We start from the raw sequence: 46,249 nt of genomic DNA on the forward strand, positions 1-46,249 counted from the left end.
GCCGGCCGGCTGCTGGTCAACGGGTTCCCGACCGGCGTCGAGGTCTGCGACGCGATGGTCCACGGCGGGCCTTACCCCGCGAGCACCAACTTCGGCGCCACCTCGGTGGGCACGCTCTCGATCCGCCGCTTCCTGCGCCCGGTGAGCTACCAGAACCTGCCCGACGCACTGCTGCCCGGCGATCTGACGTAAGCCGCGCCGCCCCCGAGACGCGCCCGCGCTGCCCGACCGGCGGCGCGGGCGTTTGCGTTGGGGCACGCGTATTTGGAAAGGGGCGACGGACGGGGTGCGGCCTGTCCTATCTTCAGGAACTGATTGTCCCGGCGGCGCCCATAAGCAGGGCCACGTTCGAGATCCCTTTCTCCTGCCCGAGCTTTGCGTTAAAGGCGGGGTTTGAATCCGCAAGAGGTGCGTGCCATGACATTCTCCCTCGCCATCGTCGGCCGCCCCAACGTTGGCAAGTCCACCCTGTTCAACCGCCTGGTCGGCAAGCGGCTCGCGCTGGTCGACGACCAGCCCGGCGTCACCCGCGACCTGCGCGAGGGCGAGGGCAAGCTCGGCGACCTGCGCTTCACCGTCATCGACACGGCGGGTCTCGAGGAGGCCACCGACGAGTCGCTGCAGGGCCGTATGCGCAAGCTCACCGAGCGTGCGGTGGACATGGCCGACATCTGCCTCTTCATGATCGATGCGCGCGTCGGCGTGACCCCGACCGACGAGGTCTTCGCCGAGATCCTGCGCAAGCGCTCGGCGCATGTGATCCTTGCCGCCAACAAGGGCGAGGGCTCGGCTGCCGACGCCGGTGTGATCGAGGCCTACAGCCTTGGCCTCGGCGAGCCGATCCGGCTCTCGGCCGAGCATGGCGAGGGTCTGCCCGAACTCTACAGTGCGCTGATGCCGCTGGCCGATGCCTTTGCCGAGCGGGCTGCCGAGGAGGCGCCCGAGACCGAGCTGGAGCTCGACGAGGACGAGCTGGGCGACGATGAGGACGGCGAGGCCAAGCTGGTCATGCCGACCGCGGGCAAGCCGATGCAGATCGCCGTGGTCGGCCGCCCCAACGCCGGCAAGTCGACGCTGATCAACAAGATCCTCGGCGAGGACCGGCTGCTGACCGGCCCCGAGGCGGGGATCACCCGCGACGCGATCTCGGTCCGGCTGGACTGGGAAGGCGTTCCGATGCGCATCTTCGACACGGCTGGCATGCGCAAGCGCGCCAAGGTGCAGGAAAAGCTCGAGAAGCTCTCGGTCTCGGACGGTCTGCGCGCGGTCAAGTTCGCCGAGGTCGTGGTGGTGCTTCTCGATGCCGCCATCCCCTTCGAGCAGCAGGACCTGCGCATCGCGGACCTTGCCGAGCGTGAAGGCCGGGCGGTGGTGGTCGCGGTCAACAAGTGGGACGTCGAAGAGCACAAGCAGGAGAAGCTGCGCGACCTCAAGGAGGCCTTCGACCGGCTGCTGCCGCAGCTGCGCGGCGCGCCGCTGGTCACCGTCTCGGCCAAGACCGGGCGCGGGCTCGACCGTCTCAACGCGGCGATCATGAAGGCCTGGACCACCTGGAACCGGCGGGTTTCGACCGGCCAGCTCAACCGCTGGCTCGAGGGCATGGTGTCGAGCCACCCGCCGCCCGCACCGCAGGGCCGCCGCATCAAGCTGCGCTACATGACCCAGGCCAAGACCCGGCCGCCGGGCTTCGTGGTGATGTGCTCGCGGCCGCAGGACATGCCCGACAGCTACACGCGCTACCTGGTCAATGGCCTGCGCGAAGCCTTCGACATGCCCGGTACGCCGATCCGCCTGACACTGCGCGGGCAGGGCGACAAGAACCCCTACAAGGGCCGCCGCGAGAAAAACGCCGGCGCGCTCAAGAAGCACCTCGGCAAGCTGCCCAAGCAGAAGGGCTGAGCCGACCCCGTGACGCGGGCAAGCGCCGGAGCAGATGCTCCGGCGCTTTTGCGTTTGGGCGGGACGCCCGGCATTGCGGGTGGCAATCCCGAGATGTTCACCCTTTACGAGAAGATTTCCCGCGAAGATTGCGCGCCCGCAGCTTGGTTTATCTTCGGTACCTGAGCTTCAACATAAGGTTGCAAGGATAAGTGACGCTAGGTAAAGTTCGATTCACTTTGATTTGGAGTATTTGACATGAAATTGACTCATCTTTCCGCCATCGCAGCCGTGGTCGCCCTGTCTTCGACCGCGGCTTTCGCCAACGTCAAGCAGGTGAAATGCCAGGGTTTCATCATCGCGGTCGAAGAGGGAATCGTCGCCGCGGCCGAAGAAAAGGCGGGGTCCGCAACCGAGGCAGAGGCGAATATCTGCGAAGCGGCAACGCAGATCTCGGTTTCGGGCGACGATCCCGAAGTGCATGAGATTGTGATCCTGCCCTACGAGATCCGCACCACAGTGGTCATGATCCCGACCGACTGACAGCAGCCCTCGCCGAAGGGGAGGCCATGGCCGATTGGGGGGAGATCTCGATACTCCTGATCGTTGCGGCTCTGGTTGATCCTCGGGTCGATCTTTCGACGTCCTCCGTCACCTCCGCGGGTCGCTCCGCGGAGGTGATCGTTTTCGGGTGGCGAAAAGCCGCCTACTCGGTGTCGGTGCCGCGCAGCGCGAGGATCGCGAAGATGCCCGCTGCGGCGAGCCCGGCCACCGCGAAGTTCAGCGGGCTGGCGTTGGCGACGATCACCGCGATGAGCGCCCAGATCACCGTGATCCCGTAAAGCGGCGCGCGGTGCAGCCGGTATTGCGCGATGACCGAGATCGCCAGCGCCAGGGCCAGCGCCAGCAGCGCCGCCGGGGTCTCGGGCAGCAGCCCGTAGCCTGCCAGCAAAAGCCCTACGGAGACGCAGGAGGCCGCCGTCAGCCAGCCCGCGTAGATCGCGATGGGGGCGATCTGCCACCAGCGGTCCATGTCGCCGGCGCGGAAGAGCGCCAGAAGGGCGGTCACCAGCATGACCCAGATCATCGCGGTGGCGGCGATCGGAGAGACCTGCGCCACCGGAAGCCAGAAGATGCCCACCGCAAGGCTGATCAGCAGCGGGTCGCGATGGTCCATCCAGTCGTAATCGTCCGAGCGGCGAAAGAGGCCGAATCCGGTGCCGGCGATGAGCCACAGATAGATCAGCCCCCAGATCGCGAAAGCGTAGCCCGCGGGCTGCACCGGCGGGTCGACCTGCGGGACCGGAAAGGCGTCCGGCGCGAATCCGGTGAACCCGGGGAACACCAGCGGCGAGGCCGCGAAGGCGATCGCCGCGAGAAACAGCAAGAGCGGCCGGACCCAGATCATCTTGGTTCCCGCCCCTCAGACCAGCGTGCCGTCGGCGGCGATGCGGGTCTTGCCGCGCAGCCACGGATGCAGCGCCTCGGGCAGATCGACCGAGCCGTCCGCCTGCTGGCCGTTCTCCAGCACCGCGATCAGGCAGCGCCCAACGGCGAGCCCCGAGCCGTTCAGCGTGTGCAGGAACTCCGGCTTGCCGCCCCCTTCGGGCTTGAAGCGGGCGTTCATCCGACGCGCCTGAAAATCGCCGCAGACCGAGACCGAGCTGATCTCGCGGTACTGATTCTGGCCGGGCAGCCAGACCTCGATGTCATGCGTGCGGCGCGCGCCGAAGCCCATGTCGCCGGTGCACAGAACCACGGTGCGATAGGGCAGGCCGAGTTTCCCGAGAATGCCCTCGGCGCATTTCGTCATCCGGTCGTGCTCGTCGCGGCTTTTCTCGGGATGGGTGATCGAGACCATCTCGACCTTCTCGAACTGATGCTGGCGCAGCATGCCCGCGGTGTCGCGGCCGGCCGAGCCCGCCTCGGAGCGGAAACATTGCGTGTGCGCCACGTAGCGGCGGGGCAGGTAGCTTTCCTCGACCGTCGCGCCATTGACGATATTGGTCAGCGTCACCTCGGCGGTGGGCACCAGCCACCAGCCCTCGCGGGTCTGGTAGCTGTCCTCGCCGAACTTCGGCAGCTGGCCGGTGCCGTACATCATCTCGTCGAGCACCAGCACCGGGGTCCAGGTCTCCGACAGGCCGTTCTCCTCGACGTGGGTGTCGAGCATGAACTGCGCCAGCGCGCGGTGCACGCGGGCCACGGCGCCCGAGAGCAGCACGAAGCGCGAGCCGGAGAGCTTGGCCGCGGTCTCGAAGTCCATGCCGGGCACCACCGAGGGCAGCTCGTAATGCTCCTTGGGGGTGAAGTCGAAGCTCTTCGGCGTGCCCCAGCGGCGGATCTCGACGTTGTCGTCCTCGTCGGCGCCGTCGGGCGTGTCGTCGAAGGGCAGGTTGGGAATGCCCATCAGCATGTCGGTCAGCTGCGCGTCGAGCTCCTTGGCCCGGCCCTGCATCTGGGCGACTTCGGCCTTCTTCTCGGCGACCAGCGCGCGCAGGCGCTCGAATTCGGCCTCGTCGCCGCTGGCCTTTGCCTTGCCGACGTCCTTGGAGGCGGCGTTCTGCGCGGCCTGCGCGGTCTCGGCGGCATGGATCGCGGCGCGGCGCTCTTCGTCCAGCGCCAGCACGGGGGCCGAGGCATTCTCCACACCCCGGCGCGAGAGCGCCGCATCGAAGGCGGCGGGGTTTTCGCGAATGGCGCTGATGTCGTGCATCGGTCTCGTCCTCTTTATGTGCGACTCGCGCGGGTTATGCCCTGAAAAGCTCAGGGAGTGTAGGGGGAGCCGCGCGTAAGACGCGTCCGGAGCCAGTCATCCACCGGCACGGCGAGCGTGCTGCGCGCGTTGGTGGCGCTGACAACGCCGATGACGCGCCACGGGGCATCGGGAGCACCGGGCTCGCGCGCCAGCACCGGCCCGCCGGAATTGCCGGGCCGCACCGGGCAGCCCAGGCGCAGCAGGGCATGCTCGCGCGCCCCGTCGCAATCAAAGCGCGCCGAGAGCCGGTTGGGCTGCGTGTCATGGTAGCCGAGAAGCGCGAAGGGTGGGGCGGATGTGCTGCCGAGCGTCAACGGGGCCACCGTCAGCGGGCGGGCGAGGGTGAGCACGGCAAGGTCGTGCTCGATGTCGAGCCGGTGGCCCCTGTAGGCCTCGGGGTGCGCCTCGTAGGAGGCCACCTGCGCGTGATCGGCGTAGGCGCCGCCGAGCCACCCGGCGACAAAATGCAGCCGTGCGGGGTCCACCGGGTCGCCCTCGGGGCCGGCCACGCAATGCGCGGCGGTAAGCACGAGGGCAGGCGCGACAAGCGTGCCCGAACACATGCCGCGCCGGTTGTAGCCGCGGGTGTTGACCCGGCCGATCGCCTGCCACCCGGCGTGGTCTTCGGCCGGCAGCGGCAGGGGGGCCTGCGCGGCGGCAGGCAGGGCGAGGAAGAGAAGGGCGAGAAAGAGGAGGGCAGCAAGGAGGCGCGGGAGCCGCGCTTTGCGGGATCGTGTCATCGGAGTATGGGCGTCTTCCGCTGGGGGCGCAGCGGAAGGTAGAGGTCCGCCGGGCGCACGTCCATCACGCACACGTGTGTGCATGGCGCGCGCATCGCCCGCGCATGCGGTGTGCCCCGTCCCATCGCGCCTTGCATCGGCGGAGGATCGCACATAGGTTCCGGCCAAATTTTGCGGGGGGTGTCCCCCATATAACACCAAGAGGAGCCCGCCCATGGATGGCAGCGCAGTCGCCCAGTTCGTCCCCCTGATCCTGATCTTCGGCATCATGTACTTCCTGCTGATCCGTCCGCAGCAGAAGAAAGTGAAAGAGCACCAGAAGATGGTCAGCGCCCTGCGTCGCGGCGATCAGATTGTCACCCAAGGCGGCCTCATCGGCAAGGTGGTGAAGGTCAAGGAAGGCGGCGAGGTCGAGGTCGAGATCGCCGAGGGCGTCAAGGTCCGCGTGATCCAGAGCACAGTTGCTCAGGTCCTGTCGAAGACCGAGCCCGCCGAGTCCTGATCCCAACGCGAAAGCGCCCCAGACAATGCTTCAGATCGATCTTTGGAAACGCCTGACCATCTGGGCGCTCGTGATCGTAGGGCTGGCCTTGGCCAGCCCTAACCTGTTCTACAACAGGGTAGAATCCCACAATGACGCGGTTGCCGCCATCGAAAAGTCGGGTGCCACGCCCGAGCGAGAGGCGGCCGCCGCGAGCTGGCCGAGCTGGCTGCCCTCCGGGTTGGTCAACCTCGGCCTCGACCTGCGCGGCGGGGCGCATCTGCTCGCCGAGGTAAAGGTCGCCGACGTCTACGCCTCGCGGCTCGAGGCGCTCTGGCCCGACGTGCGCGACATCCTGCGCCCCGAGCGCGATACGGTCGGCACCATCCGCCTGCAGCCCTCACCGGCCGGCGAGCTGCGCGTGCGCATCTCCAACCCCGACGGCATGGCCCGCGCGCTGGAGCTGGTGCGCGGTCTCGCGCGTCCGGTGACCTCGCTCACCGGCGCCGGCTCCAACGACCTCGAGGTCAGCGGGCAGGGCGACGAGATCGTCGTGACCCTGTCGGAGGCCGAGAAACAGGCCACCGACGAGCGCACCATGCAGCAGTCGCTGGAAATCATCCGGCGCCGGATCGATGAGGTCGGCACCCGCGAGCCGACGATCCAGCGGCAGGGCAGCGACCGCATCCTGATCCAGGTGCCGGGAATCGGCTCGGCCGCCGAGCTCAAGGACATCATCGGCACCACCGCCCAGCTGACCTTCCAGCCGGTCGTCAGCCGCACCACCAACGCCGACACCACCCCCGGCGTGGGCAACGAGCTCTTGCCCGCGATGAACGAGGAGGGGGTCTACTACGTGCTCGAGCAGGCGCCCGTCGTCACCGGCGAGGAGCTGACCGACAGCCAGCCGAGCTTCGACCAGAACGGCCGTCCGGCGGTAACCTTCCGCTTCAACCCGAGCGGCGCGCGCAAGTTCGGCGACTACACCGCCGCCAACATCGGCTCGCCCTTCGCCATCGTTCTCGACGACGAGGTGATCTCGGCCCCGGTGATCCAGAGCCACATCCCCGGCGGCTCGGGCATCATCACCGGCCAGTTCTCGGTCGAGGAATCCACAAACCTCGCCGTGCTGCTGCGCGCCGGGGCGCTGCCCGCCGGGCTCGACTTCCTCGAGGAACGGACCATCGGTCCGGAACTGGGACAGGACAGCATCGAAGCGGGCAAGCTGGCGACAGGCGTGGCCTTCGTCGCGGTGCTCGGCTTCATGTGGGCGAGCTACGGGCTCTTCGGCATCTTCGCAAATATCGCGCTCATCGTGAACGTCGGGCTGATCTTCGGCCTGCTGTCGATGATCGGCGCGACGCTGACGCTGCCCGGCATCGCCGGCATCGTGCTGACCGTCGGTATGGCGGTGGACGCCAACGTGCTGATCTTCGAGCGTATCCGCGAGGAACTGAAGACCGCGCGCGGGCCGGCACGGGCCATCGAGCTTGGCTATGAAAAGGCGCTGTCGGCCATCGTCGACGCCAACATCACCACCATCATCACGGCGATCATCCTCTATGTCATGGGCTCGGGTCCGGTGCGCGGTTTCGCCATCACCCTCGGCCTCGGCATCGTCACCTCGGTCTTCACCGCGATCTATGTCACCCGGCTGCTGATCGCGATGTGGTTCGAACGCCGCCGTCCCAAAACCATCGAGGTCTGAGCCATGCGTCTTCGTGTCATTCCCGACAATACGAGCTTCGACTTCTTCAAGCGCTGGAAGCTGTGGTTCGGCATCTCCGGCCTGATGATCGTGCTGGCGCTGGTCAGCTTCGGCGTGCGCGGCCTGAACTACGGCATCGACTTCCGCGGCGGCACCACCATCCGCACGCAGAGCGCCGAGGTGGTGGACGTCGGCGCCTACCGCGACGCGCTCGGCACGCTGGGGCTGGGCGACGTGGTGATCTCCGAAGTATTCGACCCGTCCTTCGGGCCGGATCAGAACGTCGCCATGGTCCGCATCCAGGCGCAGGACGAGGAAGAGGCCGTCACCCCCGAGACCATCGCTCAGGTCGAGGCGGCGCTGCAGGGCGTCGCGCCGGACATCGAGTTCGTCTCGGTGGAATCCGTCGGCCCCAAGGTGTCGGGCGAGTTGATCTGGACCGCGGTCGAGGCGGTGGTTCTGGCCATCGGCGCGGTGCTGATCTACATCTGGCTGCGCTTCGAATGGCAGTTCGCGCTCGGCGCGGTGCTGGCGCTGGTGCACGACGTGGTGCTGACGATCGGCGTCTTCTCCGAGCTCCAGATGAAGTTCGACCTGACCACCATCGCGGCGCTGCTGACCATCGTCGGCTATTCGCTCAACGACACCGTCGTGGTCTTCGACCGAGTCCGCGAGAACCTCATCAAGTACAAGAAAACCGAGCTCAAGGAGGTGCTGAACCTCTCGATCAACGAGACCCTCAGCCGGACCTTCATGACCTCCTTCACCACGCTGCTGGCGCTCTTCGCGCTCTTCGCGCTGGGGGGGGACGTGATCCGCGGATTCGTCTTCGCGATGATCTGGGGCGTCTTCGTGGGGACTTACTCCTCGGTCTTCGTCGCCTCGACCGTGCTGCTCTGGCTCGGCGTCAAACGCGACTGGAGCAAGACCGAGGCAGAGGCCGAGGCCAAGAAGACCGGCAGCAGCGTCTGAGCCGGCTTCCGGGGCCGGGAAACCAGCCCCGGCGCGCCCCGAGACGTGCAACCTCGGGCCGGACTGCCGGTTTTTGCGCCGGTGCGCGAGCAAGGCCCTAGACTTTGGTCTAGGGCTTTGTCGCTTTCGTATATCCCCGCTATGCTGGCCCTCCACCTGCGCCCCCCGCTGCCCGCCCCAAGCAGCGGGGCAATGGTCGCGCGGGGTAATTAGCTTTGATTTTTCATGTTTCGGCCTTATGCTGCCGCAGCGCGGCATGATCATGCTTCGTGCATCGTTTCGGGAGGGGGTGCACAGCGGGATCGGCGCGATCACAGGGACCGCGGTCCGCTTCGGGCCGCCTGTATGGGACCAGGGGAAGAACCATGCGGATGAATGAAATCAACTTCAGCGACGCGATGCCGGTCGAAGGCTACGGCCCGGGATTTTTCCGCATTGGCGGGCGTCCTGTCGATGGCGGCGTCTGCCTCTCTCCCGATGGCATGAAGCCTTGGGCGGGACTGTCGGACGAGGACACGCTGGTCTCGCTCGCGGGCAAGATCGACGTGCTCTTCGTCGGCACGGGGGGCGACATCGCGTTGCTGCCCAAGACGCTGTCGAGCCGGCTCGAAGAAGCGGGCGTCGGGGTCGAGGTGATGAACTCGCCGTCGGCCTGCCGCACCTACAACGTGCTGCTGGGCGAGGGACGCCGGGTGGCTCTGGCGGCCATGCCCGTCTGACCTGGCATCTTCGGAGCCTTAGCCAATCCGGCCGCGCCCGCGGCGCCTGTGCCGGACCAGCCATGACCCTGCAACAGCTTGTCGCGGCGCGGCTTTCGCGCTTTCCCGGGCCATTCGGCTGGGGTAAGCCCGTGGCATGACCCTGCCCACGACCTTGACAGTTCGCGATCTGGCCGTCGCCCGGGGCGGCGTGCCCGTGCTGGAGCGGCTCAGCTTCACGCTGTCCTCCGGGCGCGCACTCGTGCTGCGCGGGCCGAACGGCTCGGGCAAGACCACCTTGCTGCGCACCATCGCCGGGCTGCAACCGGCCTTCGAGGGCAAGATCGAGGGGGCGGGCGAGCGCATCGCCTATGCCGCTCATTCCGATGGTCTGAAATCCATGCTCTCGGTCACCGAGAACCTGCGCTTCTGGGCGCAGGTCTTCGCGCAGACCGACATCGAGGCCGCTCTCGAGGCCTTCGACCTGCGCGGGCTCGAGGAGCGCATGGCCGGAACTCTTTCTGCCGGGCAGAAGCGCCGCTTGGGCCTGGCCCGGCTGATGGTCACCGGGCGCCCGGTCTGGGTGCTGGACGAGCCGACGGTCTCGCTTGACACGGCCTCGGTGGCGCGCTTTGCCGAGGCGGTGCGCGGCCATCTGGCGGCGGGCGGCTCGGCGCTGTTGGCAACCCATATCGATCTGGGGCTGGACGAGGCAGAGGTGCTTGACGTCACCCCCTTCAAGGCCGCGCCCCGGGTGTCTCTGGAAGATGAGGCCTTCTTGTGATTGCGCTTCTTCTCAGGGACTTGCGGCTCGCGGTTCGCGCGGGTGGGGGCTTTGGCCTCGGGCTTGCCTTCTTCCTCGTCGTCACCGTCCTCATCCCCTTCGGCGTCGGCCCCGAAACCGGCCTGCTGAGCCGCATTGCGCCGGGCGTCTTGTGGATCGGCGCGCTGCTGGCCTGCCTGCTGTCGCTCGACCGCATCTTCGCGCTCGACTGGGAGGACGGCTCGCTCGACCTTCTGGCCACGGCGCCGCTGCCGATGGAGGGGATCGTCACGATCAAGGCGCTGGCCCATTGGATCACCACCGGCCTGCCCCTGGTGCTTGCAGCGCCCGCGCTCGGCGTGTTGCTGAGCCTGCCGCCCTCGGGATACCTCTGGGTGCTGGTCTCGCTGGCACTCGGCACACCGGCGCTTTCGGTCATCGGCACCTTCGGCGCGGCGCTGATGGTGGGGCTGAAACGGGGCGGGCTGCTGCTGTCGATCCTCGTGCTGCCGCTCTATGTGCCGACGCTGATCTTCGGCGCAGAGGTCGCGCGGCGCGGGGCCGAGGGGCTGGCGGTGCAGACGCCGCTGCTGATGCTGGCCGGGATCAGCTTCGGCACATTGGCGCTGTTGCCTTTCGCCAGCGCCGCGGTTCTGAGGATCAACCTGCGCTGAGAGGTCACAGGGCGGCGGCAAGCATTGCCGCTGCCGAATATTTGAAGTGTAAAGAGGCGCGAGCTGGGCTAGGGGAGCCGCATGTCGATCTGGGAATACGCCAATCCGGTGAAGTTCATCCGCACCACCGACCGCATCCTGCCCTGGGTGTCGGTCGCGGCAGTGGTGTGCCTCGGGGTGGGGCTGGTCTGGGGCTATTTCTTCACCCCCGACGACTACCGGCAGGGCGCCACGGTCAAGATCATCTACCTGCACGTGCCCGCCGCGCTGATGGCGATCAATGCCTGGATCATGATGCTGGTCGCCTCGCTGATCTGGATCGTCCGCCGCCACCACGTCTCGGCGCTGGCGGCGCGCGCCGCCGCGCCGGTCGGGGCAACCTTCACCGTCATCGCGCTGGCCACCGGCGCGCTCTGGGGACAGCCGATGTGGGGGACCTGGTGGGCCTGGGATCCGCGGCTCACTTCCTTCCTGATCCTCTTCCTGTTCTACCTTGGCTACATGGCGCTGTGGTCGGCGATCGAAAACGATGACACCGCGGCGGATTTGACCTCGATCCTCTGCCTCGTCGGCTCGGTCTTCGCGCTCTTGTCGCGCTACGCGGTGCTGTTCTGGAACCAGGGGCTGCACCAGGGCGCCTCGCTGTCGCTGGACAAGGAAGAGAACGTCGCCGACGTCTTCTGGTATCCGCTGCTGGTCTGCATCGCCGGTTTCGTGCTGCTTTTCGTGGCGCTGGTCTTCCTGCGCACGCAGACCGAAATCCGCGCCCGCCGGTCGCGCGCGCTGCTGGCACGGGAGGGCCGGACATGATGCCCGATCTGGGGAAATACGCCTTTGCCGTGCTCGCCTCCTACGGGGTGAGCCTGGCGCTGATCAGCGCGCTGGTCGCCGTGAGCCTGCGCCGTGCCCGCCGCGTCCGGGCCGAACTCGAAAAGATCGAACAGAGGGTGAAACGCCATGGCTAAGGTCTCGCCGCTGATGGTGATTCCGCCGCTGATCTTCGCCGGATTCGCGGTGATGGCCTATTTCGGCATGCAGCGCGGCGATCCCAACTCACTGCCGTCCACCTTCATCGGCAAGCCGGCTCCGGCCTTGCCCGCGGCGACGCTCGACGGTTTTCCCCCGGTGGCGGATGCCGATCTGCGCACTGGCGAGGTGACCGTGGTGAACTTCTGGGCGAGCTGGTGCCCCCCGTGCCGCGCCGAGCATCCGGTGCTGCTGCACCTGCAGGAGCAGGGCGTGCGCATCGTGGGCGTGAACTACAAGGACAAGACCGGGGCCGCCTCGGGCTACCTGACCGAAGACGGCTCGCCCTTTATCGGTGTGCCTTTTGATCCGCAGGGCCGCGCGGCGATCGAATGGGGGGTGACCGGCCCGCCCGAGACCTTCATCCTCGGCGGCGACGGCACGGTGCTGCACAAGCACGTCGGCCCTCTGGCCGGCACGCTCTACACCGAGGACTTCCTGCCTGCGCTGGAAGAGGCGCTGGGGCGTGATCTCGAGCCTTGAGCGCGTGGACCATGGAGACGATGACAGGGCCGGGGGCATCGCTCCCGGCCTTGGCGCGCAAGGAGCGAAAATGTCCGATTTGCCGTGGACCATGGAGCTGCGCGACGCGCGCGATCGGCAGAACTGGGCGGCTCTTGGGGCGCTGATGACGCGCGAGGCCGATCCTTATGGCCGAGACCCGATGAAGGATCACGTCACCGGTTCGGGCTTCGTGGTCTCTCCCTGCCGGGGCTTCACGCTTCTGTTGCATCACGCCAAGCTGGGCCGCTGGCTGCAGCCCGGCGGACATTGCGACGGCGATCCGGACGTGGCGGGGGTGGCCGCGCGCGAGATTGTCGAAGAGACCGGTTTGTCCGCCCGCCTGCTATCGCCGCGACTTTTCGACATCGACATCCACGAGATCCCCGCCCGCGCTGATGAGCCCGCACATTTTCACTACGATTTGCGGTTTCTCTTCGAGGCTGACCCTGCGAACCCCTTGCTTGGGAACGCGGAATCACACGACCTTCGCTGGGTGGCCCTGGACGATCTGCCGCGCTACGCGCCGCAGCGCTCTGTCTGCGTGCTGCGCGAGAAGCTGCCCCTCTGGAGGGCCGAGAGCGGAGAATGACGTGATGATCCTGCAGGCACGGATTCCCCATGACCTGACGCAGATGAAGCCCCTGCCGGGGATCGCTCCGCTCGATCCGGCGGCCTGGCTGCAGGTCGACGATGCCTATGCCGCGCAGATGGCAGAACGCGAGCGCCTGCTGGCGACGCAGCGCGCGGCGGTGCTGGCGATCGAGCCCGAGGCGATGCCCGCGGCGCAGGAACTGCTCGAGGTGGTTCTGGCGCATCTGCCCGAGTCCTTCACGCGCAAAGGCGAGGTGGTGACCCGGCCCGACGGCGTCGAGGTGACGCTCGACCGGAACGACCCCATGGGCACGCTCGGCGTGCTGGTTCAGGAAGATCTGTGCCTACTGCAGAAACGCGGCGACGAGCACGTCCTGACAGCGGCGGTGCTCTGCTTCCCGGCGGGCTGGCGGCTGGCGGACAAGATCTCGCGCCCGCTCAGTGTCATCCACGTTCCGATTCCCGAGTATGATGACAACATCGGCCGCCGGGTGCAGAGGCTCTTCGACGGGGTGCGCCCGGGCAAACCGCTGGTGCGATTCAACCGGCTGTTCCACGACGATCCCACGCTGTTCCAGCCGGGGCCGCGCCGCAGCAACACGGACCGGGCCAACCCCGCGACCGCGCCCTATCTGCGCTCGGAGCGTCAGTGCCTCGTGCGGCTGCCCGAAACGGCGGCGGTGGTCTTCTCGATCCACACCTTCGTTGTCGAGCGCGGGCCAGGCACGCCTTAGAGCGGCAGGTTCAGCAGTCCGGCATTGTCGAGGAAGACACCGAGGACGGTGAAGCTGAGAAATTGCGTCGCAAGGCGAATGTCCATCCCGCGTGACAGAGCGACGGCGGCCAGCACCAAGGCGACGGGCAGGTTGATCATCGCCAGCAGCCCGGTCATCGCCCAGGCCGCCAGCGACAGCCGCGTCTGCGCCGGATCGGACACCGCAACGACCATGGGCAGCCCCGAGGCCCTGGGAATGGTCGGCTCGGCGGGATCGGTCAGCGTCTCGGCCATGGCGTCTCGGATTCCCTCGGCCAGCAGCTTCTCGGCTGCGGGATCGATCGGCGCAAGCCGCTTGCGCGGCGGGCGGGTGAGCTGGTCGGGCAGGGTCTCTGGCGAGAGCCGGGTCCTGGGAGAGAGCCACTCGATCTCGGTTGCCGCACACAGCGGCGAGAGTCGGCGCACCGCCTCGAGCAGCAGCGCGATGGCCTTGGGGCCGCTGGCGAGACCGCCTTCGCGGCAGAGCACCCGCAGCACGATGCGCGGTGTGCCGCGCGTTCCGTCGAAATGGGTCAGGCAGAGCCCCATGCAGTCACCCATCAGCGCCAGACGCCGGCGCGAGACGAGAAGCGGGCGGCCCGAGGAATTGTCATGCGCAAGCAGGGTTTTGCCCGCCATTTTCAGCAACTGGACGAGATCCGGGCGTGCCGTGTCGGGCAGGTAGAGGGCCGCGTAGGGGGCTTTGCCCGTCATCCACATGTTCCTTCTCAAGGGTCTTGGATGCCAGTTTTGCGCGCCAAATGAGGAAGAACTTTGTCTCAAACGGGTCCCGGGGAGGACGATTTGAAAAAAATCAGACCACCCCGGGTTGCATAAATGTAAACTAGCCGACTTTCTGCGCAACCAAGGCAATGGCCTGCTGGTAGACGGTCGCGGCGTTCCATTCGTTCAGCACGCGGAAGTTCGCTGTGCCCTCGCCAAAGGGCTGACCGGGCTGCCAGCCTTTCTGGCGCAAGAAATTGGCGGTGGAGGCCAGAGCGTCGTACTGGTTGTAGAAATCGACCCGCCCGTCGCCATTTCCGTCGACCCCGTAGCGCAGCGCATTGCCCGGCAGGAACTGGGTATGGCCGAGCTCACCATGGGCGGCGCCCTGTTGGCTGGGCGAGAGCATCCCGCGGTCGACCATCTGCAGCGCCGCGATCGCGTGCGGTGTGAAGAAGGCCGAGCGGCGGCAGTCGTAGGCCACGGTGGTGATCGAGGAGACGACTGGCACGTTGCCCATGGTCCGGCCGAACCCGGTTTCCATGCCGTGGATCGCCAGCAGGATACCGGCGGGCACGCCGTAGCGCTGCTCGAGGGCATTGTAGAACTGCCGGTTCTGGTCGCGGCGCTTGCGGACCTGTGCGGCGAAACCATCGACCGAGCCGAGGCGGATTCGGATGAACTCGTCGAGCGGGTATTTGACGCCCTTCTGGCTGCGGTCGACCTTGATCGTGTAGCTCGAGTAGGGGGCGCCCATCAGCGCCTGAATGCCGCGTTCGCCGACGCCCGCGCGCTGCGCCTCGGCGGCGAATTCGCGTTTCCACGCATCGAAGCCCGAGGCGGTGTTGCCGCAGCTCGCCGCGATGGCGGCTCCGGCCGAGAGGGACAGCGAGGCGGCTGCGAGGATATTCATAAAGGTGCGGCGCATTCTTGGGACTCCGAACAAACGCATGTGCCGCAGCAACCTAGTGCGCGGCCCCGGCTGCGGAAAGGGATGCGGCCCAGACGTGAGGTCACAAGGCGGGAGTTTGCCCAGCCGCCCCCGCGCGTCGGGCGCGTCAGAGCGATGCGATCTCCATCGCGCGGGTGATGATCATACCGGCGAGGCTCAGCAGCGTGACCAGGCTGAAGCTCAGCAGGACCAGCCGCTGGATCCGCCGCCTTCGGGCGCGGGCGTCGTCTTCGGGGTAGGCCGCGAACGGCGTTCCCGGCTCGGCGGCGAAGTTCCGCACCGCGTTTGGCCGCGAGGCTGTTTCGGAGCGCCCGGCGAAATCCTTGTTCATACTGAAAAGTCCTCTGTGTCTCGCGAGGTAGAAATTCCCTCGTCGCCCACACTCCTAAGGCAATCTGGAGAATGCAGGGCAGAATTTCGGCATGAAAAAGGCGCCCCGTGGGGCGCCTTTCCGTGCTGTCCGTGAAAGTCGGATCAGCAGCTGTAGTACAGTGCGAATTCCACCGGGTGCGGCGTCATTTCGTAGGCTTCGAGCTCTTCCATCTTCAGGGCGATGTAGCCTTCGACCTGGCTCTTGGTGAACACGTCGCCGGCCAGCAGGAAGTCCATGTCGGCTTCCAGCTCGGTGAGCGCTTCGCGCAGCGAGCCGCAGACGGTCGGGATCTCTGCGAGCTCTTCCGGCGGAAGGTCGTAGAGGTTCTTGTCCATGGCTTCGCCCGGATCGATCTTGTTCTTGATACCGTCGAGGCCAGCCATCAGCAGAGCCGCGAAGCAAAGATAGGGGTTTGCCGAGGGGTCGGGGAAGCGAGCTTCCACACGCTTTGCCTTCGGCGATTCGGTCCACGGAATACGGACGCAGCCCGAGCGGTTGCGTGCGGAGTAGGCGCGCAGAACCGGCGCTTCGTAGCCCGGAACCAGACGCTTGTAGGAGTTGGTCGCCGGGTTGGTGAAGGCGTTCAGCGCCTTCGCGTGCTTCAGGATGCCGCCGATGAAGTACAGCGCTTCCTGCGACAGGTCCGCGTATTTGTCGCCTGCGAAGAGCGGCTTGCCGTCCTTCCAGATCGACATGTTCACGTGCATGCCCGAGCCGTTGTCGCCCTTGATCGGCTTCGGCATGAAGGTTGCCGAACGACCGTAGGCCTGTGCCACGTTGTGGATGATGTACTTGTACTTCTGGAGCTCGTCAGCCTGCTTGGTCAGCGTGCCGAAGATCAGGCCCAGCTCGTGCTGCGAGGTCGCAACTTCGTGGTGGTGCTTGTCGACCTTCATGCCCAGACGCTTCATGGTCGAGAGCATCTCGGAACGGATGTCCTGGCCGTCGTCCATCGGGTTCACCGGGAAGTAGCCGCCCTTGTAGGTCGGACGGTGGCCCAGGTTGCCCATCTCGAAGTCGGCGTCGGTGTTCCAGGCAGCGTGGTCTGCGTCGACCTCGTAGGACACCTTGTTCGGGGCGACCGAGTACTTCACGTCGTCGAACAGGAAGAATTCAGCTTCCGGGCCGAAGTAGGCCGCATCGCCGATGCCCGAGGAGATCAGGTAGGCTTCTGCCTTGGCCGCGGTGCCGCGCGGGTCGCGGTCATAGGCTTCGCCGGTGTCGGGTTCGACGACCGAGCAGTGCAGGCAGAGCGTCTTCTCGGCGTAGAACGGGTCGATGTAGGCGCTTTCGGTGTCGGGCATGAGCTTCATGTCGGAAGCTTCAATCGACTTCCAGCCGGCGATGGACGAGCCGTCGAACATGAAGCCTTCGTCGAGGAAGTCTTCGTCGACGAGGTCGGCGATGACGGTCACGTGCTGGAGCTTGCCGCGCGGGTCGGTAAAGCGGATGTCGACGTAGGCTACGTCCTCATCCTTAATAAGCTTGAGAACTGCGTCCTTGCTCATTCCCTTCTTCCCTTTCTGTACTTGGGTCCGGTGTGTTCTGATGGTTTCAGCTCGCCGCGCGTCCGGTGACGCGCGGGAGATGACGCAGGGCGGTTTCGACTCAGAGCGCGTCGGAGCCGGATTCGCCGGTGCGGATACGGATGGCCTGCTCGATGGGGCTGACGAAGATCTTGCCGTCACCGATCTTGTCGGTTTTCGCGGCAGAGATGATCGCCTCGATCGCGGCGTCGACCTGATCGTCGTCCAAGACGACTTCGATCTTCACTTTCGGAAGAAAATCAACCACATACTCCGCGCCCCGGTAGAGCTCGGTGTGGCCTTTCTGACGACCGAAACCTTTCACTTCGAGCACGGAGAGGCCTTGGATGCCTGCGTCCTGCAACGCTTCCTTAACCTCGTCGAGCTTGAACGGCTTGATGATCGCCTCGACCTTCTTCATGGCCCTGTCTCCTCGTTTTCCCGTGTCGGACCCTGCCAGACCACTTCTCATCGACCGCGACAATCGGATAGGGTTTCCGGGCAAGGAAATATGAGGCGATTTTTGGCATGTGGTTATTTTTTGCGCAAGTCGCTTGTGAAATGAGCAGAATTGAATCGCGCATGTGCGCCGCATGAGCATCCTTTTGACGGCTGCACAAATGCGCAGCGCCGAGCGGACAGGAATGGCCCGCGGGGCTGGCAGTGGCGCCGATCTGATGGAGCGGGCGGGGCAGGGCGTGGTCACGGCGCTGCTGGCAAGATGGCCCCAGCTTGCAATGGCTCCCGCGCATGCGCTGGTGCTCTGCGGACCGGGCAACAACGGCGGCGACGGCTTCGTCATCGCGCGGCTTCTGGCCGGGCTCGGCTGGCAGGTGGAGGTCTTTCTGCTGGGCGATGCCGATCGGCTGCCGCCGGATGCGCGGCTCAACCACGACCGCTGGTCGGCGCTCGGTCCGGTGGGCCGGCTGCCCTTCGATGCGCCGCCCGTGGCCGCCGGACCCAAGGGGGTTCTGATCGACGCGCTCTTCGGCACGGGGCTCACCCGCGGGCTCGGACCGGAGGTGGCGCAGGTGTTCTCCTGCTTGGACGCGCCGGGATTCGCTGGCTGGCAGCGGGTGGCAGTGGATCTGCCCTCGGGGCTCTGCGCGGATTCCGGGCGGCGCATCGGCGGTGACGATGCCGCGGTCTTCGGCGCGGACCTCACGGTCAGTTTCCACGCCGCCAAGCTGGGGCACTACCTGGGGGAGGGGCCCGCGCTCTGCGGCGCGCTGGAGGTGGCAGAGATCGGCCTACCGGACGGGCTGGTCGCAGATCCCGCGGCGCTGATCGAGGCGCCGACCTTCCCGCTCGCCAAGCGCGCCGGGCACAAGTACGGCCATGGTCACGCGCTGGTGCTGGGGGGCGGCTTCGGGCGGACCGGCGCCGCGCGTCTGGCCGCGCGCGCGGCGCTGCGGATCGGCGCGGGGCTGGTGACGCTCGCCGTGCCGGGCGCGGCGCAGATGGAGGTCGCGGCGCAGATCACCGCGCTGATGCTGCGCCGGGTGGAGGCGGGGGAAGACCTCAGCGCAGTCCTCGAGGAGGGGCGCCTCAACGCGCTCTGCCTCGGGCCCGGCCTTGGGATCGAGCGCGCGCGCGACCTGGTGCCCGTCGCGCTTGCCGCAGGCCGGGCGACCGTGCTGGATGCGGACGCGCTGAGCGCCTATTCGGACGCCCCCGAAACGCTCTTTTCCCAATTGCATCCGGCCGTCGTTCTTACCCCGCATGATGGCGAGTTTGCCAGGCTCTTCCCGGACCTTGCCGCGCGCCTGCCTGCGCCTGCGCAGCATGGGCCGGCCTTTTCGCGGGTCGATGCGGCGCGGGCGGCGGCAGAGCGGGCAGGCTGCACCCTGCTCTTGAAGGGCCCGGACACGGTGATCGCCGCTCCGGGAGGTCCGGCTTCGGTCCATGCCGCGGCCTATGGGCGGGCCGCCCCCTGGCTCGCCACCGCCGGGGCCGGCGATGTGCTGGCCGGGCTGACCTGCGGGCTCCTGGCGCGGGGCGCCGCGCCGCTGCAGGCCGCGCAGACCGCCGCCTTCGTGCATGTCGAAGCGGCACGCCACTTCGGTCCCGGGCTGATCGCCGAGGATCTTGCCGAGGCGCTCCCGTCAGTCCTGCGCGATCTGGGGGCTGGGGGCGCTGCCCCGCCCTAGCGGGCCCTGCGTAAAAATGACCGTAGGGGCACCGCAAGCCTTGGGGCGATTTTTCCTCTCGCGTCGCCCGAGGCACTTTGTTAGATATCCAGCCGATCCGGGTGCCGCGCGCACCTGCGTGCGGGTGTGGCGAAATTGGTAGACGCACCAGATTTAGGTTCTGGCGCCGCAAGGCGTGGGGGTTCAAGTCCCTTCACCCGCACCATTTTTCTCGACCTTCAGGCATGAGCGGCCAGCGTGACGGCTCTGTGGATCATCTCCGCAGGTGTCGGGTGGCGCACTCGCGGTGGCGCGTTAAGAAAATATTTTCCTTCCTTCTGCCAAAGATGGATCCGGCGGTGTTCGATATCGGCGGCAGGTCCATATGCGCCGTCCGGCGGGCGCAGGGATCTGGGGCTTGTGGCAGTCCATGCCGCGCTTTGGTGCCCACCGCCCGGCGATAGAATGGTGAAAGAGGTTTATGTGTCAGGACTGAGGATCCCAACGATCGCCGACCGCGCTGCGGGCCGCGACAACAACTTCAATCTCCTGAGGATGTTGGCCGCGATCGGGGTCCTTATTTCGCATGCCTATCCGATCAGCCTCGGCCCCGGCGCCGAAGAGCCCCTGGCGCTCGCGCTGAGAGGGTGGTCCTTGGGCAGCCTCTGCGTCATGATCTTCTTTGCGATCTCGGGGTTCTTTATCGCGCGCAGTTTTGCCACGAAGGCGTCGGTCAGCGATTTCCTGCGGGCCCGGGCGCTGCGGCTCTTTCCGGCGCTGATCGTCATGCTGGCCCTGACGGTTCTTGCTTGCGCCGGGCTGAGCCAGGTTCCGGTCGACGTCTACCTGGCAGCAACGCCGGGCTATATGCTGTACAACTTGACGCTGGTTTTCCCTCATTATGAGTTGCCTGGCGTCTTCATGGCCAATCCCTACGGGCCGGCGATCAACGGCTCGCTCTGGACGCTCAACTACGAAGTCCTGTGCTATCTCGCAGTCGTCTTTTGCGGCCTGCTGGGGCTGCTCGTGCGCCCTCGTCTCTTCGGCCTCGCATGCGTCAGCCTCTGCGTGGCCTGGGCAGTGACCGAGGCGAGTGACCTGCATCCACGTCTGGCGGCGCTGGCGAAACTGGCGCTGCCCTTTGCCGCCGGAATGTCGCTATGGGTCTATCGCGAGAAAATTCCGCTCTCGCCGTGGCAGGCCGCATTCGGCGGCGCGATCGCCGCGGCGTCCTGGTCGACGCCGCTGTTCCACCCGCTTCTCATCTTGGCAGTGAGCTATGCGATCTTCGTCCTTGGCTACGCGCGGCTGCCACGCCTTCAGATCTACAACCGCCTTGGGGACTATTCCTATGGAACCTATCTCTACGCCTTCCCGGTGCAGCAGTTCCTGGCCTGGGCAGGCCTAACGTGGCCGCTCTGGAACATGGCCTGTGCGCTGCCCATTACGCTCGTCCTTGCGGCGTTGTCTTGGCACCTGATCGAAGCGCCGGCGTTGCGGTGGAAAGGAGGCGCGTCGCGGCGGCTGGCCGCAGCGGGTTGAGGGCCGGGTTTGCCGCGGAGAATCTGTGATCTTGGATCCGGCCAGCGGGGAGACTCCCTTCCGGAGCAGAATCGGTGTGTTCGGAGTCAGCGCAGGTTTTGCCTGCTTTGCGAGCGCAGAGCAGGCGGCGGCCTATGCAGAGGCCAAAGCGCCGCCACATCATCTAGTCCTTCGACTTTCCCACGATTGATTCTCGCAGAAATCTCGGCAACCGAGAGGTGAGAACGCTGGACGGAATCATCTGCATGACCCAACGTCACATTTGGTCCGTGAGTGGGCTGACATGCCTGATGATCCTGCGGTGCAAAGAGCCGGAATTTCCCGGTGCCGAAGGGGAGGGCGTTACATATACAAAAGTCCTTTTGTAATACCAGTTGCCCCGGGTTTGGAAAATCTTTCCATTTTCCGGGGCTATTGGTTGGGTCCCTTCCAAGACGAGCTTCAGCTCGGCGGGCCGCCCATCCTTCCGCGCTTGGTGACGCTGCGCGCTTCCCGCGAGTTCACCGCAAAGGCCCAGAGTGGTCGCCCGACCCGGCGAAAGTTTCAGACCAAGGGGATTTGCTTCATGGGTTGGCCTCCATCGACTTGGAAGGCGTCAGGCACAGGCTTTCCTTGGAGTGTGACCTCCGCGACGCTGGCGGCGTTTGCCTTGCTGCCTCGGGAAAAAGACCGGGTGGCGACGTCATCTGGCGGGGGAGGATACCGATAGCTGGCTGGCGTTCGGGCTAGCTCGCTGTCTTGGAGAATGAATAGCCTCCCCTCGAGCGCGGAGCAAGAGGCAAAGCGGAAAAATATCAGGAAATCATATAGTTGATAGTTTTCGTCGGGTTCGTTCGGTTGGGGCGCTCCCGGCAATCTCGGGTCTTGGCCCTCCGCGAAGCGCGACCGGATCTGGGGGCTTGCCAAGGACTTGCGCGTCCAGCGCCGCTTGGATCTCGACAGGCCGTCACGCGCAGACGTGGTGCACGGCTGCGCTTTCCGCGACGCCTTCTGCCGCGCCCCCGGCAAAGCTTGCGACGGTCACTGGCGGCTTCGCGTCCGGGAAGTGGTAGACTGCGTTGACGCAGAAGGGACCGCTGCCGGAATGGCCGAGCGCCCGCCCGACAGCGCCGGTCCTTCCGGTCATCAGCCCGAGCGAATAGCCGCAATCGGTCCAGGGACGCCCGTCGAGCGCGCCGCCGAGGCGGTGGCGCCGCAGCATCTGTGCCAGCGTGGCAGGCGCAAGCAGGGCGCCGGAGAAGAGCGCCTGCAACAGGCGTGCGGCATCCGCCGCCGTACCGGTGAGGCAGCCGTGGTAGACCCAGCCCGGGTGGTAGCCCCGCGCCTCGCGCCAGTGTACGCGGGCGAAATCGGCGCGGCGGCTGGCGAGCGCAATGCTCTGCAGGCCGAGTGGCCGGGTAATGACTTCGGAGAGCAGGGCTGCAAAGGGCCGACCCGCGGCCTCCTCGATGCGCTCGCGCACCAGCATGTAGCCGAGGTTGGAATAGGCCCAACCCTGGCCCGGGGCGAAGCGCGGACCCTGCGCCATGGTGGCGTCATAGATCTGGTCGCGGGGCCAGGGCTCCTCGTCCGAGGCGACTGCAGCGCGATAGGCGGGCAGGGCACAATACTCGGGCAGCCCTGCCGTGTGGTCCAGAAGCTGGCGCAGGGTGAAACCCTCGACGGGGCGGGGCGTGTCGAGGCGCAGCGCCCCGGCCTCGACCAGCTTCAGCGCGCAGATCGCCAGGACCGTCTTCGTGAAGCTCCAGTAGGGGAAGACCTCGTCGCCGGTACCGCCGAACACTTCGGCGGTCTCGCCGGTCAGCCGGCAGGTGAAAACGGGCGGATGCGGTTCCATGCGGCGGGCATAGCATGGCGCCGGCACGCGGGACAGCGCCGCGCCAGGGAGACATGTCAGGGAGACAAGACCGGGCCGGGTCCTGGGCACTGGCCCTTGCCCGAAAGACGCTGGGATGCCATATCGCCCGGAACGAGTTACGGAAAAGCAGAGGGGCACGGGCCTTATGTTCGATCTGACGGGAAAAAACGCGCTGATCACCGGCGCTTCGGGCGGCATCGGCGGCGCCATCGCCAAGGCGCTGCACGAGGCGGGGGCCACGGTTGGGCTCTCGGGCACCCGCGAGGCGCCGCTGCAGGAACTGGCCGCGGAGCTCGGCGATCGCGCTTTCGTGCTGCCCTGCAACCTTTCGGATCCCGAGGCCGTGGCGGCGCTGCCGAAACAGGCGGCGGATGCGATGGGCTCGGTCGACATCCTGGTGAACAACGCCGGCATCACCCGTGACAACCTTTTCATGCGCATGTCCGATGACGAATGGCAGCAGGTGCTCGACGTGAACCTCACCGCCACCTTCAAGCTCTGCAAGGGCGTGCTGCGCGGCATGATGAAGGCGCGCTGGGGTCGCATCGTGAACATCTCGTCGATCGTTGGGGCCACCGGCAACCCGGGCCAGGGCAACTATGCCGCGGCCAAGGCGGGCCTTGTCGGGATGACCAAGTCGCTGGCCTATGAGGTCGCCTCTCGCGGGATCACCGCCAATGCCGTGGCGCCCGGTTTCATCGAGACGGCGATGACCGACAAGCTCAACGATGACCAGAAAGCCGGCATCATGGGGCAGATCCCCGCGGGCCGCATGGGTACCGCCGATGAAATTGCCGCTGCGGTGCTCTATCTTTCCAGCCAGGAAGCTGCTTATGTCACAGGCGCGACGCTGCATGTGAACGGCGGTATGGCAATGCTCTGACCCCGCGCCTTCGGGCACGGCGGAAAGCGTTTGCCATCCTGCGTGCTTATGCTATAGGCGCGCAGGAACTTGGATCGGGTCGGCGCAGTCGTGCCGTTCTGGTCTTTCCCGGGTCTTCCGGGGTTACGTTGCCCGGTTCCGGGCGGATTGAGCAGCCACCCCGCTAGGGCAAGGGCAAAGACGGGTCGAGAGACCCAGACACATTGTGAGGACAGAAGAATGAGCGATATCCCTGATCGCGTGCGCAAGATCGTGGTTGAGCACCTGGGCGTTGAAGAAGACAAGGTGACCGAGAGCGCCTCGTTCATCGACGATCTGGGCGCGGACAGCCTCGACACCGTGGAACTGGTTATGGCCTTCGAAGAAGAGTTCGGCATCGAGATCCCCGATGACGCAGCCGAGACCATCCAGACCTTCGGCGACGCGGTGAAGTTCATCAAGGAAGCCTCCTGAGCTTTTCCGACTCCTGACCGGAGTTGTGGACGGCGCCCATTCGGGCGCCGTTCTGCGTTTCTGGTGCCGTGCAAGGCCCGTGGAGGGCCGAAGTGGGGGCGCTGCCCCTCTCTGCTACGCGGCTCACCCCCGGCGTGTTTTGCAAGAGAAGAAGGGCCCGAGGTGCGACCCGGGCCCTTCTTCTCTTTTCATATACGCAGACCCGGCGGCGGGTCCGCGCGCGCCGCCGGGCAGGAATTGCGCGGTCTCAGCCGGCGATGCGCACGTTGAGCAGCGCGCAGCGGCGCTCTTCGCGGATCACCCTCAGCGCCTCGTCGAGGGCAGGGCGGAGCTGCTCGGGGGTCTCGACGGCACGGGCGAAGGCGTTGCTCGCCTCGGCCACCTTGCAGAAGTCGGGGCTGGGCGCGAGACCGGTGAGCGGCATGACGTTGGCCTTGCCCGCGGCGCCCTCGGGATAGAGTCCGGTGACCGAGGCCCGCACGGCGCCCCATTCGGCGTTGTTGAGGATCACGATCAGGATCGGCAGGGCCAGCGCCTCGGCAATCTGGTGACAGGCCACGGGGTTGGCGAACATGTAGCTGCCGTCGCCGAGCGTGGCGACGCAAATGCGCTGTGGCTCGGCGAGTTGCGCACCGAGCGCCGCTGGGAAGGACCAGCCCAGACCACCGGAATGCGGCTCCTGGAACCAGGCGCGATGCGCGCGGCGCGGCAGCGCGCCGAGCATCGTCCCGAGCTCGGAAAAGACCGTGCTGGGGGCGTCCTGCGCGTCGAGGGCCTCGCCGAGGATGCGACTGACGGCGGGCTTGGTGAGCAGGTCTCCCTGCGGCTGGGCCGCCTTGCGCTGCGCCTCGCGGGCCTTTGCCGTGGTCTCGGCAAGCCGGGCGCGGCGGGGGGCGACGTGATCGCCCTTGGGCAGGCCCTCCATGGCGGTGATCAGCGCGGGGAGCGTCCGGGCGTTCTCGCCGGTGATCGACAGGTCCGAGCGGAAGTTGCGCACCGGGAAGCGCGAGAAGATCGGGTCGGGACCCATGTTGACCACCTTTGCCCCTGGGCGCGGCGCATGGGCGTCGGGCATCCAGGGGGCAAGGCAGTCAAGGATCAGCACCACGTCGGCACCGGCCAGCCATGGGCCGGGATCGGCGCCGACGTGGCAGGGATGGTCGGTGGCGATGGCAAGATGCGTCGCCCACCAGGAGCAAACCGCGATGCCCCAGTCCTCGGCCCATGCCGAGAAGGCCTCGAAGCTTGCCGCATCGCCGGCGCCACGCTGGGCGATGATCAGCGGGGCTTCCGCCTCGGACAGCCAGCGGGCGAGGGTGGCAATCGCCTCGGGGTTCGGCGCGGTCTCGGAGGCGGCAATGGAGGGGGCCGCGTCGAGGCCCTCGGTCGGCACGGGCTCGCAGAGCACCTCGCGCGGGATCGACAGGTAGACCGGTCCCTTCGGGGTGGAGGTCGCGATGGCATGGGCGCGGTCCAGCAGGCCGGTGACCTGCTCGGGGAACTTCAGCTCATACTCCCACTTGGAGGCCTCGCGCACCAGCGCGGCCTGGTCGCGCATCTCCTGTCCCCAGCCGATCGGCACGGTGCGGGCACCAAAGCGGCCCTCTTCGGTGACCGGGGTGCGGCCCGACATGAGGATCATCGGGATATGCTCGCAGGCGGCGTTGATCGCGCCGATGGCGCCATTCGCCAGCCCGACATTGGTGTGCAGCATCACCGCCTGCGCCTTGCCGGTCATCAGGGTGTAGCCATGCGCCATGCCCATGGCGGCGTGTTCGTGCGGCATGACCAGCGCCTGCGGCAGCTCGATGCCCTCGGCGGCCGCCTGGGCCAGCCCCTCGATGATCGGCGGGAAGTCGGTGCCGGAGTTGGCGAAGACGTAGTCCACGCCAAGCGCCTTCAGCCGGGGGAAGATCGCGCCCCCGGCGGTGACGGTCGATTGGTCTTTCATTGTTCAGCCTCCCAGCAGGGTTGGCAGCCAGAGCGTGAGTGCGGGGAAGGCGAGGATCAACGCGACCCGCACCAGCTCGGCGCAGAAGAAGGGGGCGACGCCCTTGAAGGTCTCGATCATCGGCGTGTCCTTGGCCAGTGCCGAGATGATGAAGACGTTCATCCCCACCGGCGGGGTGATCAGCCCCAGCTCGGCGACGATGAGGGCTAGGATGCCGAACCAGACCTTGAGGTCCTCGGTGCTCATCCCGAATCCCGCGCCGTCAGCCGTGGCGTAGAGCCCGCCGTTCAGCTCGACCAGCATCGGCCAGAAGAAGGGGATCACCAGCAGGATCATCGACATGCTGTCCATCAGGCAGCCGAGCAGGATCAGCGCGATGAGGATCAGCACCATGACCATCATCGGGGCCATGCCGCTCTCGGCGATCCATTGCGCCGCCTGCTGCGGCAGGCCGATGCGGGACATGAAGATCTTCATCAGCTCCGCACCCAGCAGGATCACGTAGATCATCCCCGAGGTGCGGGCGGTGGATTTCAGCGCGACGACCATTTCGGCCAGCCCGACGCGGCGCTTGGCCAGACCGTAGACCCAAACGAGGAAGACGCCGACGGCGGCGGCCGGGGTGGGGTTGAAGAAGCCGCCGTAGATGCCCCCCAGAACAAGGCCGAAGATGACCATGACCGGCAGCAGGCCGAGCGTGGCGGTGACGAACTCGGAACGGCTCGCCGCGCCGCCCGCGGGGCCCGAAGCGGGGCGGATGCGGACGTAGATCGCGATGGTCAGGATGAAGAAGAGCACCGCCAGGATGCCGGGCAGCATGGCCGCGGCGAACATGGTGACGATATTGGCCTCGACGATCACCGCGTAGACGATGAGCACCACGGAGGGCGGGATCAGGATGCCCAGAACGCCGCCGGCCGAAAGCGCGCCGGTGGCCAGCGCGCCCGAATAGTTGTAGCGCTTGAGTTCGGGCAGGGCGACCTTGCCCATGGTCGAGGCGGTGGCCAGCGACGAGCCGCAGACCGCGCCGAAGCCCGCGCAACCGGCGATGGCGGCCATGGCGGTGCCGCCGCGCATCCAGCCGAGCCAGGCATTGGCGCCGCGGAAGAGCGCGTGGCTCAGGCCCGCGACCGTGGCCAGCTCGCCCATCAGCACGAACATCGGCACGACCGAGAGGTCGTAGATCGAGAACTGACCGTAGGCGAGGGTTTTCAGCTGGCTCATCAGCAGCATGGGGCCATTGACCAGCGCGATGCCGACGCCGCCGACGAGGATCATCCCGTAGGCAATGGGAATTCGGATTGCGATCAGCACAATAAGGACGACCAGCGACAGGATGCCAAGAGTGATGGGATCGCTCATGTCCGGGCCTCCAAGAGGCTTTCGCGGAAGGTGACGGCGGCGGCGGCAATGAGCAGCGCCAGCGAGGCGAGGATCGGCATGAAGGCCCACCAGATCGGCACCTGAAGGATCGTCGTCGTATAATTGTAGGCCTTCTGGTCGAGCATCCCGAGATACATGCGCCAGACGAGGATGCCGGCGAAGCCGAAGGCGATCAGCGAGGCGAGTGCCCGCAGCACCGCCAGCACCGGGCGAGGGGCGTTCGCCGTGAAGATGTCGGCGGTGACATTGGAGTCGGTGAGCTGGCAGTAGGGTAGGAAGGCGAAGACCGCCACCGCCACGCCCATCTCGGTGAGCTCGAAATCACCCGGAAAGGGTTTGAGCACCACGGCCCCGACGACCGAGGCGACGTTGATCAGCACGATCACCAGCAAAAGCGCGCCGCCCAGCAGCGCCCAGAAGGTGACAAGCCGTGCGACCGCAGCGGAAACTCCGCTGCGGTTCTGAACTTCTGCGGCAAACATCAGTTGCTCATGCTCTCTTCGGCATTGGCCTTGATCCGATCGCGGGCCGTGGCGACCATGGCGGCGCCGTCGATACCCTTGGCAGAGACATCCTCGACCCAGCGGTCGACCACCGGCTCGAGCGCGGTCTGGAAGGCCGCGGTCTCTTCCTCGGTGAGCGTCACATGGGTGTTGCCAGCGTCGGTCGCGACCTTGATGCCGCGCTCGTCGATGCTGCGCCAGATGTTGCCGACCTCGATCAACCAGTCACGGCCCGACGCGTCGCGGAACGCTTTCTGGATGTCCTCGGGAAGACCGTCCCAGCGCGCCTTGTTCATCGAGACCTGGAAGGTCGTCGTGCCGAAGCGGGTCTTGTCCGCACCCTCGATCTGGTACTCGGTCTGGTCCTGCAACTTCAGTGCCGGGATGATTTCCCAGGGGATGAAGGCGCCGTCGACGACCTTCTTCGACAGGGCCTGCGGCAGGTCCGGAACCGGCATCGAGACCGGTGTTGCGCCGAGGGCTTCGATCACCCAGGCACCGGTGCGGGTGGGAATGCGCATCTTGAGCCCTGCGAGGTCCTCCGGCTTGCGGATGTCCTTGTCGACCGTGTGGATGGCCTGGCCCGCGTGGACGTGCAGGAACATCGGCTCGACGCCTGCGTAGTCATCCTTGAGATACGCGTCGTACATGTCGAGCATCGCGAGGTTCGTGGCCACCGGGTCGTTGATGAAGACGTTGGGCAGCTCCATCACCTCGGTGCGCGGGAACAGGCCCGGCGTGTAGCCGTTCACCGTCCAGATGAGATCCACCACGCCGTCGCGCACCTGGTTGATCAGCTCGGGCGGGCGCCCGCCGAGGGTCATCGAGGGATAGATCTCGATCTTCACCTTGCCGCCCGAGTTCTCCTCGACCGCCTTTGCCCAGGGCTCGAGCATGTCGGTCTGCGCCGGGGCCTTGGCCCCCAGGAAATGGTGCAGCTTGAAGGTGTAGTCCTGCGCCCATGCGCCGCCAGCGGCGACGCTCAGGGCCAGGGCCGCGACTGCGGTTCTTGCCAGTTTGGTTTTCATGACGGTTCCTCCCGTTTAAGTCGATCCGATCGCGTCCATTTAGATCGGGTAGTGCAGATCGCCGTCCTGCGTGGTCAGCCAGCGCAATTCGGTAAACTCGGCGACTCCCCACGTGCCGCCGAAGCGACCGTAGCCTGAATCCTTCACCCCGCCGAAGGGCATTTGCGCCTCGTCGTGCACGGTCGGGCCGTTGACGTGACAGATCCCGCTTTCGATGCGCCGCGCGACCGCCATGGCGCGGGCCTGATCGCGGCCGAAGACCGCCGCGGACAGGCCGAACTCGCTCTCATTCGCGACGCGCACCGCTTCGTCGACCGAGCCCACGCGGATGATCGAGGACACCGGGCCGAAGCTCTCTTCGGAATAGAGCCGCATCTGCGGGGTCACCCCGTCGAGTGCCGCTGCGTTGAGAATGGTGCCCTCGCCGCCGCCGCCGATCAGCCGCGCGCCCTTTTGCACGGCGTCCTCGATGAGGTCGCGGATGCGGTCGGCGGCGCCGATGTTGACGAGGCTGCCGAGGGGGGCCTTGCCCTCGGTCGGGTCGCCCGCGGTGAGGCTCTCGACCTTCTCGGCAAAGGCCGCGACGAAGGCGTCGGCGATCTCGTTCATGACGATGATGCGCTCGGTCGACATGCAGATCTGGCCCTGGTTCATGTAGGCGCCGAAACCGGCAGCCGCGACGGCGGCGGGGATGTCGGCGTCATCGAGCACGATGAAAGGCGCCTTGCCGCCCAGTTCGAGCAGCGACGGCTTGAGGTGCCGTGCCGAGAGCTCGGCGACGATCCGGCCGACGCGGGTGGAGCCGGTGAAGTTCACCCGGCGCACGGCGGGGTGGGCGATCAGCGTCTCGACCAGTTCGGGCGCATCCTCGGGCGCGTTGGAGATGGCGTTGACCACGCCTTTGGGCAGGCCCGCTTCGGACACGGCCTCGAGGATCAGCGCATGGGTGCGCGGGCAGAGCTCCGAGGTTTTCATCACCACGGTGTTGCCGCAGGCCAGCGGCGTCGCGATCGAGCGCACGCCAAGGATCACCGGCGCGTTCCAGGGCGCCATGGCGAGTACCACGCCCGCCGGCTGGCGCACCGCGTAGGCGGTCGATCCGGGGCGGTTCGAGGGCACGATCTCGCCCTTGATCTGGGTGGTCAGGCTGGCCGCTTCCAGCAGCATGTCTGCGGCGAGCATGACGTTGAACCGGGCCCAGGCCTCGGTCGCGCCGATCTCGGCCTTCATCGCGGCAACGATGTCGTCGCCACGCGCGGTCAGTGCTTCCGAGGCCTTGATCAGCAGCTTGCGGCGCTGGCCGGGGGCGACGGCGGCCCACTCGGGGAAGGCCGCGGCAGCGGCATCCACCGCGCGGATCGCGTCGGCCTTGCTGGCCGCTGCGGCGCGCGTGGCGACTTCGCCCGACACCGGGTTGGCGCGTTCGAACTCGCGGCTGTCTTCGGCGGGCACATGCTCGCCGTCGATAAAGAGGTTCAGGCTGTCCATGACTTCACGTCTCCTTGGTCAGGTCAATTCGGTTTCAAGCGGCTCTGTCGTGCCGGCGAGCAAAGCGCGCTGCACCGCCGGATCATTGCGCATCGCGTCGGCACTGCCGCCGCCCACCACGCGCTCCGCTTCTCTGGCGGTGGCCGCGAGGGGCAAGCGCGGACACCCTTGCAAGCGGCAGAGCGCGCAGCAGGGCGCGCCGGGTGTTCTGTGTCATGTGGTCCTCCCGGCCGATGCCTTCGAAGCATCCTGTTGCGCCACGGGCAGCCCTCTCCCCGAGGCGTCCTGTGGCGGTGATGAAGAAACTATCCGAAAAATCTGTTGATAAAATGCACGTATGCGGGGATGAATTGGACGCATCAGTCCCTTTACGCGCACAAATCATGAGCACGATGAAAACCTTCCCGCTTCGGCCCTCGGCGCATCACGGCATCACCGCGCATGAGATCCGCAGCCCTCTGGCCGAGACGACCTATGGGCTGCGGGCCGGAAACGCCTGTTTGCTGGCGCTGCAATCGGGGCGCGGCCGGGTGCTGATCGGCGCGCGCGACATGGGAATAGAGGCGCCACGATTTGTCTGGCTGGCCCCGGGGCGGGACGGGGCGTTGAAGCTCTCGCCGGGCAGCCGCGGCGAGCTGGTGATCTTGTCGAAGGGGGCGCTGGCGCGGGTGCTGCCCGGGTCTGCCTTCGGTGACGAGTTGAGCCAAGTCCTGGCGGCAGACCTTTCGGTGGCGCTGGCTGCGCAGCGCGAGCGCGTTGCCCGGCGCATGGCCGAACTGCGCGAGGAACTGGCGGAGAGCGCGCCGGGGGTCGAGATCATGGCCGGGCACATGCTGTCGATGCTGTTGATTCAGCTCTGGCGCGGGGTGAAGGAGGGCCGGGCGCGGCCCGATGTGGCGACGGGCGGGCTGGTGCAGGGCTTCGTGCAACTCGCGGGTCTGCACCTGCGCGAGCACTGGGAGGTGGGCGATTACGCGCGGGCCCTCTGCGTGTCTCGGGACCGGCTGGCGGGGGCGGTGCGTCGCGCCACGGGACGCTCACCGCAGACCTGGCTGCACGAGGCGCTGCACCGCGAGGCGGCGGAGTTGCTGACGAACTCGGGGCTGCAGGTGGCGCAGGTGGGGTTTCGGCTCGGGTTTACCGACCCTGCTTATTTCAACAGGTTTTTCAAACGGATGGAGGGCGTTCCTCCGAGCCGATTCCGGCGCCGCATGGCCAAGCGCAGCGCGCCGGCGACCTCTTACGCGGCCTGGCCGTGACGGAGGGCGCTCGGCGCCGAGCCGCCCGGCTCGCGTTGGGCTAGGCCCGCCGCCGGCGCCCGCCGCGCCGACCGCCACGGGGCTCGCCGGCGCCTTCCTCGCCCTTGTTCATCGCGATCCAGGCGGTGCCGTGCGGGTCCTTGTTCATCAGGAAGTTCGCCGCACGTATCGCCCGCATCTCGGCGCCGGGACCGGCGCTCATCGCCCCCAGCCCGAAAAGCCGCACGAACGCCGCATCCTCCAGCGGCGGCAGGATCACCCCGGCGGCCTCCAGTTCGGCTTTCTTCGCGGCGATCTTCGCCTGGGTCACCGGCATGGCGACGGGGTTCATGATCGCCGAGGTCATCCCCGCGCCGATCGCCATGGGCAGAAAGGCGGTGTTGATCCCGTGCCGGTCGGGAAGACCGAAAGAGATGTTCGAGGCGCCGCAGGTGGTGTTCACCCCGAGTTCCTCGCGCAGCCGCCGGACAAGGGCAAAAACCTGCTGCCCGGCGCTGGCCATGGCCCCCACCGGCATCACCAGCGGATCCACCACGATGTCCTGCGCCGGAATGCCGAAATCCGCCGCCCGTTCGACGATCTTGCGCGCCACGGCGAAGCGCACGTCGGGGTCCTCAGAAATGCCGGTGTCGTCGTTCGAAATCGCCACCACCGGCACGCCGTATTTCTTCACCAGCGGCAGCACGCGCTCGAGCCGCTCCTCCTCGCCGGTGACCGAGTTCAGCAGCGGGCGGCCCTCGGCGGCCTCGAGCCCGGCCTCGAGCGCACCGGGCACCGAGCTGTCAATGCAGAGAGGCACATCCACCACGCCCTGCACCAGCTCGATCACCTGCCGCATCAGCGGTGGCTCGGTGACATTCGGGTCGGGGTTGGAGTTGTAGACCACGCCCGCGTTCACATCGAGCACTGCCGCGCCCGCCGCCACCTGCGCCAGCGCATCGGCGACAACGGTGGAGAAATCGCCGGCCTCCAACTCGGCCGCCAGCTTCTTGCGCCCGGTGGGATTGATCCGCTCGCCGATCACGCAGAAGGGCTCGTCGAAGCCCATGATCACGGTGCGGGCCTTCGACTCGAGTACGGTGCGGGTCATGGGCTCTCCTCCCTCGGGTGTGTCCTATTCTAGCTTGCTCAGCAGCTCGGCGAGCGCCGGGTCGGTGTAATCGGTGATGACGGTCTGCGCCCCGGCGTCCCGCAGCTGCGAGACGCTCAGGCCCGACGAGCGGATCCCGACCGTGTGCGCGCCCGAGGCGGAAGCGGCGCGCATGCCCGAGGGGCTGTCCTCGAAGGCGATGCAGGCGCGGGGAGCCACGTCGAAGGCGCGCATGGCGGCGATATAGGGCTCGGGGTCGGGCTTGGCGCGGCGGCATTCGTCGCCGATCACCAGAAGCTCGATCCGGTCCCGCAGCCCGATGGCGTCCAGCATCACCTCGGCGTTGGCGCGCGGCGCGTTGGTGACCACGGCGATGCGCCAGCCCCGTGCCTGCGCGTGATCCAGCAGCGCCTCTGCCCCGGGCATCGGCGCATGGCCGGCCACGAGCCGGTCACGGAAGCGGGCCTCCTTGAGGTTCGACAGGGCGTGGGCATCCTCGCCGGGGAAAATCTCGGGGAAACTCTCGAGATTGTGCCGCCCGTGGATGTCCGACAGGTACCCCGCCTCTGTCAGCTCGCGTCCGCGTTCGGCGTAGAGATCGGCGAAGACCTCGAAATGCAGCGGGTCCGAGTGAAGCAGCGTGCCGTCGAGGTCGAAGAGGAGTGCCTTGATCATGCCTGTCCCTTGCGCGTTATGTGGCTCGGCGGACAGGCCCCTCAGACGGCGCGTGCGGCCGGCTGCGCGGCGGCGCCGCCGTGGCGGGCGGCCCAGTCCGTCGCAGCAGGGATGCCCCCGAGCGGGAAGAGATGCAACCGCGCGATAGGCAGGTCGGGCTCGGCGGCACAGGCGCGGGCGATCTCGGCGACGAAGTCGGTGGGCTCGTAGGGCAGCAGCAGCTTGCTGACGTCGCGGGCGCGCTTCTGCAGCACTTTCATCGAGGGTCCGACGCCGCAGGTGACGGCGAAGCGGATCAGGGTCTGGAGCTTGGCAGGCCCGGCGATGCCGAGATGGACGGGAAGCGAGATGGTCTCGGCGCGCAGACGGCGCGCCCAGTCCAGCACCGGGGCAGGGTCGAAGGCGAATTGCGTGACCAGCCCCATCGTTGCATCCGTGCGCTCCGAGAAGGCCTGTTTCCAGCGCAGTGCCTGCATCACCGCGCGGTCCGAGCCGTCGGGGTCGATGTCGCGGTTGCCCTCCGGGTGGCCGGCGACGTGCAGCCGGGTGAAGCCGGCGCGGTCGAAGAGCCCGGTCTCGAGCAGTTGCATGGAGGCGTGAAAGTCGCCGCGCGGCGCGGGGATGCCGCCGGCGAGGATCAGACCCTCGGTGATCCCGGCCTCGCCCTGGTAGCGGGCGATCCAGTCCTGGAGCGTGGCGGCATCGGGGATCGAGCGGGCCGGGAAATGCGGCATGACGCTGAAGCCCTCGGCGACGAGACGGGCGGCGGTGGCCACCATCTCGTCGATCGGGGTGCCGTCGATATGGGCGATGTAGATGCGGGTGGATTCGGGCAGCAGGGCGCGGAAGTCGCCGATCTGCGCCGCGGTGCGCGGCATGACCTCGATCGAGTAGCCCTCGAGCGCCGAGGGTGGCAGCTGCGGGGCGGAGGGGCGTCGGCGACGGAAGTTCAGCAGCGTCATCTGGGTCCTTTCCCCTCGGTCGGGCGGTCTGCCCAGCCGTCCTGATCGACCAGCGTGGCAAGACGCTCGGGGCCGAAGTCCTTGTCCAGCCGGGCAGCGAGCGCCGCGGCGATCTGCTGTGCGTCGCCCTGCTGTGGCGGTGCCGGGACGCGGCGCCAGGCCGACAGGTAGGAGTCGGTTCCCTTTGCGCCGCTGCGCATGGCAGCGCGGTCGATGGCGGCCTCGAAACGGGCGGGCAGCACGCATTTTGCCGCGCGGCGACCGGAGCCGACGATCACCTGCGCAGGGATGTCGCGCCAGTAGAGGAGGGTGATTTCGGTCATACCGCCGGGGTCCGCAAGGCCTGTTGCCATCAGTCTAGGATGCGCGCGCCCGGCGACGCGGTCGGTTTTCGACGGCATGAGGGCCGGGAGCGACGCAAGACGATCCCGCGCGGGGCGCAGGTGCCGCGCGCGTCCCGCCTCTTGTCCCCGCGAACGAATATGTGAACGCCCGCTTCAACAACCCGTTCAAACCGGGCGGAAGGTTCTCTTGCGCCGCCTCCTTGCGCCGCGTATCCTGAGCACAACTATATATACGGAAAGGCGCAGAACATGGCGCCAAGGCGTCCCAGAGGTGCGGGCGCTTTCCCGAAACCGGTAGAGAGCCCCGCGCCGAACAAACCCGATCCGAATGCGCTCTATGCGGCGCTGGATCTGGGGACCAACAGTTGTCGCATGCTGATTGCCCAGCCAAAGGGCAGCCAGTTCCATGTGATTGACTCGTTTTCCAAATCCGTCCAGCTCGGGCATGGCCTCGAGCGGAGCGGACGGCTGTCGCGTGCCTCAATGGCGCGCACCGTCGCCGCGCTGCGGGTCTGCCAGCAGAAAATCCGCCGCCACGAGGTGGTGCGCATGCGGCTGGTCGCGACCGAGGCCTGCCGGAGGGCAAAGAACTCCCGCGACTTCATCCGCCAGATCAAGCGCGAGACCGGCCTCGAGATGGAGATCATCCAGCCCGAGGAGGAAGCCCGTCTCGCGGTGATCTCCTGCGCACCGCTGGTCTCGACCCGCACCGAGCAACTGTTGGTGGTCGACATCGGCGGCGGCTCGACCGAGCTGGTGTGGATCGACCTGTCGTCGGTGCCCAACCGCGACCGGCCGCGCGCCATCATGCGGCTGCATTCAGGATTCCATCCGCCGGAAAGCCCGTTTCCCGCCGCCAAGGTGGTCGACTGGATCTCGGTGCCGCTTGGGGTGGCGACGCTGCGCGACCAGTTCAACGATGTGAAGGACGACGCCGCGCGCTACGCGCTGATGAGCTGGTTCTTCGAAGAGAACCTGTCGGAATTCGCGCCCTACAAGGATGCGCAGAGCCGCGAGGGCTTCCAGATCATCGGCACCTCGGGCACGGTGACCACCGTGGCGGCCTCGCACCTTGGGCTGCGGCGCTACGACCGGACCAAGGTGGACGGGCTGCGCATGTCCTCGGACCAGATCGAGGCGGTGATCGGCAAGTACCTCGAGATGGGTCCGGCGGGACGGCGGCGCGACCCGCGGATCGGCCATGACAGGCAGGCGCTGATCATGTCCGGCGCGGCGATCCTGCAGGCGCTCTTGCGGATCTGGCCGACCGACCGGCTGTCGGTGGCTGACAGGGGGCTGCGCGAGGGGCTGCTCTACGCGCAGATGTCGGTGGATGGTGTTCTGGAGGACGGGCCGCTATAGGAGCGGCTTGACTTCGTGGTCCATGCCCGGAAAAGGGGGCGCTGCCCCCGTCTGCCCGTGGCAGACACTCCCGGGATACGCGGGCCGGGAAAATATCTGTAGAAACGACCCCTGACGATAAGTTTGGCTGCAAGAAGAGCGGGACGATGGCGAAGAAACCGGACGGAAAGAACACTTCGGGACGTGGCCAGCGCGATCTGAAGGTCAAGGTGAAGTCGGCGCGCGGGCGCAAGCTCAGCTCGACCCGCTGGCTGCAACGCCAGCTCAACGATCCCTACGTGAAGCGCGCGCAGACCGAGGGCTACAGGGGCCGCGCAGCCTTCAAGATCCTCGAGCTCGACGAGAAGTACCGTTTCCTCGTGCCCGGCGCGCGGGTCGTGGATCTCGGCTGCGCCCCCGGCGGCTGGTGCCAGGTGGCGGTGCCGCGGGTCAACGCGCTCGGCGAGAAGGCGGGCAAGGCGGTGGGCACCGTGCTCGGGGTTGACCTGCAGGAGGTCACGCCGATTGCCGGGGCCGAGATCCACCAGCTCGACTTCATGGAGGATGGCGCCGACGACAAGGTCAAGGAGTGGCTCGGCGGCAAGGCCGACGTGGTCATGTCCGACATGGCGGCGTCCTCCTCGGGGCACAAGCAGACCGACCACCTGCGGATCATCGCGCTCTGCGAGGCGGCGGCCTACCTTGCCTTCGACGTGCTCGAGGAGGGCGGCACCTTCGTCGCCAAGGTGCTGGCGGGCGGGGCCGAGGGCTCGTTGCAGCAGATCCTCAAGCAGCGTTTCGACAAGGTCGCCAACGTGAAGCCGCCGGCGAGCCGTTCGGATTCGTCGGAGAAATTTGTCGTCGCCACCGGGTTCCGGGGCTGATTTCCGCCGCAGGCGGCGTGCCCGCTTGCCCTGCGGCTGCGGCCGCGACAGGCTGCGCCCGAGGTTTCGGGAGTGTGTCGGGTATGCCCATCCATCGTGTTTCAAAGTCCCTCGCGGCGCTGCTGGCGTTGGCGCTGCTGGGCGCCTGCGCGGCCAAGGCGCCGCCCGCGGCGGTGGCGATACCGCTGCGCAATCCGACGGCGCCCGTGGGCTCGCAGGCCGATGCCGGTCTGGCCCGGCTGCAGGGGGATTGGACGGTGACCGAAGGCGCCGGCATGCCCGCGGGGGCGCTGATCGAGATCAGCGGCTCCGAGCTGCGCATCGACGGGGTCGCGCTGCCGCTGACCGAGGAGATGCCGGGGCGTCTTCGGGTCGGGCAGGAAGTCCTCTGGGTCCACTGGATCGACGCCGACAACCGCACGGCTGCTATGGGCGAGCCGGGCGGCGGCCGGGTCTGGATCATGGATCGCCGCGGCGCTCCCGGTGAGCGCAGAGCGGCGGCGCGCGAGATTCTCGACTGGTACGGCTACGATCTATCGCGGATGGGCGCGGGCTGAGGCGGCCTCGGCCAGCGTGGGGCGCTGCAACGCTGCGCGCCACGCCGGGATTGCAGCGGTAAAACCCGGATTTTTCTCGCAATTTGCCAAGGTTTCGGGTGACACTTCCCGAGTAGAAGCCGGTGTTTGTATCATGTCCGAAGATCTGTCCCGCAGCCTTTCGCCACGGTCCATCGCGATGATTGGCCCCGCCGACGAGCTGTCGGCGGTGATCGGAGCGCTGCGCGCCTTTGGATACGCGTGGGACCTCTGGCCCGTGACTGAAACAGGGACGGCGGTGGCGGGCCTTGCCTCGGTGGCCGGAATCGCGGCTTTGCCGGGAGCCCCCGATCTTGCCTATGTGGGGCTGCGGGGCGCGCCGCTGCGCGCGGCGCTGGAGGCCCTCGCGGAGCGCGGGGCGGGGGGCGCCGTCTGCCCGCATCTCGACGCCTCGAGCCTTGCCGACCTCGCCCCATTGCCTCTGCCGGTCTTCGCGGGGGGGCTGCTCTCGGCCTTGAGCCGCCTGCCGCTCTGGCCCGGCGTGGAGGCCATTCGGCCGAGCGCGCGCGGCCCGGCGCTGCTCCTGTCGGAGACCGGGCGCCTCGCACGGTTTCTGTCGCTGCGGCACGGCCTTCCGCTGGCCTGTGCGGTTCCTTTGGGCGGGGCCGCGGGGCCGGGGCTGCTGCCGCTGGCCGCGCAGCTTCTGGCGGACGAGCGGGTGACGGTGCTGGCGATCCAGGCGGACGGCCCGCCAGCGCCGCCGGACTGCCTCGAGCTTGGCCGGCTTGCGCGCCAGCACGGCAAGGCGGTGATTTACTGGAGCCGGAGGCTGGGGCCGGGGCCGGCGGCGCTGCTGAAGCGCGCCGGGATCGCGCATGTCGAGGGGCCCGCGGCGCTGGTCGAGGCCTTGTGGATCCTGCATCTGGTCGGCCCGCTGCCCGCCAATGCGCTCGCCGCCATGGCCTGCGGTCCGGGGCTGGTGGACTGGGCGAAACGGCTCGCCGCCGCGCAGGGGTTGTGCTTTGCGCCGCTGGGGCCGCGGCAGCGCGAGGGACTGGCCCGCGCGCTGCCTCCGGGACGCGCCGTGGACAATCCGCTCGACTGCGCCGGGCTGACCGATGGCGATGCCGTGGCGCTGGCCCGGGTCTTTACCGAGATGATGCTGGGCGACGCGGTGCTCTCGCTGGCGGTGATCCGCCATGTCGGCGAGGGGGGCTGGACCCGGGCGGCGCAGGCCGCGGCGCTGGCGCGCGAGCATGTCGGGATGCCGCTGGCGCTGCTGGCGCCGAACCGGGCCGAGATGACCGAGGCGCGCGCGCTCGAGCTGCTGAAGGCGGGGGTGATCCCGCTGGCCGGGCTGAGCCCGTCGATCGAGGCCTTGCGCGCCGCGATCGAGGCGGGCCGCCTGGCGCCCGGAGGCGAGGCTTTGCTGTTGCCGCGCCCGGGGGCGGAGCCCCCGGTGGTGACGGGCGGCGCGGCGGTGGGGGCGCTTTTCGGTCTTGACCTGCAGCTCGGTGAGCCCGGCGTCGCGCCGATGCATCTTGGGCTGAGTGCCGATCCGGGCTTTGGCTATCTCGCCGAGCTGGCGGCCCCCGCGGGTGCGCGCGCAGCGGGCCTCCTGCCGCTCTCCCCGCGCGCCTGCCGCGATCTGGCCGCGCGGCTTGGCCTCGGTGCGGGGCAGGCGGAGGCGCTGGCAGGGCTGTTGGGCGCGGTGCAGGCGCATGTCGCCGCCTCGGACGGGGCGGTGGCGGGGCTGGAGATTGCGCTCGACCTGGGCCACAACGGTCCGGCCCGGGCCCGGCACATCGAATTGCGCGCCTGGAGCGACACGGACCACGCGCGGAGGAGGACCCCGAGTGACTGACGAAAAGACCTTTCTGACCGGGCTCTTCGAAGCCGCGGTGGCGGCCGCGGATCCCGAGCAGGCCTTGCGCGCCGCGCTCCCCGAGAAGCCCGAGGGGCGCACCGTCGTGATCGGCCTCGGCAAGGGCGCGGCGCAGCTCGCGCGCGCCTTCGAGACGCTCTGGGACGGTCCGATCGAGGGGGTTGTTGTGACCCGCTACGGATATGCCGTGCCCTGCGCGCAGCTCCGGGTCATGGAGGCCGCCCACCCGGTGCCCGACGCGGCAGGGCTCGAGGCGAGCGCGGCGCTCTTCAAGGCGGTCGAGGGGCTGACCGAGGCGGATTTGGTTGTCGCGCTGGTCTGTGGCGGCGGCTCGGCGCTGCTGCCCGCGCCGCCCGAGGGTCTGACGTTGGCCGACGAGCAGGCGCTGAACGAGGCGCTCTTGGCCTCGGGGGCTCCGATCGGGGTGATGAACGCCATCCGCAAGCACGCGAGCCGGATCAAGGGTGGGCGGCTGGCAGCCGCCTGCGCCCCGGCAAGGGTGGTGAGCCTCATCGTCTCGGACGTGCCAGGGGACGATCCCGCGCAGGTGGCCTCGGGTCCGACGGTGCCCGACGCGGTGGACGGGGCGGCGGCTTTGGCGATGGTCGAGGCCTGGAACATCGCGCTGCCCGACAACCTCCTTGCGCATATGCGCAGCGCGGCCGCTGCCGCGCCGCAGCCGGACGATCCCGTCTTCGCCCGCAACGAGGTGAAGGTCGTCGCCTCGGCCCGGCTGTCTCTGGAAGCCGCCGCGGCGAAGGCCGAGGCGGCGGGCCTGCCGGCGGTGATCCTGTCGGACGCCATGGAGGGCGAGGCACGCGATGTGGGACGGGTGCATGCGGCGATGGCGCGAGAGGTGGCGACGCGAAACCGGCCCTTTGCCGCGCCGGTGGTGATGCTCTCGGGCGGCGAGACCACGGTGACCCTGCGCGGCAAGGGCGGGCGCGGCGGGCGCAACACCGAGTTCCTGCTCGCCTTTGCCCATGCCATCGACGGGGTGGAGGGCATCCATGCGCTTGCCGCGGACACCGACGGGATCGACGGCACAGAGGAAAATGCCGGGGCCTTTGCCGATGGCAGCAGCGCGGCACGGCTGCGCGCGGCGGGGGGAGATGCCATGGCGGCGCTCTCGCGCAACGACGCCTGGGGGGCTTTCGACGTGATCGGTGATCTCTTTGCGCCGGGGCCGACCGGCACCAATGTCAACGACTTCCGCGCGGTGCTCATCAAGGGGCACTGACGAGGTCGTTCGAGGGAGCTCGCAAAAGCCCTTTCGGGGCTTTCTTTCCAACGGGTTGCAGCGTCACCGTACCGTCACTTGGGCGTCACGAATCCGTGATGCCGCCGGGGCATCCTGAGATCGCCGGGGCAAGGGGACGCCCTGGCGCTTCAACCCCGGGGACACGTGCCATGATGGTCATCGATCCGTTTCGTTTCGTGCTGACCTGCTGCTTCCTGCCAGCACCGAACGGCCGCTTGGCGCAGCTTTTCCGCCGGGGACGCGGTTGAGCCCATCCAGGCGGCGCATCGCGCGCGTTTGGCCCGATCGCTCGGCCCGGTCCGGGTGAGTTGGCACAAATCCGCGCAACCGCGCGAGCCAAACCGCTTGCGAAGCCCTTCGGAAGGTGGAGAATTGTCGGAACCTGCCCGGACCGCGACCTGAGGCCACCGGGTGGCTCGGTCCACGGAGGGAGAGCGGCGATGATCCCCGTCCTCGATTTCGAAGATCTCAGCGACGATCCCGAGGGATTTGCCTTCGCACTCGGGCAGGCCTGCCGCGAGGATGGCTTCTTCCTGCTGGCCAACCCGCCGATCTCGCCGGAGCTGCTCGCGCGGGTCTTTGCCGCCTCAGCCGCCTTCTTCGCTTTGCCCGAGTCCGCCAAGCTGCCGCTGTCGATCGAGGGCAATCCGCGCAACCGGGGCTGGGCGCGCATCGGCTCCGAGCAGCAGGACGGGGCGGATCATCCCGACCGCAAGGAGGCCTTCAACATCGGGCTCGAACTTTCGCCCGACGACCCGCGGGTGCTCGCAAAGGAGCCCTTCCGCGGGGCGAACCTCTGGCCGGCGTTGCCGGATTTCCGCGACTCGATGCTGGAGTATTACGCCGAGATGTGGGCGCTGGGGGCGAAGCTGCACGAGGCGGTGGCGATGGACCTCGGGGTGCCGCTGGATTTCTTCTCGCCGCATTTCAGCGAACCGATGGCGACGCTGCGTCTGCTCCGCTATCTGCCCGGCACCGGGGCCGCGGACGAGCGCGGGGCCTCGGCCCACACCGATTACGGCGCGTTGACCCTGCTCGCGACCGACGGCGAGCCGGGGCTGCAGGTGCGCCCCCGAGGCGGGCACTGGATGGATGTGCCGCAGCTGCCGGGTGCGCTCATCGTCAATATCGGCGACTGCCTGATGCGCTGGACCAATGACATCTATGTCTCGACAACCCACCGCGTGCTGCCGCCGGTCCGCCCGCGCCATTCGGTGGCCTTCTTCCTCGATCCCAATCCCGAGAGCCTGATCGCGGCGCTTCCCGGCACCGGGGCGCCGGTCTACCCGCCGGTTCGGGCGGTGGACTACCTGCGCTCTCGACTGGAAAGCACCGCGCCCGACGAGCCGTGGTCTGCGGACACGGAAGATGACGCCAGTGGGCAGGCTGCGGGCCTCGCCTCCTGATTTGGGGCGGCGCTGGCTTCGGCGCGTCAGTCCTCGAGCGGGCGCTCCTTGAGCAGGAATCCCACTGCGCAGGCCACTGCCGCCCCGGCCGCCGCGATGAAGAACACCGGGTGCAGGGCGGTGCTGAACCCCTCGATGATCGCCTGCTGCTGCGCCGCGGGCAGCGCGTGGACCATCTCGGCGCTCATGCTTCGGATGCCGTCGCCCATGCCTTCGGGCAGCTGCCCCTCGAGGTTGCGCGCGAGGCCGAGGCCAAAGATCGCCCCGAAGCCCGCGGTGCCGATCGAACCGCCGATCAGCCGGAACATGTTGGCGCTGGCGGTGCCGACGCCGATCATGCTGCGCGGCACCGAGTTCTGGATCGCCGTGACGCCAACGCTGAACACCGGCCCGAGGCCGAGCCCCACGCCCACCATGTTGAGCGCCAGCAGCCACAGCGGTGTGTCGCCCGACAGCCGTGTGAGCGCCAGCATCGACAGGCAGAGCAGCGCCGTCGACAGGATCGGCATCACCTTGTAGGTGCCGCGCTTCGACATGATCCGACCGGCGCCGATCGAGCCGCCCAGCAGCCCGCCCATCATCGGCACGAGGAACAGGCCCGACTGCGTCGGCGAGATGCCCTTGGCCACCTGGAGGAAGAGCGGCAGGAAGGTGATCGTCCCGAACATCGCCATGCCGATGAGAAAGCCCATGGAGTTCACGGTCACGAAGGCGTTGTTCCGGAACAGCGACAGCGGCAGGATCGGCTCGGGCGCGCGCCGCTCGACCAGCACGAAGCCCGCAAGCGCGGCAAGGCCGAGCGCGGCCAGCGCCAGCACGCCGGGGTGACTCCATGCCAGCACGCTGCCGCCCATGTTCGAGATCAGCACTGCCGAGGCGAGGATCGTCGCCAGCAGCACAGCGCCTGCGTAATCCACCGACTTCCGGCTGCGGTCCGTGCGCGACGGCAGGGCCATGCCCAGCACCACGAAGGCGAGCGCGCCGACGGGGAAGTTGACGAAGAAGATCCAGTGCCATGACCAATGCTGCACGATGAAGCCGCCAAGCAGCGGGCCGATCACGGTCGACACGCCAAAGGCCGCGCCCATCAGCCCCTGCGCCTGGCCGCGCTGGCGGGCGGGCAGCAGATCACCGACCACGGCCATCGAGGTCACGATCAGGGCGCCAGCGCCCGCGCCCTGGATCAGGCGCCCGGCGATGATCATCCCCATGCCCGTGGCAAAGCCGCAGAGCACGGCGCCTGCAAGGAAGACGCCGATGGCGCTCTGCAGCACCGCCTTGCGGCCGTAGAGGTCCGAAAGCTTGCCGGCGATGGGCGCGCCGATGGTCGAGGCCATCAGGTAGGCGGTGATCACCCAGGTTATATGCTCCATGCCGCCAAGGTCGGCGACCATGATCGGCATGGCGGTCGACACGATGGTCTGGCCCAGCGAGGCGAAGAGCAGCGTCGCCGCCACCGCGATCAGCGCAAGTCGCACCACGGCCGGATCGTGCGTGGCGGGGGCGGCGCCGGGCTCGGACAGATCAACGGGATCGGCGCGGTCACTCATGCGCGGGGCTCCTAAGGGCTGGATGGCCCGGCGGCATGGCAGGGCAAGCAGGGCGCGCACGATCGACCGTCGGGCGAGTCGCGAGGGCACCTTGCGAAAAATGATTGCTGAGGGCATATATGTGCCGAAGGCATATACATGTCAACAGCACGTAATTTGGAGCGCGCCACCATGCCGGACAAGGACGCGAGAATCCGGGAGCACCTGCGGCAGGCGGGGATAGACGACACCTCTGCGCAGGCGGCGATCGAGATCGACGTGGCGCTGCAGAAGTGGCGGCGGCGGGTGATGAAGCGCGAGCTTGGCGAGCGCGCGCTGGTCGATCTCGGGCTGTCCATCGACCTTGCGCAGCTCGACGTCCTGCTCGCGGTGCGTGCTCCCGAGGGAGAGTTCGATGATGCCTCTGCCTGTGCGGAGGATGCCGAGACCATGGTGTCGACTGTCGCCGCGCGGCTGCGGATCGATCCCTCTCGCGCCAGCCGTATCGCCTCGGAGCTCATCCGCATGGGGCTGATCCGCCGCGCGGTGAGCCAGCAAGATGCCCGCCGCTCGGTGCTCGAACTGACCCCGCCGGGTGCCGAGATCGTCTCTGCGGTGCGGGCCTACAAGTTCCTCGTGCTCGGCAGCTTCCTGAGGGACTGGGGCGCCGAGGAGATCGCGCTCTTCCTGCCGCTGCTCGATCGCTTCAGCGCCTGGTCTGACCGCGCCGGGCAGCACAGCCCGGAGGTCGCCGAGCGTGTTGCCGCATTGCGCGAGGCGCTTGCGGCGCTGCCCTCCGAGGACCTCGGCTAGGGCCGGCCAGGGCCGCGCTCAAAGCGTTTCAAAACTGCGGAGAATGCGGGCTTTCGCGGGGCCGTCTTGGCGGGATCTTGCCGCTCGCCTTGGGCAGTCGCGGTCTCTTCACCGCGTCGCCGGCTCGTCATGAGGCAGCAGCGTTGACCGTTTCGCCGGCATTTGGCCTCATTGATACAGAGTGTCCGGCCCCGCGCGGCCCTGCCAGCCGAGATCCCCGCCGGGCGTGATCGCATTGATGCTGCCCACCAAGCCATCCCGGAGTCCCGAATGAGCCTGCCTCCCGTGATCGACTACTTCTTTGCACCGATGTCGGGCTATGCCTACCTCGGCCATCAGGAGTTGATGGGGATCGCGCGGCGGTGCGGAGCGAAGGTGCGGTTCCTGCCGATGGAGGTGGCGCGTGTCTACGAGGCCGCCGGGGTGACGCCGCCCTACGACCACTCCGAGCCGCGCCGCAGCTACCGGATCGAGGATCAGGCCCGCTGGGCGGCGATCCGCGGGTTGCGCATGGCCGCCATGCCGCCGAGTTGGCCGACCGACCCCCGGCTGGCCTGCCGCTGCATCCTTGCCGCCGGGCGATTGGGGCTGGATCAGGATGCCGTGACCTTTGCCTGTCTGCGCGGGGTCTGGGCCGAGCACCGCAACATCGCAGACCCGGGCGATCTGCAAGAGGCCTTCGAATCCATCGACCTTCCGGCAGCGCGAATCCTCGCATTGGCGCAGACCGAAGATGTCCGGGACGAAGCCGAGACGGTGACCGACGACGCCATCTCCAAGCAGATTTTCGGCTCGCCCACCTACCTGCTGCACGGCAAGCGCTACTACGGGCAGGACCAGTTCGACTTTCTGCGCGAGGCGCTGCAGCGCGCGGCCGCCTGACCCTGACGGCCTAGCGCGCTTCTTCGGGAAGCTCCCCGCTTTCGTAGCTCAGCATCTGCCCGCCAAGATCGCGGAAGGCGCGCTGGCGGCAGGTGAGCACGAGGATCTGAAGATCGCCCGCCTGCCGGTGCAGCGCGTCGAACATCCGCTCGATACGCGTGTCGTCGGTATAGACCAGCGCGTCGTCGAGGATCACCGGGGCATGCCGCCCGCCGCGCGCCAGCAGCCGCGCAAAGGCCAGCCGGACCAGCAGCGCGATCTGCTCGCGGGTGCCGCCCGAGAGCACTTCCATCGGCTCCTCCTGACCGCCGCGCAACAGCGCACGCGGCAGGGCGCTGTCCTCATCGAAGACCAGCTCGGCCTCGGGCCAGAGTAGGCGCAGCAGCGGCGCAAGCTCGCGGGTGACCGGCTCGAAGTAATGCTCGCGCGCCTCCGAGCGGGCGGTTTCCAGCGTCTCCTTCAGCAGCACCAGCGTGTCGCGCTCAAAGCCGTAGCGCGCTGCCCGCTCGGTGGCCTTGGTCAGGGCTTCCTCGGTGGCGGCAAGCTCTTCCTCGACACCTTCGCCAGCGCGCAAGGTGATCTCGGTGTCGAGCGCCGCCTTGCGTTCAGAGAGCTCGCGCTGGCGCTTCGCGGCCTGATCCAGCACTGCCTGCGCCCGGGTCAGCGTGGCCTCGGCACTGGTCAGGTCTGGGGCCTCGCCCTGCAGAGCCGCGAGCGCTTCGCGGGCGGTCGCGAGCGCGGTCTCGACCTCGGCCTGCGCTTCGGCGAGCGCGGTGGCGGCGGTATCGGGGTCCTCGGGGAGCGTCTCGCGCAGTTCGGCGAGGCGCGTGGCGGCGGCCTCGCGGGTGGTGAGGGCGCGGATCTCGGCGAGCCGGGCCTGTTCGTCGCGGCCCCGGGCGCTCTCGAAGGCGGTCTCGGCGGCGGCGAGCGCGTCTTCGGCCCGGCGCAGCGCCTCTGCGGCGCTCTCGGGATCGGGCGCGCCGACGATCTCGCGCGGGGCGGGCAGGGCGGCGAGCGCATTCTCCAGCGCCCGCAGCCCCTCG

The 46,249-nt window shown here is 67.8% G+C and carries 47 protein-coding genes, 1 tRNA gene and 1 pseudogene; 28 read left to right on the top strand and 21 right to left on the bottom strand.

All coding sequences use genetic code 11. From position 1 onward, the window contains the following. The 3 genes and pseudogenes from G0Q01_RS15180 to G0Q01_RS15190 form a co-directional block, all read left to right on the top strand. Positions 1 to 192: pseudogene (locus G0Q01_RS15180) on the top strand (aldehyde dehydrogenase); the annotation flags it as partial. Positions 193 to 417: 225 nt separating this feature from the next. Then, on the top strand, positions 418 to 1,899 hold the full coding sequence (gene der, locus G0Q01_RS15185; protein WP_164196383.1) for a ribosome biogenesis GTPase Der: 1,482 nt from the start codon (positions 418 to 420) through the stop codon (positions 1,897 to 1,899). A 237-nt stretch (positions 1,900 to 2,136) separates the two neighbouring features. After that, positions 2,137 to 2,421 carry a hypothetical protein gene (locus tag G0Q01_RS15190; protein ID WP_164196384.1) on the top strand — a complete coding sequence of 95 codons (285 nt, stop codon included), beginning with the start codon at positions 2,137 to 2,139 and terminating at the stop codon, positions 2,419 to 2,421. A gap of 163 nt (positions 2,422 to 2,584) precedes the next feature. On the opposite strand, the gene G0Q01_RS26610 is transcribed toward G0Q01_RS15190, so the two are convergent. From G0Q01_RS26610 to G0Q01_RS15205, 3 genes are read right to left on the bottom strand one after another with little or no spacing between them, the layout of a single operon-like run. After that, positions 2,585 to 3,286: a hypothetical protein gene (locus G0Q01_RS26610; RefSeq protein WP_203595038.1), complete on the bottom strand. Its 702-nt coding sequence runs from the start codon at positions 3,284 to 3,286 to the stop codon at positions 2,585 to 2,587. A 15-nt stretch (positions 3,287 to 3,301) separates the two neighbouring features. Beyond that, positions 3,302 to 4,594: a serine--tRNA ligase gene (gene serS, locus G0Q01_RS15200; RefSeq protein WP_164213604.1), complete on the bottom strand. Its 1,293-nt coding sequence runs from the start codon at positions 4,592 to 4,594 to the stop codon at positions 3,302 to 3,304. Positions 4,595 to 4,644: 50 nt separating this feature from the next. After that, on the bottom strand, positions 4,645 to 5,376 hold the full coding sequence (locus G0Q01_RS15205) for a serine protease (RefSeq protein ID WP_164196387.1): 732 nt from the start codon (positions 5,374 to 5,376) through the stop codon (positions 4,645 to 4,647). A gap of 214 nt (positions 5,377 to 5,590) precedes the next feature. Between G0Q01_RS15205 and yajC the strand changes: the two genes are divergently transcribed. The 11 genes from yajC to G0Q01_RS15260 all read left to right on the top strand — a co-directional run bounded on the left by yajC (position 5,591) and on the right by G0Q01_RS15260 (position 13,527). Continuing rightward, a complete protein-coding gene (gene yajC, locus G0Q01_RS15210) occupies positions 5,591 to 5,878 on the top strand; it encodes a preprotein translocase subunit YajC (RefSeq protein WP_092431329.1) in 288 nt (95 codons plus the stop codon). A gap of 25 nt (positions 5,879 to 5,903) precedes the next feature. Further along, positions 5,904 to 7,565 (top strand): protein translocase subunit SecD, encoded by a 1,662-nt coding sequence (gene secD / locus G0Q01_RS15215; RefSeq protein ID WP_164196388.1) that lies wholly within the window; start codon positions 5,904 to 5,906, stop codon positions 7,563 to 7,565. A gap of 3 nt (positions 7,566 to 7,568) precedes the next feature. Continuing rightward, a complete protein-coding gene (secF, locus tag G0Q01_RS15220) occupies positions 7,569 to 8,537 on the top strand; it encodes a protein translocase subunit SecF (RefSeq protein ID WP_164196389.1) in 969 nt (322 codons plus the stop codon). A 365-nt stretch (positions 8,538 to 8,902) separates the two neighbouring features. Beyond that, positions 8,903 to 9,256: an Mth938-like domain-containing protein gene (locus G0Q01_RS15225; protein ID WP_108965148.1), complete on the top strand. Its 354-nt coding sequence runs from the start codon at positions 8,903 to 8,905 to the stop codon at positions 9,254 to 9,256. Positions 9,257 to 9,392: 136 nt separating this feature from the next. Then, on the top strand, positions 9,393 to 10,019 hold the full coding sequence (ccmA, locus tag G0Q01_RS15230) for a heme ABC exporter ATP-binding protein CcmA (RefSeq protein WP_164196390.1): 627 nt from the start codon (positions 9,393 to 9,395) through the stop codon (positions 10,017 to 10,019). Next, entirely contained in the window at positions 10,016 to 10,672 is a 657-nt protein-coding gene (ccmB, locus tag G0Q01_RS15235; protein WP_164213605.1) for a heme exporter protein CcmB, read from the top strand. Before ccmA ends, ccmB begins: the two co-directional genes overlap by 4 nt. A gap of 81 nt (positions 10,673 to 10,753) precedes the next feature. Beyond that, complete coding sequence (locus G0Q01_RS15240) at positions 10,754 to 11,482, top strand: heme ABC transporter permease (RefSeq protein ID WP_164196392.1); 729 nt, start codon at positions 10,754 to 10,756, stop codon at positions 11,480 to 11,482. Further along, the gene (gene ccmD / locus G0Q01_RS15245) at positions 11,479 to 11,637 is read left to right on the top strand and encodes a heme exporter protein CcmD (RefSeq protein ID WP_203595039.1); all 159 of its coding nucleotides are present in this window, start codon (positions 11,479 to 11,481) and stop codon (positions 11,635 to 11,637) included. The genes G0Q01_RS15240 and ccmD overlap by 4 nt, the downstream gene beginning before the upstream one ends. Beyond that, positions 11,630 to 12,181, top strand: coding sequence for a DsbE family thiol:disulfide interchange protein (locus G0Q01_RS15250; RefSeq protein WP_235940172.1), 552 nt, complete (start codon positions 11,630 to 11,632; stop codon positions 12,179 to 12,181). Before ccmD ends, G0Q01_RS15250 begins: the two co-directional genes overlap by 8 nt. 70 nt (positions 12,182 to 12,251) lie before the next feature. Then, positions 12,252 to 12,791 carry an NUDIX hydrolase gene (locus G0Q01_RS15255; protein WP_235940174.1) on the top strand — a complete coding sequence of 180 codons (540 nt, stop codon included), beginning with the start codon at positions 12,252 to 12,254 and terminating at the stop codon, positions 12,789 to 12,791. A 4-nt stretch (positions 12,792 to 12,795) separates the two neighbouring features. Further along, positions 12,796 to 13,527 (top strand): DUF3445 domain-containing protein, encoded by a 732-nt coding sequence (locus tag G0Q01_RS15260; RefSeq protein ID WP_164196394.1) that lies wholly within the window; start codon positions 12,796 to 12,798, stop codon positions 13,525 to 13,527. On the opposite strand, the gene G0Q01_RS15265 is transcribed toward G0Q01_RS15260, so the two are convergent. The 5 genes from G0Q01_RS15265 to G0Q01_RS15285 all read right to left on the bottom strand — a co-directional run bounded on the left by G0Q01_RS15265 (position 13,524) and on the right by G0Q01_RS15285 (position 17,542). Continuing rightward, positions 13,524 to 14,261: a hypothetical protein gene (locus tag G0Q01_RS15265; protein ID WP_164196395.1), complete on the bottom strand. Its 738-nt coding sequence runs from the start codon at positions 14,259 to 14,261 to the stop codon at positions 13,524 to 13,526. The genes G0Q01_RS15260 and G0Q01_RS15265 overlap by 4 nt on opposite strands. Positions 14,262 to 14,391: 130 nt before the next feature. Then, a complete protein-coding gene (locus G0Q01_RS15270; protein WP_370457275.1) occupies positions 14,392 to 15,198 on the bottom strand; it encodes a lytic transglycosylase domain-containing protein in 807 nt (268 codons plus the stop codon). A gap of 130 nt (positions 15,199 to 15,328) precedes the next feature. Continuing rightward, positions 15,329 to 15,553 carry a hypothetical protein gene (locus tag G0Q01_RS15275; RefSeq protein ID WP_164196396.1) on the bottom strand — a complete coding sequence of 75 codons (225 nt, stop codon included), beginning with the start codon at positions 15,551 to 15,553 and terminating at the stop codon, positions 15,329 to 15,331. A 143-nt stretch (positions 15,554 to 15,696) separates the two neighbouring features. Then, positions 15,697 to 17,103: a type I glutamate--ammonia ligase gene (glnA, locus tag G0Q01_RS15280; RefSeq protein ID WP_108965156.1), complete on the bottom strand. Its 1,407-nt coding sequence runs from the start codon at positions 17,101 to 17,103 to the stop codon at positions 15,697 to 15,699. Positions 17,104 to 17,203: 100 nt separating this feature from the next. Further along, a complete protein-coding gene (locus G0Q01_RS15285; protein WP_108965157.1) occupies positions 17,204 to 17,542 on the bottom strand; it encodes a P-II family nitrogen regulator in 339 nt (112 codons plus the stop codon). Between the two features lie 172 nt (positions 17,543 to 17,714). On the opposite strand from G0Q01_RS15285, the gene G0Q01_RS15290 reads away from it, so the two are divergent. The 3 genes from G0Q01_RS15290 to G0Q01_RS15300 all read left to right on the top strand — a co-directional run bounded on the left by G0Q01_RS15290 (position 17,715) and on the right by G0Q01_RS15300 (position 20,792). Then, on the top strand, positions 17,715 to 19,271 hold the full coding sequence (locus tag G0Q01_RS15290; protein ID WP_164213606.1) for an NAD(P)H-hydrate dehydratase: 1,557 nt from the start codon (positions 17,715 to 17,717) through the stop codon (positions 19,269 to 19,271). Positions 19,272 to 19,391: 120 nt separating this feature from the next. Next, a tRNA-Leu gene (locus G0Q01_RS15295) sits at positions 19,392 to 19,476 on the top strand. Positions 19,477 to 19,715: 239 nt separating this feature from the next. Then, positions 19,716 to 20,792, top strand: a complete 1,077-nt coding sequence (locus G0Q01_RS15300; RefSeq protein WP_164213607.1) for an acyltransferase — start codon at positions 19,716 to 19,718, stop codon at positions 20,790 to 20,792. A 946-nt stretch (positions 20,793 to 21,738) separates the two neighbouring features. On the opposite strand, the gene G0Q01_RS15305 is transcribed toward G0Q01_RS15300, so the two are convergent. Then, positions 21,739 to 22,629, bottom strand: coding sequence for a serine hydrolase (locus tag G0Q01_RS15305; protein ID WP_164196399.1), 891 nt, complete (start codon positions 22,627 to 22,629; stop codon positions 21,739 to 21,741). Positions 22,630 to 22,795: 166 nt separating this feature from the next. Here G0Q01_RS15305 and fabG point away from each other — a divergent pair, with 166 nt between their 5' ends. Both fabG and G0Q01_RS15315 read left to right on the top strand, forming a co-directional pair. Beyond that, positions 22,796 to 23,533: a 3-oxoacyl-[acyl-carrier-protein] reductase gene (gene fabG, locus G0Q01_RS15310; RefSeq protein WP_164196400.1), complete on the top strand. Its 738-nt coding sequence runs from the start codon at positions 22,796 to 22,798 to the stop codon at positions 23,531 to 23,533. 219 nt (positions 23,534 to 23,752) lie between these two features. Then, a complete protein-coding gene (locus tag G0Q01_RS15315) occupies positions 23,753 to 23,986 on the top strand; it encodes an acyl carrier protein (protein WP_007800270.1) in 234 nt (77 codons plus the stop codon). Between the two features lie 247 nt (positions 23,987 to 24,233). Here the strand turns inward: G0Q01_RS15315 and G0Q01_RS15320 are convergent, their stop codons facing one another. Genes G0Q01_RS15320 through G0Q01_RS15345 form a run of 6 tightly spaced genes read right to left on the bottom strand, consistent with a single transcriptional unit; the run spans position 24,234 to position 30,495 of the window. Further along, positions 24,234 to 25,937 (bottom strand): thiamine pyrophosphate-requiring protein, encoded by a 1,704-nt coding sequence (locus tag G0Q01_RS15320; protein WP_164196401.1) that lies wholly within the window; start codon positions 25,935 to 25,937, stop codon positions 24,234 to 24,236. Between the two features lie 3 nt (positions 25,938 to 25,940). Beyond that, entirely contained in the window at positions 25,941 to 27,299 is a 1,359-nt protein-coding gene (locus tag G0Q01_RS15325) for a TRAP transporter large permease (RefSeq protein ID WP_108965163.1), read from the bottom strand. Further along, positions 27,296 to 27,802 carry a TRAP transporter small permease gene (locus G0Q01_RS15330; protein WP_164196402.1) on the bottom strand — a complete coding sequence of 169 codons (507 nt, stop codon included), beginning with the start codon at positions 27,800 to 27,802 and terminating at the stop codon, positions 27,296 to 27,298. Before G0Q01_RS15330 ends, G0Q01_RS15325 begins: the two co-directional genes overlap by 4 nt. Further along, a complete protein-coding gene (locus tag G0Q01_RS15335; RefSeq protein ID WP_164196403.1) occupies positions 27,802 to 28,851 on the bottom strand; it encodes a TRAP transporter substrate-binding protein in 1,050 nt (349 codons plus the stop codon). Before G0Q01_RS15335 ends, G0Q01_RS15330 begins: the two co-directional genes overlap by 1 nt. A 39-nt stretch (positions 28,852 to 28,890) precedes the next feature. Beyond that, on the bottom strand, positions 28,891 to 30,339 hold the full coding sequence (locus tag G0Q01_RS15340) for an aldehyde dehydrogenase (protein WP_164196404.1): 1,449 nt from the start codon (positions 30,337 to 30,339) through the stop codon (positions 28,891 to 28,893). 18 nt (positions 30,340 to 30,357) lie between these two features. Further along, positions 30,358 to 30,495: a hypothetical protein gene (locus G0Q01_RS15345; RefSeq protein WP_164196405.1), complete on the bottom strand. Its 138-nt coding sequence runs from the start codon at positions 30,493 to 30,495 to the stop codon at positions 30,358 to 30,360. A gap of 227 nt (positions 30,496 to 30,722) precedes the next feature. On the opposite strand from G0Q01_RS15345, the gene G0Q01_RS15350 reads away from it, so the two are divergent. Then, entirely contained in the window at positions 30,723 to 31,598 is an 876-nt protein-coding gene (locus G0Q01_RS15350; protein WP_164196406.1) for an AraC family transcriptional regulator, read from the top strand. Positions 31,599 to 31,638: 40 nt separating this feature from the next. On the opposite strand, the gene G0Q01_RS15355 is transcribed toward G0Q01_RS15350, so the two are convergent. The 4 genes from G0Q01_RS15355 to G0Q01_RS15370 are packed head-to-tail and all read right to left on the bottom strand — an operon-like array spanning position 31,639 to position 34,648. Continuing rightward, positions 31,639 to 32,688 carry a dihydropteroate synthase gene (locus tag G0Q01_RS15355; protein ID WP_164196407.1) on the bottom strand — a complete coding sequence of 350 codons (1,050 nt, stop codon included), beginning with the start codon at positions 32,686 to 32,688 and terminating at the stop codon, positions 31,639 to 31,641. Between the two features lie 24 nt (positions 32,689 to 32,712). After that, positions 32,713 to 33,363 carry an HAD family phosphatase gene (locus G0Q01_RS15360; protein ID WP_164196408.1) on the bottom strand — a complete coding sequence of 217 codons (651 nt, stop codon included), beginning with the start codon at positions 33,361 to 33,363 and terminating at the stop codon, positions 32,713 to 32,715. A gap of 41 nt (positions 33,364 to 33,404) precedes the next feature. Further along, positions 33,405 to 34,325, bottom strand: coding sequence for a methylenetetrahydrofolate reductase (locus tag G0Q01_RS15365; protein ID WP_164196409.1), 921 nt, complete (start codon positions 34,323 to 34,325; stop codon positions 33,405 to 33,407). Then, the gene (locus tag G0Q01_RS15370) at positions 34,322 to 34,648 is read right to left on the bottom strand and encodes a virulence factor (protein WP_164196410.1); all 327 of its coding nucleotides are present in this window, start codon (positions 34,646 to 34,648) and stop codon (positions 34,322 to 34,324) included. The genes G0Q01_RS15365 and G0Q01_RS15370 overlap by 4 nt, the downstream gene beginning before the upstream one ends. Before the next feature lie 270 nt (positions 34,649 to 34,918). Here G0Q01_RS15370 and G0Q01_RS15375 point away from each other — a divergent pair, with 270 nt between their 5' ends. From G0Q01_RS15375 to G0Q01_RS15395, 6 genes are all read left to right on the top strand, one after another. Continuing rightward, the gene (locus tag G0Q01_RS15375; RefSeq protein ID WP_164196411.1) at positions 34,919 to 36,031 is read left to right on the top strand and encodes a Ppx/GppA phosphatase family protein; all 1,113 of its coding nucleotides are present in this window, start codon (positions 34,919 to 34,921) and stop codon (positions 36,029 to 36,031) included. Between the two features lie 146 nt (positions 36,032 to 36,177). Then, positions 36,178 to 36,894: an RlmE family RNA methyltransferase gene (locus tag G0Q01_RS15380; protein WP_108965173.1), complete on the top strand. Its 717-nt coding sequence runs from the start codon at positions 36,178 to 36,180 to the stop codon at positions 36,892 to 36,894. An 83-nt stretch (positions 36,895 to 36,977) separates the two neighbouring features. Continuing rightward, on the top strand, positions 36,978 to 37,451 hold the full coding sequence (locus G0Q01_RS15385; protein ID WP_164196412.1) for a lipocalin: 474 nt from the start codon (positions 36,978 to 36,980) through the stop codon (positions 37,449 to 37,451). Between the two features lie 133 nt (positions 37,452 to 37,584). After that, the gene (locus G0Q01_RS26870; RefSeq protein WP_235940176.1) at positions 37,585 to 39,294 is read left to right on the top strand and encodes a hypothetical protein; all 1,710 of its coding nucleotides are present in this window, start codon (positions 37,585 to 37,587) and stop codon (positions 39,292 to 39,294) included. Beyond that, positions 39,287 to 40,555 carry a glycerate kinase gene (locus tag G0Q01_RS15390; protein WP_370457277.1) on the top strand — a complete coding sequence of 423 codons (1,269 nt, stop codon included), beginning with the start codon at positions 39,287 to 39,289 and terminating at the stop codon, positions 40,553 to 40,555. Before G0Q01_RS26870 ends, G0Q01_RS15390 begins: the two co-directional genes overlap by 8 nt. Positions 40,556 to 41,016: 461 nt before the next feature. Beyond that, positions 41,017 to 41,982: an isopenicillin N synthase family oxygenase gene (locus G0Q01_RS15395; RefSeq protein WP_164196414.1), complete on the top strand. Its 966-nt coding sequence runs from the start codon at positions 41,017 to 41,019 to the stop codon at positions 41,980 to 41,982. 26 nt (positions 41,983 to 42,008) lie between these two features. Here the strand turns inward: G0Q01_RS15395 and G0Q01_RS15400 are convergent, their stop codons facing one another. After that, the gene (locus G0Q01_RS15400) at positions 42,009 to 43,532 is read right to left on the bottom strand and encodes an MDR family MFS transporter (RefSeq protein WP_164196415.1); all 1,524 of its coding nucleotides are present in this window, start codon (positions 43,530 to 43,532) and stop codon (positions 42,009 to 42,011) included. Between the two features lie 171 nt (positions 43,533 to 43,703). Between G0Q01_RS15400 and G0Q01_RS15405 the strand changes: the two genes are divergently transcribed. Both G0Q01_RS15405 and G0Q01_RS15410 read left to right on the top strand, forming a co-directional pair. After that, positions 43,704 to 44,324 (top strand): MarR family winged helix-turn-helix transcriptional regulator, encoded by a 621-nt coding sequence (locus tag G0Q01_RS15405; protein WP_235940177.1) that lies wholly within the window; start codon positions 43,704 to 43,706, stop codon positions 44,322 to 44,324. Positions 44,325 to 44,594: 270 nt separating this feature from the next. After that, a complete protein-coding gene (locus tag G0Q01_RS15410; RefSeq protein ID WP_235940180.1) occupies positions 44,595 to 45,206 on the top strand; it encodes a 2-hydroxychromene-2-carboxylate isomerase in 612 nt (203 codons plus the stop codon). 10 nt (positions 45,207 to 45,216) lie between these two features. Here G0Q01_RS15410 and G0Q01_RS15415 read toward each other — a convergent pair. Then, on the bottom strand, positions 45,217 to 46,249 hold a 1,033-nt coding region (locus tag G0Q01_RS15415; RefSeq protein WP_370526756.1), incomplete at its 5' end, for an ATP-binding protein.

Origin of the sequence: Salipiger sp. PrR007 (genome assembly GCF_010499845.1) — a bacterium.
Lineage (GTDB): Bacteria > Pseudomonadota > Alphaproteobacteria > Rhodobacterales > Rhodobacteraceae > Salipiger > Salipiger pacificus_A.

Excerpts from the sequence above, each read along its gene's own strand:
- ccmD (WP_203595039.1), top strand. The coding sequence starts at position 11,479 with ATGATGCCCGATCTGGGGAAATACGCCTTTGCCGTGCTCGCCTCCTAC.
- G0Q01_RS15305 (WP_164196399.1), bottom strand. The coding sequence starts at position 22,629 with ATGGAACCGCATCCGCCCGTTTTCACCTGCCGGCTGACCGGCGAGACC.
- secD (WP_164196388.1), top strand. The coding sequence starts at position 5,904 with ATGCTTCAGATCGATCTTTGGAAACGCCTGACCATCTGGGCGCTCGTG.
- G0Q01_RS15395 (WP_164196414.1), top strand. The coding sequence starts at position 41,017 with ATGATCCCCGTCCTCGATTTCGAAGATCTCAGCGACGATCCCGAGGGA.
- G0Q01_RS15315 (WP_007800270.1), top strand. The coding sequence starts at position 23,753 with ATGAGCGATATCCCTGATCGCGTGCGCAAGATCGTGGTTGAGCACCTG.
- G0Q01_RS15250 (WP_235940172.1), top strand. The coding sequence starts at position 11,630 with ATGGCTAAGGTCTCGCCGCTGATGGTGATTCCGCCGCTGATCTTCGCC.
- G0Q01_RS15260 (WP_164196394.1), top strand. The coding sequence starts at position 12,796 with ATGATCCTGCAGGCACGGATTCCCCATGACCTGACGCAGATGAAGCCC.
- G0Q01_RS15285 (WP_108965157.1), bottom strand. The coding sequence starts at position 17,542 with ATGAAGAAGGTCGAGGCGATCATCAAGCCGTTCAAGCTCGACGAGGTT.
- glnA (WP_108965156.1), bottom strand. The coding sequence starts at position 17,103 with ATGAGCAAGGACGCAGTTCTCAAGCTTATTAAGGATGAGGACGTAGCC.
- der (WP_164196383.1), top strand. The coding sequence starts at position 418 with ATGACATTCTCCCTCGCCATCGTCGGCCGCCCCAACGTTGGCAAGTCC.
- secF (WP_164196389.1), top strand. The coding sequence starts at position 7,569 with ATGCGTCTTCGTGTCATTCCCGACAATACGAGCTTCGACTTCTTCAAG.
- G0Q01_RS15320 (WP_164196401.1), bottom strand. The coding sequence starts at position 25,937 with ATGAAAGACCAATCGACCGTCACCGCCGGGGGCGCGATCTTCCCCCGG.
- G0Q01_RS15240 (WP_164196392.1), top strand. The coding sequence starts at position 10,754 with ATGTCGATCTGGGAATACGCCAATCCGGTGAAGTTCATCCGCACCACC.
- G0Q01_RS15365 (WP_164196409.1), bottom strand. The coding sequence starts at position 34,325 with ATGACGCTGCTGAACTTCCGTCGCCGACGCCCCTCCGCCCCGCAGCTG.
- G0Q01_RS15190 (WP_164196384.1), top strand. The coding sequence starts at position 2,137 with ATGAAATTGACTCATCTTTCCGCCATCGCAGCCGTGGTCGCCCTGTCT.
- G0Q01_RS15330 (WP_164196402.1), bottom strand. The coding sequence starts at position 27,802 with ATGTTTGCCGCAGAAGTTCAGAACCGCAGCGGAGTTTCCGCTGCGGTC.
- G0Q01_RS15355 (WP_164196407.1), bottom strand. The coding sequence starts at position 32,688 with ATGACCCGCACCGTACTCGAGTCGAAGGCCCGCACCGTGATCATGGGC.
- G0Q01_RS15360 (WP_164196408.1), bottom strand. The coding sequence starts at position 33,363 with ATGATCAAGGCACTCCTCTTCGACCTCGACGGCACGCTGCTTCACTCG.
- G0Q01_RS15255 (WP_235940174.1), top strand. The coding sequence starts at position 12,252 with ATGTCCGATTTGCCGTGGACCATGGAGCTGCGCGACGCGCGCGATCGG.
- yajC (WP_092431329.1), top strand. The coding sequence starts at position 5,591 with ATGGATGGCAGCGCAGTCGCCCAGTTCGTCCCCCTGATCCTGATCTTC.
- G0Q01_RS15325 (WP_108965163.1), bottom strand. The coding sequence starts at position 27,299 with ATGAGCGATCCCATCACTCTTGGCATCCTGTCGCTGGTCGTCCTTATT.
- fabG (WP_164196400.1), top strand. The coding sequence starts at position 22,796 with ATGTTCGATCTGACGGGAAAAAACGCGCTGATCACCGGCGCTTCGGGC.
- ccmA (WP_164196390.1), top strand. The coding sequence starts at position 9,393 with ATGACCCTGCCCACGACCTTGACAGTTCGCGATCTGGCCGTCGCCCGG.
- G0Q01_RS15265 (WP_164196395.1), bottom strand. The coding sequence starts at position 14,261 with ATGACGGGCAAAGCCCCCTACGCGGCCCTCTACCTGCCCGACACGGCA.
- G0Q01_RS15385 (WP_164196412.1), top strand. The coding sequence starts at position 36,978 with ATGCCCATCCATCGTGTTTCAAAGTCCCTCGCGGCGCTGCTGGCGTTG.
- G0Q01_RS15340 (WP_164196404.1), bottom strand. The coding sequence starts at position 30,339 with ATGGACAGCCTGAACCTCTTTATCGACGGCGAGCATGTGCCCGCCGAA.
- G0Q01_RS26610 (WP_203595038.1), bottom strand. The coding sequence starts at position 3,286 with ATGATCTGGGTCCGGCCGCTCTTGCTGTTTCTCGCGGCGATCGCCTTC.
- G0Q01_RS15350 (WP_164196406.1), top strand. The coding sequence starts at position 30,723 with ATGAGCACGATGAAAACCTTCCCGCTTCGGCCCTCGGCGCATCACGGC.
- G0Q01_RS15380 (WP_108965173.1), top strand. The coding sequence starts at position 36,178 with ATGGCGAAGAAACCGGACGGAAAGAACACTTCGGGACGTGGCCAGCGC.
- G0Q01_RS15205 (WP_164196387.1), bottom strand. The coding sequence starts at position 5,376 with ATGACACGATCCCGCAAAGCGCGGCTCCCGCGCCTCCTTGCTGCCCTC.
- G0Q01_RS15410 (WP_235940180.1), top strand. The coding sequence starts at position 44,595 with ATGAGCCTGCCTCCCGTGATCGACTACTTCTTTGCACCGATGTCGGGC.
- G0Q01_RS15400 (WP_164196415.1), bottom strand. The coding sequence starts at position 43,532 with ATGAGTGACCGCGCCGATCCCGTTGATCTGTCCGAGCCCGGCGCCGCC.
- G0Q01_RS15335 (WP_164196403.1), bottom strand. The coding sequence starts at position 28,851 with ATGAAAACCAAACTGGCAAGAACCGCAGTCGCGGCCCTGGCCCTGAGC.
- G0Q01_RS15270 (WP_370457275.1), bottom strand. The coding sequence starts at position 15,198 with ATGCGCCGCACCTTTATGAATATCCTCGCAGCCGCCTCGCTGTCCCTC.
- G0Q01_RS15275 (WP_164196396.1), bottom strand. The coding sequence starts at position 15,553 with ATGAACAAGGATTTCGCCGGGCGCTCCGAAACAGCCTCGCGGCCAAAC.
- G0Q01_RS15290 (WP_164213606.1), top strand. The coding sequence starts at position 17,715 with ATGAGCATCCTTTTGACGGCTGCACAAATGCGCAGCGCCGAGCGGACA.
- G0Q01_RS26870 (WP_235940176.1), top strand. The coding sequence starts at position 37,585 with ATGTCCGAAGATCTGTCCCGCAGCCTTTCGCCACGGTCCATCGCGATG.
- G0Q01_RS15300 (WP_164213607.1), top strand. The coding sequence starts at position 19,716 with ATGGTGAAAGAGGTTTATGTGTCAGGACTGAGGATCCCAACGATCGCC.
- serS (WP_164213604.1), bottom strand. The coding sequence starts at position 4,594 with ATGCACGACATCAGCGCCATTCGCGAAAACCCCGCCGCCTTCGATGCG.
- G0Q01_RS15375 (WP_164196411.1), top strand. The coding sequence starts at position 34,919 with ATGGCGCCAAGGCGTCCCAGAGGTGCGGGCGCTTTCCCGAAACCGGTA.
- G0Q01_RS15370 (WP_164196410.1), bottom strand. The coding sequence starts at position 34,648 with ATGACCGAAATCACCCTCCTCTACTGGCGCGACATCCCTGCGCAGGTG.
- G0Q01_RS15225 (WP_108965148.1), top strand. The coding sequence starts at position 8,903 with ATGCGGATGAATGAAATCAACTTCAGCGACGCGATGCCGGTCGAAGGC.
- G0Q01_RS15405 (WP_235940177.1), top strand. The coding sequence starts at position 43,704 with ATGCCGGACAAGGACGCGAGAATCCGGGAGCACCTGCGGCAGGCGGGG.